Below are 55755 nucleotides of genomic sequence, written 5' to 3'. Positions count from 1 at the left end.
CGACCCGGTCTGCGCCGCCCGGGAGACCGCCGGACTGGTCCCGGCGACCCACACCGCGCACGCGGTCAGCAGCACCCTGGCCCTGCTCGGCGCGCTGGCCGCGCTGGTCCTGCTGACCGTCGCGGCCCGCCGGTACGGCGACTGGCCCGCGCTCGCCCGCCTCGGCCCGCCGCTGGTGCTGGCCGAATTTGCCGCCACCGCCTGGACGCTGGCCGAGGTCGGCGCCCTCACCGCGGGCGGGGACACCTGGGCGCTCGGCGTCGGCCAGCGCCTCCAGGTGCTGCTGGTCGCGGTCTACCTCGCCGTGCTCGCCGGCTGCCTGGCGCGCCCCGTCCTTAGGGCCGGCACCCCGGCCGGGCCCGCACCGGCGCCCACGTCGACACCGCGGCCGACGCCGCTGCCTTCGGACCCGCCGCGAGGAGGACCCGCCCCATGAACCGTCCCGCAGGACCCCGCCCCGCCCCCGGCCGGATGGTGCGCGTCGGCGGGCTGCCGCTGCATGTGCTGAGCGAGGGCCGCGGCCCCGTCGTCGTGCTCAGCGGCGGCCTCGGCATGGCCTGGTTCGACTGGGACGAGGTCGCCGCGCTGCTCGCCCCGCACCGCACCGTCGTCCGCTTCGACCGCCCCGGCCTGGGCCTGAGCGCCCCGGCCGGCGCACCGCCCGACCTCGTCGGCGAGGCGGACCGGATCGCCGGCCTGCTGGACGCCCTCGGCCACCGGGAGCCGGCCACCGTCGTCGGCCACTCGCTGGCGGGCTTCCACGCCGAGGCGTTCGCCCGGCTGCACCCGCACCGCTGCGCCGGGCTCGTCGTCGTCGACGGCAGCGTCGAGGAGGACCCCCGGCCCCGGCTGCCGCGCACCGTGCGGACCGCCTGGGCGGGCGCGCTGGCCGGCGCGCTCTGCGCCGCCGGGGTGCCGCGCGCCCTGGGGCCCGCCGCCCGGCGCCTGATGGGACGCGCCGCGACGGTCGGCAGTCATCCGCCGCACCCCTGGGAGCGCGTCGGCTACCGCACCAGCCGGGTCGCGCGCGCCTGCGCCCTGGAGAACGCGACCTACCCCTACCAGGCCGCCGAACTCGCCGCGCTGCGCCCGGACCACCCGCTGCCCGCCGTCCCGGTCTCCGTCCTCGCCGCGTACGACGGCGGGGAGACCGCCCGGGGCCTGCGCTGGCTGGCACGCCAGCGGGCGCTCGCCGGCGCGCTGGGCGGCCGCTTCACCGTCGCCGCCCCGGCCGGCCACCTGGTGATGGCCGACGCCCCGGAGGCGGTCGCCCGCGCCGTACTGGACCTCGCGCCCACCGGCTCCGGGACGCCGGACCGCTGAGCCCCGGGGGCGGGCCGCCGACCGGAACCGCCCCGCAAGGCAAGGCACGGACCGCTCAACACCCGGTCAACGTCCCTCCACGCCGCCTCCAAGAGTGGATCAAGCCACCGGGAAAGTCGCGGTCGGCCGCGCAGAGCCGGTGCCCCACGGGAAGGATGCGGGGCGTGGGCCGGCGCAGGGCGGTTCTGATTCAGGCCAAGGGTGCGTAATGTGACGGTAACCCCCTGACGTGATACTGGTGGGCCACAACGCGATGATCCCCGCGTGGACAGGCCGGATGACCTGCAAGGATTGGTGAACCATGGACAAGCAGCAGGAGTTTGTGCTCCGGACGCTGGAAGAGCGCGACATTCGCTTCGTCCGGCTGTGGTTCACCGATGTCCTGGGTTTCCTGAAGTCCGTCGCGGTGGCCCCCGCCGAACTGGAGCAGGCCTTCGACGAGGGCATCGGCTTCGACGGCTCGGCCATCGAGGGCTTCGCCCGGGTCTACGAGTCCGACATGATCGCCAAGCCGGACCCGGGCACCTTCCAGATCCTGCCGTGGCGCGCCGAGGCCCCGGGCACCGCCCGGATGTTCTGCGACATCCTGATGCCCGACGGCTCGCCCTCGTACGCCGACCCGCGGTTCGTCCTCAAGCGCATCCTGGCCAAGACCTCCGACCTCGGCTTCACCTTCTACACCCACCCCGAGATCGAGTTCTTCCTGCTCAAGGACAAGCCGGTGGACGGCTCCCGGCCGATCCCCGGCGACTCCTCCGGCTACTTCGACCACACCCCGCAGAACGTGGGGATGGACTTCCGCCGCCAGGCCATCACCATGCTGGAGTCGATGGGCATCTCGGTGGAGTTCAGCCACCACGAGGGCGCCCCCGGCCAGCAGGAGATCGACCTGCGCTACGCCGACGCGCTCTCCACCGCCGACAACATCATGACCTTCCGGCTGGTGATGAAGCAGGTCGCGCTGGAACAGGGCGTGCAGGCCACCTTCATGCCCAAGCCCTTCTCGGAGTACCCGGGTTCGGGCATGCACACCCACCTCTCGCTCTTCGAAGGCGACCGCAACGCCTTCCACGAGTCGGGCGCCGAGTACCAACTGTCCAAGGTGGGGCGCTCGTTCATCGCCGGTCTGCTCAAGCACGCCGGCGAGACCGCCGCCGTCACCAACCAGTGGGTCAACTCCTACAAGCGCATCTGGGGCGGCGCCAACCGCACCGCGGGCGCCGGCGGCGAGGCCCCCTCGTACATCTGCTGGGGCCACAACAACCGCTCCGCCCTCATCCGCGTGCCGATGTACAAGCCCGGCAAGATGGGCTCCACCCGCGTCGAGGTCCGCTCCGTCGACTCCGGCGCCAACCCGTATCTGGCCTACGCGGTGCTGCTCGCGGCCGGCCTCAAGGGCATCGAGGAGGGCTACGAACTCCCCGCCGGCGCCGACGACGACGTGTGGGCGCTGTCCGACGCCGAGCGCCGGGCGATGGGCATCGAACCGCTGCCGCAGAACCTCGGCGAGGCCATCGAGCTGATGGAGCGCAGCGAACTGGTCGCCGAGACCCTCGGGGAGCACGTCTTCGACTTCTTCCTGCGCAACAAGAAGCAGGAGTGGGAGGAGTACCGCTCCGAGGTCACCGCCTTCGAGCTGCGCAAGATGCTGCCGGTGCTGTAACGGCAGGTCAGAGCGCTATCGCCGCTGAACGACGTGGGGCCACGCGGTCGTTGACCGCGTGGCCCCATTCTCGTCTCACTCGCTCTGGGCCGCCTGTGGGCCGTCGGGCGCTCGATCGACGCCTTCGTAGAGGCTGTCCACGGCCCTGCGGGTCCGCCCCTCACTGCTCGGCAGCAGGTGAGTGTAGACCCGCAGTGTGAACCCCGGGTCGGTGTGCCCGAGGTACGTGCTCAACGCCTTGATGTTCTCTCCGGAGTCCAACAGGACGGAAGCGTAGAAGTGCCGTAGCGCGTGCATGCCGTCCGCTCGGGCTGACACATGGCGTTCGCCGGGCTTCGGCTCGGGAAGGACGCCGGCCCCCACGAGGGCGGGCTTCCAGACCCGCGCGTTGAAGTCCGTTCGCCGCACCGCGCCGTCGCCGTCCGTGCGTGTGAAGAGCAGACGCTTGGTCACCGGCGGACCGTCGGGGCGCAGCCATGGCAATGTCACCGAGACTGGGGGATGCGCTTCCAGGTGGCGCTTCAAGACATGGGACACGCGATCGGGTAGAGGGACGTCGCGCTCCTTGTCTCGCTTCGGCCGGGCGAACACGAGCTTCCCGTTCGAGACCTTCACTTGAAGGGCTACGTGCAGCCACCCCGTGTCGAAGCCGATGGCATCCGCCGAGAGACCGAAGATCTCGCCCTGTCGGAGTCCGCATCCTGCCCCGAGATCGACCATCGCTCGGTACTCAGCGGGCAGCGCGGCGCGAACAGCGAACGTGCGTTGCTTGGGCCAGGGCACCACCCGGGCCCCGCTCGGTGCCGGCGCCCGTACGCTGCTGGCCTGGCACGGGTTTCGGTGCAAGTAGTCGTCGTCCACAGCTGCGGTGAACACACCTGACACGCTGGCGAAGATGACGCGGCGGTAGGAGGAAGCTGGCACTGCTCGCTCCAACTCGCTGAGCCATTCCCGGATGTGCTCGGGTTTGAAGGACCCGAGCGGGCGCGCCCCCAGGTACGGGATCGCGTGGCGGCGAATCTGGACGGCCACGGGTTCACGGGTCGTCGGATCTGTCGTCTGGGACTGAAGCCATTTCTCCGCGTACTGCCGGAAGGTGGTCCGGCTGGCCTTCGGATCGACATACCGGCCGCTGTCCATGTCGGCCTCGATCTTCGTGAGCCACTTCTCGGCGAGCCGCTTCTTCCCGTCGGGGAAGCTTTGGGACTTCTCGGTACCGTCAGGCCCGACGTAGCGGGCGCGGTATCGCATGCCGGTGCCGTGGCGGTCGGTCTTTACGCGGCGGGGCTTGCCGTTGGCGTCGTCTTCGGTCTTGTACCAGCGGTCTTGGATGTGGCCTGCCATGTGTGGGTTCTCCGGGGAAGCGAGCGGGCGGGGCCAGTGGCCCCGCCCGTGGGTGAGTTCGGCTCAGGGGTGTGGCTCAGGCGGCTTCGTCGGCGGCCATGAGCGCCTCGGCCCAGGCGCGAACGGCGGCGGGGTCGTAGCGGACGTGCTTGCCGACGCGGAATCCGGGCGGGCCGGTGCGCTTCTTGCGCCACTCGTAGACGGTCTCCAGCGGGACGTCGAAGAGGGCGGCGATGTCGGTGGGGGTGAGGTAGCGGTCGGGGAGGCCACTCCGAAGGGTGGCTGTGGCGGACGGGGGCATTCGCGTCTCCTGGAGTCATGCAGCGTCGGTCGGGCCGGACGTGCTGTCCGAGGTGCGGATTTCTGCGTCATTGCGTCATCAGCGTCGTTCAGGCTTTTGACCTGGGGTTTTGTGTGACGCAGTGGTGTGGGGGTGCGTCATCGCAGTGTCATGGGCTGCGTCGGTGGGTGACGCAGATGACGCAGGATGACGCAGGAATCGCCGTCTGCGTCATGGCTGTTGCCGCAGGTCACGGGCTGTCTTTCGACCTGCCTGACGTAGATGACGCAGCGTCTTCCCTCTTAGGACAAAAGAGGGGGTGCCTGTTGTAGTCCGGTGCGCCTCTCAGCGTGAAGAAGGAGCCGCTGCGCGGCGCGACCATCGGGCGGCGTTCCGCCGAACAGCAAGAGGAGCACGCCTGGCCGGGGGTGCTCCTCTTGCTTGTCCGGCCGGTCGCGTGGTCGCGGGTCAGAACATCGGCTTCTGCTCACGTCGGGGCGGGGTCGGGCGGTGGGCGATCTCGATGTAGCGGCTCTCTGCCGTGCGGCCCCAGTCGATCAGGACGTCCCGTGCGGCGAGAGTCGGTTGGAGGCGCTTGAGGCGGTCGGAGAGGACTTTGCCGGTGGTCGGCCAGCCCTTGGGCAGGGGGCGTAGTTCGTCGTCGCTGTAGAGGCGGCTGAGGAGGTGCAGCCATTCGGTGGAGGTCATGCGCTGCTCTGCACCGGCTTCGATGCTGTCGGCGTGCTTGAGCACGGTCTGCGCGAGGAGGTCACCTTCGATGACGTCGTCGTTGAGGTCGTCCAGGCTGGCCCGGTAGGCGCTCAACGCTCCCAGGCTGGTTGCTGCGTCGAGCTGCGCGCACACATGGGCGAAGTCGGCCATCCGCAGGTCGGTGGGGGTCTCTGCCTCGGCCGCGCGGACCTGGACCGTAAGGTCCAGGAGAGACCCGAGCACGACCGGCAGCACCTCTTCGTACTCTGCCCACAGTTCCGCCTCGGTGCGCCGGACGCGGGGGCGTTCCAGCCGCAGTGGCAGGAGGCGTTCGGCGAGGTCGGGCCGGATGACGCCCACGTCGATGCCCGTCAGGAGCAGAGGGCGGCGGTAGCCGACGCGGAACACGTCGCCGTCGGTGAACAGGGCACGCTTGACGTTCTCGGCGCCGGTGACGATGCAGCACATGGCGTCGGACAGGTCCGGGGTCATGTGGGAGAGGTTGTCCAGGGCAGTGACCCACCCGGCGGCCACGGCCGCGAGGAGGTTCTCCTCGTCCTTCGGGGCGCGGCGCAGGTCGCCGCTCATGCCCTCGATGATGCGCACGAGCATCCGCCCGCCGGTGGACTTGCCGGCGCCCTGGGGACCGGTGAGGAAGGGGGCGGGGACGGGCACGGACGGGCCGAGGCAGCCGATCAGCCAGGCGATGGCGAGGCACTCGGTCTCGGCGTTGGCGAAGTTGCACAGCCTCATGAGGAGGTCGATGCCCTTGCCGTCGGTGTCCTTGGCGGGGAGGGGGAGTTCGCCGGTGAGCTGGGTGCGCCGCCAGCAGACCTCGCGTGGGTCGGGGGTGAGGATGTCCCAGCCGGTGGGGTGGATGCGGACGGACTGTCCGTCGTCGCGGCCCAGGTCGAGCCACGTCGCTCCGTCGGCCCCGGGGGCGACGCGGATGTGGACGGGTTGCACGTCCTCGGTCAGTGCGAGTGCTTCGATCAAATCCAGCGCCTCTTTCAGGGCGGTTCCGTTGAACACGCCGCAGCCGTCCTTGTACAGGCCGACCATGAGTTCCTGGCGGTGGCTACCCGTCGTGCCCTGCGAGCGGATTGGACGAGCCACAGGGTGGCCCGTCCGCTGCGCGTAAACGGTGCCGTCGACGGTGCGGAAGTACCGGAAGTGCGCTTGCGCGTAGTCGGTGATGATCTCGCGGGCTGGGGTCTTCTCGTCGTCGGACATCACACCTCACATCCCCAGCGCGGTCTGGGCGTTGGCCCAGGCGTCGGTGCAGTGCCTCACGGACTCGCCCTTCGCGTGCGCGGCGGCGAACAGCTGCTCCACGTGCGCGTCGGTGAGGCAGCCGCACCGACCGTGGGCGGACAGGACGGAGAGGAAGGTCCGGTAGACGGTGGTGTGGACCGCACTCTGAGCGGCGGTGATGCGCTGCTCAGCCATGGCAATGCCCCGGTCCAGGTAGACGGGGCTGCGGTGCCGGCACTCCCCGCCCCCTGCCGGCGCGGGCACGGTGACGACGGGCCGGGCAGGCCGGGCCGTCGGCGGCTTCTTCACGACCAGAGCGCGGACGGCGTCGGGCAGGGTGGTCATGGTGCCGGTGCCAGGGCCGAGCCACCGGGCGTAGGACATCGACGACTTGATGTCGATGCCGGGGCGCACAGCGTTCGCGGACTGCATCGCACCCCGGTAGATCCAGTGCTCGCCCCGCGTCGTCGATACCGCGCGGGTGGCAGGCAGTGCCTCTCGGGCCCATGCGATGGCTGCCGCGTCGTCCAGGTCGACCACCGTCAGCCCCGCCCCGCCGGGGTGGTAGGCGACGGCGGCCGCCTCACGCCACGCGGACGTCCATGCCGGCGAGGTGAGGACGCGGAGGTCGGTGGTGGCGGCGGCCCAGGCGTGGCAGACGCTGGGGCACTCGCAGGGACCGGCGTTCTTCATGTTCGGCCGGCCACCGCACGCGTTCCCCTTGCATGCACGGCAGTTGCCGAACGGGACCTTTCCCGCCCGCAGGGGGAGAACCGGCACGTCGGCGGCGGCCAGAGCGAGGGCTACTCGCCGGATGTCGGTGGGTTGGGTCATGCTGGATATCTCCTGTTCCGTGAACTGAGCGGGGACCAGGGCGGGCCGCGGTCATTGGCGTGAGGCGGCCCGCCCTAGCCATGCCTAGAAGGGCGGTTCGTCGCTGTAGCCGCCGGGCGGGGTCCGCCGCAGGGCGCGGGGCAGACGCGGCAGGGGCAGCACGAGCCAGCAGCGGGTGTTGTCCCAGCAGGTGCAGGGCTCCCATTCGGTGCCGGCGTACTCGCCGTTGTGGTCGCCGTAGTCGTACGAGGTGCCTCCGTTGCCCTCGCAGGTGGAGCAGTCGGGACGAGGGGTATCGGCGAGGTAGAGCCCCCGGTAGGGGCAGACGCGCTGGATACGCAGACGCATGACGGGTCTCCTAGCGGTGGTTGATGGTGCCGTTGACGCGGCCGAACAGGCCGGTTGAGGTGATGTGTTGGGTGATGTGCGGGCGGTGTGCTGCGGTGGATCGGGCTTTGATGCGGCCGATGAGGGCGGCTGCGGCGGCCCCTCCGGCGGCGAGGGCGGCGACGGTGGACCACAGGACGTGGCTGACCGCGACGAGTCCGGGGGCTGCGGCGGACAGGCCGGCCGCGGTGATGGCGATGCCGCCGCCGACGGTCGGCGCCAGAAGTGCCGTCGTTTTGGCCCAGGCCGGGATCGGCTGCGCGGCCGGCGGGGCGTCCGTCCTGCCGGGCTCAGGCGCCGACTGCGGGACTTGCGTGGGCTGGACGGTGGGCTGTTGTGCGCGGATATGGCGCCAGATGGCCTCGATCTCCGCCGGGTCGACCTGGTCCTTGGAGGTGGGGGCCGAAGTCGTGGTCGAAGTGGGGGTGTTGGAGGCGTTGAGGAGGCGGGTGGTGTCTTTGTCGAGGAGTCGGCAGATGTCGGTGTGGTCGAGGAGTTCGGAGATTTCGGCGGAGGTCATGCGGGTGAGGGTCATGGCGGGGCCTATCCGAAGGAGTGGGTCAGGGCGGCGATGCCGGCGGTGATGCTGGTGAAGAAGGTGTGGATGGCCGGAGCGGCGCCGCTGGTGGCGAGGAAGTAGCCCAGGCAGGCGGCGGTGAAGGCACCGCCGACGGTGAGGTAGCGGGTACGCAGCATCACGATCGTCAGGAGTGCGAACAGGACCAGAGCGCTGATCGACAGGACCACTGCTGTCACCTTCTGTAGTTGTGACGGGGCCGGGGTGTGGGAGTCCCACACCCCACGGAAGGAAGCGCCCCAAACGCCCCTGGAGCGGGTTCAAGGGCGGTAGGGGGCATGTTTTTTGTGGGACTCCCACGCCCCCACGCGCAGGTCAGTGCCTCCCACAGCCGTGTGGGAGTCCCACAGGGCTGTGGGGGCTTGTGGGAGGCATGTGGGAGGTTCTCTGTGGGAGGCCCCCACACCCGCTGGCGGTTACTGTGCGTTGTTGGTGGCGTAGGCGCGGATGGCGGCGGCGAGGGTCTCGGCGAGGTAGCCGGACTTGGGTTCGCCCTTGCCGATGCGGACGCTGCCCTTGCCGGGGCGCTCGACGCCGACGTCGCGCAGGAGCTTGCCGAGTTCGCTGCCGAGGACCAGCGGTTCCATGTCGAGCTTGGCGGCCAGGTCGGCGGTGAACATCCGCCCGCCGGCGGCGACGACGGTGTTGTGGGCGTCGGCGAGCAACTGCGGGACGGGGTTGGGGCGGTCGGCGGGGGTGCCGGCTTGCTGCACGACCCGGCCGAACTCCGCCCGGATCACCTCCCCTTCGCTCCCGGCGGCCGGCGACGGCTCGGCGGGTGAGACCGGGTCGGCCGCGGTGGCGGATGTTGCCAGCAGCGCGGCCAGGGCCTGCGAGCCGAACTGTGCCGGTCGGGCCGGAGCGCTCTCGCCGCCGCCATCGCCGGCAGGGGTTGCGGTGGGGGCGGGTGGGGTGGTGCGGGGCTTGCCCCCGGTGGTGACGGGGGTGCCGGTGATCTGGTCCAGGGGCGGCCAGAGGACGTCGAGTTGGGTGTAGGGGTGGGTGGCGGCGTGGAGGTTCTTGCCCTTGTAGAGGCGGGGCAGGATGCGGCCCCAGCGGCTTGCGTAGTAGCGGCCCGGCTCGGTGTCGAGGCTGATCGCGTCGAAGGCCGGGCGGCGGTCGGCGAGCTTGGGCGCGATGGCGTTGATGACCTTCGGCTTGATCCGGTAGCACTTGAAGGGGCTCGGGTCGCCGTCGACGTCGTCCTCATCCGGGGCGCCGAGGTGGCCGGAGCCTTTGTGGGCGGCGGCCTTGGGGTCCAGGCGGGAGCCGCCGCTGGGGAAGAGGTGGCTCAGCTCCTCGGGGTCCGAGACCCGCATGCCGATCCGGGACCGGGACTGCTTCTTCATCGCGGCGGTGATGACGTCTTGGGTGGCCCGCAGCCCGGAGATCACCGTCCGCACGCGGGCCGCACGGCCGGTGTTGACCACCGTGTCGAGCTTGGTGAGCAGGTCGTAGGGCAGCTCGGCGATCTCGTCGACGACGAGGATGATGGCCGGGACCTCGGGGCTGACGGGGATCTTGTCGTCGTCGACGTCGTGCATCAGGTCCTGGTAGGCCATCTTGCGGGTGTTGATGGCGGCGATGACGACATCGAGCATGATGTGCGCCTCTTCGACGGTGTCGGCCGTCCAGTCGACCAGCGGCACCGGGCTGGTGCCGTCGATCGCCCAGGAGCGCAGCCAGGGCAGGCTGATGCCGGCGCCGGTCACATCCAGGTGCAAGACCACCGCGTCGACGGTGCGTAGCAGTTGGGCGTTGGTGACGTTGATGAGGTTCGACTTGCCCGATCCGGTCTGCCCGATCTCCAGGGCGCAGGTGTCGGCCATCGGCATGCTGGCGGGCTCGCCGTCGGGCAGCAGCCCGAGTTCGAGGCGTTGGTAGATGCTGGTGGCCGACAGGTCGTCGGGGAAGTCGAGGGTCTCGGCCAGGACGTCTTTGGCGGTGACGCGGATGTGGACCTCGCCGTGGACTTCGCCGTCGAGGATCTGGATGCCGCCGCCCTTGGGCAGCCGCAGATCCGCCGACAGCTTCCGTACCGCGTCCGCGGGGAGTTCCGGAGTGTCGGAGGGCATGCTGACGCGGACGGTGTAGCCGACGTCGCCCTTCCAGGGCTTGACGCCTTCGACCTTGTGTCCGTCCAGGCGGAAGAGGTGGGCCAGGCGCTCGTCCCATTCCTTGGCGCGGGTGTTGGCCCATTTTTGCAGCCGTCGGGAGGCGCGCTGGGCCTTGGCGGTCTCCTCGGCGCGGACCAGGCCGTGGGCGAGGGTGACGCCGGCCGCGGTGCCGGCCGCCCACCAGCCCGTCGACGCCCACGACAACGCCGTGCCGGACGCCAGGGTGGCGGCGGTCCAGCCGCCTGCGGCCAACCACGCCGCACACCGGGCGACCAGATGGCCGTGGGGGCGGTGCTGGTAGAGGTCGGCGCCACCCTGGGCTACGGCGCCGGCCACGCCGACCAGGAGAGCGTAGGAAGCAGGGAGGCCGCCGGTCTGGCCGACGGCGGCGATGCTGTAGGCGCCGCCGGCCACTACGGCGGCGGAGGTGGCGGGGGTCAGGTGCCAGGCCCAGTCCAGGGCAGGCGCACTGCGAGCCATCGTGAACTCCTCAAACACGCGTGGGAACAAGCGCAGGCCGGACACACCCGGGTGTGTCCGGCCCGCAGAGCAGAGAGGATGAGCTGGAGCTACACGTCCCACATGGCTTCGCCGTTGCGCGGTGCTTCGTGGCGGGCGATGTCGGGGGCATGCAGGCGGCGGAAGGACGGCATCAACTCCTGCGCCGCAGAGGCGGCTTTGAGCAGGAGGGTGTGGACGTCGGCGAGCGCGTCGACGACGGCCTTGTCGACCGGGTAGCGCTCATTGCTGCGGACCTGGAGCAGCTGCACGGCCGCGGCGATGTTCTCAATCCCGGTGGGGATGCCCTCGTACTCGGCAGCGACCTGTTTCATGTGGCCGGGTTCGTAGCGGGCGTAGACGTGTGCGACGTCCTGGGTGACCGCGACGAAGTGGGACGGTTGCCGCTGGTCGTAGCCGCCGTCCTGGCGGCGTTCGAGGATGTTCCACATGTGCTCGCCCGGCCGCGGCTCCTCGTACCGCCGCAGGTCGTGTTCGTGGGCCTTGGCGAAGATCGGGCCGACCTCGGCGGCCTTCTGCGCGGCCTGGTGCAGCAGGCTGTAGACCTGCGCGACCTGGTCGGCCATGCGCTTGTCCGCCGGGTACTTGTCCGCGGTGTTCACCGCCAGCTGCCGGATCGCCTCCCCCGTCGAGGTCAACCCCTCAGGCAGCCCCCAGTATTCGGCGGCGACCGCCAGCATCATCGGCGGCTCATACCCTGCGTAGGCGTCGCGGACCGCTTCGGTCTCGCGAGTGAAGACGGACACCAGATTCCCTCCGAAATGATCGGTCGACCAGGCAAACCCGCTGCTGCTGATGCGGCGGCCGGGCTCGGGGAAGTCGGTCAGGACGTCGTCGCGGACCGCGTCGGCGTACTTGGCCTTCGCCGACCGCATGAGCTTGGCGAACACCCACTTCGCCGCCCTCGGCCCCCAGCGGGCGAAACGCTGTCCCCACGGCTTGCCGGTGCGCGGGGCCAGGCCGAAGAAGCGCAGCAGGCCACCGGAGGCGGCGGCCACGCCCTTCAGCAGCAGCCCCGGCACGCTGGCCAGCAGCCCAGCGGCGCCGGCCACGAGACCGGCGCGAGCACTCCGCAGCAGGAACGGCACGGCCGCCTTCCCCCTCTTGGCCAACTCCCGGCGGCCCTGCCGGATCCGGTCCCGCAGCGACTGACCCGCCGGGCTCTCCCACAGACCGGTGGCCCTCTGGCCCGCAGATCGCGCGCCACCCGCTGCCGCCCGCACGGCGCGGCCGGCAGCCGCGGCCAGCGTCGACCGCGACCCTCCCGCAGGCTTCGACAACGACACCCCACCCGACCCACCAGACCGGGCCGACCAAGGCGAGCCGGCACCTGAGCGCCCGCCCCGCCCGCCGACACCACCCGTGAACGGGGCAGTGCCGGAGCGGGGCGAGCGCAGGTGAGGTGAGCCAGGCCGGTGATGCGGGGAGGTGGCGGTGCTTGCCGCGGTGTGCGGGGCGGACCGGGAGGGGGCCGTGCCGGCGCCGCTACGGCCACTGCGCTGGGCCGCGGACGACCACGGCCCGCCACCTGCCGCATAGCCTCCGCCACGGCCCTGACGGTGCCCCGCTCGGCCGCGGGAGCCCGCGCCACCAGCGTGGCCCAGGCCGGTGCTGCCGAAGGATGCCGTACGGCCTCCACCCCCACGCCCCAGCCCGCCGGCACCAGGCCGACGGCCGCCGCTGGGGCCGCGGCGATTGCGGCGGGCCCGGACAGCAGCGACGCCTGCTCCGGCCAGAGCAGCGGCGCCGACGGTGACGCCGGCCGCGGTCAGCGCGCCGGTCATGCCGGCCGCCGAGTACACGGCCGCCGACCCCGTCGAGACCGCCTCCGCTCCGAACAGCGCGACCGGCAACGCCCGCAGACGCCGCGCCGGCCGCTCCTGCTCCGGTGTGGAGACCTCGCTCGGGGAGTGGGTGAGGGTGAACTCGATCGGGACCGGGGTGCCCTCCAGCACGGCACCCTCGCCCGCCCCGGACGCGACCGGGGCGGTGCTGGTGACTTCTGTTGCAGTGTCAGACACTGGTAACGCTCCTTCGGAGTACACCGGCGCCCCGACGTGGCCCTAGGAAGCGAGGTCGGGGCGCCGGTGACCGGACATCGAGTCAGAGCGCGTTGCGCTCGAAGGAGAAGTGCAGGACCGAAAAAACCCGGGTGCCCATCTGCTCAGTCATCAGCTGAAGGACGTACCGGAAGGCGCCCTCCCGCGTGGCCTCCGGGCGGGCCAGGTCGAGTTCCACGACGCCGGAGACCAGCCCGACCTCGCCGCGCTGGGTGTGGCCGGACATGACGTAGTGAAAGGGCACCAGCTGCGTGCCCTGGCCCGAAGCCGGGGCGTCGGTGGTGATGTTCATGGTGTCTCCTAGACGGTGGCGGGGTGGCCGTTGACGGCCGTGTGCGCGGCGGCGCGCGGCTGGTGCGCGGCGATCTGCGCGGCGCGCGCGGCACGGAACTCGGTGACCCAGTTGCGTGCGTTGCCGTCGCTTACTCCGAACCGCTTGGCCATGTCGGCAGCGGTGGGTTCGATGCGGCCTTCGGTGGCGGTCAGGGTGTGCAGGTAGTACTCCCAACCGCGCTGCTTTGCCTCCGACCTGAACACCGGTCCCTCGCCCGTGAGGGCGGCTTCGGGGGCCTCGGGCCGCAGGGCGGCCAGGTCACCGCGCAGCCGGTCGCGGAGGAGAGTGGCCTCCTGGATCTCCCGGTTGACCTGCTCCAACGTCTGCTGGCGGCCTTCGGCCAGGTCCTCCGCTTCGCGGCACTGCGCGGCCAGGGAGTCCAGGTGCTTTCGCTGCTCCTTCAGCGCGTCCTGGGCCCGGTCCCAGGCGTTCTGGGCGTCGGTCTTGAGCCGGTTGGCGTCGGCGTTGGCGGCGGTGATGATGTCGTCCGCGCGCTTCCGCGCGTCCTGCTCCGCCTGCCGCGCATCCGCCGCGCGCTGCCGCGCAGCCTCCACCGCACCGGCCACACCGTCGTGATCCTGAAGGATCGCGTCGCGCGCCTCCTCGACTTCCTCCAGAGTCTTACGCGCGGTGGCGAGTTCGTCTGCCGCGCGGTCTCGCGCGTCTTCCGCGCGCTGCCGCGCGTCCTCGGCTTCGAGCCGCGCGCTTTCCGCGCGCTGCCGCGCAGCCTCCGCCTCCTCCGCCAGCTCGGAGACCTCGATCCGTTCCACGGACGCGGTGACCGACAGGTCTTCGATCTTCTTCTGCACGGCGCGCGGATCGGAGTAGTCGAGCCGCGCGAGGTCTTCCACGCCGGTGAGGGTGACCATCCGCCGTGCCATCGCCAGCGCCTGACGACGGTCGGTCGCGATGTCCGCACGGTCCAAGGCCTTCTGCGCCCGGCCCTGCAGCCCTTCCCGCTTGCGGTCGGCCCGCCGCTTCGCGCGCTCCCGGTCGGGGACCTCGGCGTCCAGGACCAGGCGGAAGCGATACAGGCGCCGGGCCGCGCGCTGCGCCATCGCGGAGCGCGCGATCGCGGACGACGAGGAGTTCGCGTCCAGGCCCCACAGGGCGAACAGCGCGGACCAGGCGTGCTGCCACAGCAGCGCCACCAGCCGCGCCGGCCCCGGCCGCGCGTCGGCGTCGTCGACATCGGGCGCGTGGAGCTTGCTGCGCAGCTGCAGTTCGATCAGCCACGCGGCGAGTGCGGGGACCGCGGCCAGGACCGGCCGGGCCCACCAGTTCGGCGCGTGGATGGCGTTCATGGCACCGGAGAAGGCGACCAAGGTCCAGGCGGTGCGATGCATCAGGTGCAGCTCACGCGTCCAACCGACCTCGGGGTCGGCGGTGCGGTAGAGCATCACCAGCAGCGTCATCTCCGCCGCGTCGAACACCCCGATGAACGCCACCGCCAGCGGAACCGGCAGGTGGACGGTCTCGGTGGCGAAACCCCACAGGCCGAACACTGAGACGGCTACGCCGCCCAGCGCCACGATCGCCTGCGGGCCGATGCCGGACAGCCACGCCGAGCTCCGCAGCCGCCCCACGACCCACATCGCCACTGCTACCGCGAGCAGCACGCCGATCAGCGGGGCCGCCCAGGACACCCACCCCGGGGCGCCCGGGAGCAGGTTCGTCAGCTGGGGAATCATCCGGCACCACCGCCGTCCTCGACCGCGAAGCGGGACAGCAGGACGGTGCGCCACTCGACCTCGGACGCCGGCCTACCGCTCCCAGGCCCCCAACCGGTAACAGGGCACCCTAGGGATTCGGCGTGCCGCCGAGCCGCCTCGCCGGTGGGGTGGACGCTCACCAGGCGGCCGTAGTTCAGCAGCACCACAGCCCCGAGCACGGTGTCGAGGTCTCCTTGCAGGGCCTTGATCTGCTGCGCCTGCTTGGCCAACGTTTCGCGGGCCGCCGTCAGTCCGGACTCTGCGGAGCCCAGGGCCACTTCGAGGCGTCGGGCTTCGGCGCGGGCCACATCGGCGGCGTGCTGGACCGTGTCCAGCTGCGTGGTCAGGCTTCGTGCGGTGTGGGCGTGGCTGTCGGCCGCGGTGTTTGCTGCCGCCTCCATCTCCCAGGCGCGGGCGCGGGCGTCCTCTGCCTGCTGTTCAAGGGAGTTCAGGCGGGCCCGGGTCACAATGCGGATCACGGCGTCTCCTTCGCACGAACGGTGATGCGGGCGCTCAGGCGCACCGGGCTCGACGGGTCGCCGGGCACTTCGCTGTCCTCGATCCACGTCCACTCGGCGTCGTCGGGCACCTCGTAGCCGAGGGCGTCAAGCGCTGCGGCGCGCTCGGCCGGCGTGGGAATCGCCGCGCCCTTGCCCCAGTTGTGCTCGGGCCAGTGGGACGCGCCGTAGAGCACCACGTACAAGAACCACCAGCCGCGGTAGTTCGACATCTGGGCGGTGAGGTCCGTCATCGGGTCACCTCCGCGCCCTGGCGGCCTGCGCGGCGGCCGTTGACGGTGGGCAGGGCCGGGCCGCCGCTGGTGGAGATGGCCCAGCCGCCCCCGGCCTGCTTGGCCGCGTACATGGCCTCATCAGCCCGCCGCATCAGCCGCCCCAGCGGCGGCACGGGACCCGTCTCGACCAGGACGGCGCCGATCGACGCTCCCACCGAAACCCGCCTGCCGTCGAAGTCGAACGGCGCGCAGATCCTCTCGTGGAGGTTCGACAGCTCGTAGGGCAGGTCATCGGGATGCAACAGGGGTGCGGCCAGGGCGAATTCGTCGCCACCCAGCCGTGCCGCACAGCCGTCCATGAGCGTTGCGGCGGTGGCCAGTGAACGCGCGGCGAAGGCCAGGGCCGCGTCTCCGGCAGCGTGGCCGTGGCGGTCGTTGAGGGCCTTGAAGCCGTCCAGGTCGATGACGAGCACGGCGGTGCCGGCGGCCAGGAGCCGCGGAGCCTGGACCTCGAAGACGGCCCGGCCCGGCAGCCCGGTCACCGGATCCCGGCGGGCCGCCTCGATCCGGCGACGCCACACCAGGGTGTGAGCGGCCCACCCGACCGCTAACGGAGCGGCGGACAGCGCCGCGAACGTGGTACTCATGCCGCCGCCTCCGGGTTCTCCTCGGCGCCCTTGTTGGCAAGGGCGCGGCGGGCGGCGAGCACGCGGCGCCGCGCCCGGCGCAGCTGGCGCTCGTCCAGCTCGGACGGAAGGCGATCCAGCAGCGCGATCTGCGCGTCCAGCAACTCGACTTCGGCCTGGATGAGGGGCATCTCGGCTTCGATCGCCGCCAGTTCGACGCGGGTCGGCTCTCGGTCATGCTCCGCCTGGTGGATTGCGGCCAGCATGCGTAGCGAGAGAATCTTCATGGGTCGTTGGCTCCTTGGAACGGTGGAACGGCCCTCAGCGGCCCCGGTGCTCCAACACCGGGGCCGCGCGCCGTCAGATGGGCCCGCGCCGGGCAGACGCGGGTGAGGAGGGTGAGTGCCCCGGCCGGGAGTCGAACCCGGCCTGCGACCATCGGGACTATCGGGCTGCCGGATCGGTCAGGAGCGACGGATCCGTTCGATCTCGTGGGCCTCGGCGAGCAGTTGCCCGGCGGTCGGCTGCCGGTGGCGGTCCTCGCAGTCCTCGGCCCAGGACTGGTGCGTGTGGCAGGTGGAGCGGTCATCGGCGTGCATGCCGGCGTCCTCCAGGCGGTCGTCCCGGGTGAGCGCAGCGGCGAGCTTCTTATTCATTGCGGTCCTTTCGAGGCGCTGAGGCGTGGATGTCGTAGACCTGGTGGCCGGCGGCGCCGGCCGCCGCGGCGAGCAGCGCGTGGCCACGGGGTGGCGTACGTCGTAACGGGCCAGGGCCCGCATCGCCGCGAAGTGCGTGATGCGGGCCCCGACTATCGGGCTGGGCATGACCGGGACTACAGGGAGCCGCCGGGCTCCCGCTGGGGCAGCGACGGCAGCTGGTCAGTGGACTCGGGCGCGCGGTCGTGCTGCGGCTCGGGCTCGCTCACTGGCTCTCACCCCGCAGCGCCGCGGCCTGCTGCCGGGCAGCCTCGGCCGCTTCGGCGGCCTGCCGGGCCGACTCAATGTTCTGCTGGGCGAGCGCGTCGGCGGCCTGCTGCTCGGTGATCTCACTCACTGGGAACCACCACCGGCGCGAACCCGCCGCAGCGCCTCGCCCATGTCGGGGTCGCTGTCGGTGGGGTGCGAGGTAGCGGTGGGAGGTGCCATGCTGTGGGCGTTCACAGGTAGTTCCTCTCGACAGGTGCCTGTGGCACGCGCCGTCCGGGTCGCACCCCGGGCGGCGCACTCATGTGATCCGGCTGTGCCGGCGTGCCCCGGCCGGGAGTCGAACCCGGCCTACGACCATCGGGGCTGCCGAGCGAACTCGGCGGAAGTCATCTCCTTTCACGGCGCGTTCCTGGCCGCTTCTCGCACCCTCCCCGGGGATTGCGTTTCAGTCCTCCACGACTGGAGGACACCAGCGAGGCCGATCGCGCGGGCCTCGTCCACTGTTGAGTTCTTTGTGCACACAGAAGGCTGGAACTCGCTCGCCTTCTGGTGCGCACCAGAAGGTTGGCATCTGGTGCGCACCAGAGTCAAGATAGATTGCTGGATTGAGTCAGCGTCACCGCCCTCTGTGGACCTTCAGGAGACCCGGCAGGGCGTGGGTGCCGGTAGCCAACAGGGGTTAACCCCGTTGCCGTTAACCCCTGTTGACCTGCGGCGACGTGAGGCATCCTGAGGTGAACGGCAACCGTTGCTATGGCTAGGTGGTTACCTGTGAGCGCAGGGGGACTTCGGACCATCCGTACGGCGCGCGGATGGTCCCAGGAGCGACTGGTTCGCGAGATCGAGCATTTCGCTCGTCGGCACGTCATCGACGTTGCTTCTCGCGCGAGCTTGAAGGTCTACGTGTCCGAGTGGGAGAACGGCCGGCGCGCCATTTCGGACCGCTACGCGGCGATTCTTCGGCGACTTCTGGGCGTCACGGACGCGGAGTTGAGGGCTTCTCCTTCCGCGTCCGAACCAACGATGGCCGACGGGTACGACGAGCTTCTGGCCAGGATCGACTCAGCGCGAAGCGTCAGTGAGTCGATGGTGAAGGCGTTCAATGACCAGACCGAGGTGCTGCGCACGATGGACCGCGAGCGGGGCGCGTCGGCACTGGTCGACCAGATGACGGGGCACCTGGCCCGGCTTGAAGAGACGTTGACCTTCGCTGTGCTGCCCAGCGCCCGCCGTCCCGTCGCCCTCGCGCTTGTGGGCGCCTCGACGCTCGCGGCATGGCAGGCCATCGACGCCGGCGCGGTGGATCGAGCATGGCGACACTATGAACTCGCGAAACGGGCCGCCCGCGACGCGGAAGCGCCGATGCACCTCGCCCATGCCACAGCCGAGCAGGCGTACGTCCTCATGGAGGCTGGCCGGCCAGCCCTCGGCGTGGACCTCATCCGCGAGGCGCAGCGCACGCTCGGCGGGGAAGGGTCTCCACGCCTGCTGGCGTGGTTGCATGCGGCCGAGGCTGAACTGTGCGCCCACGCGGCAATGCCCGATGACGCTCGCCGGGCACTTGATGCCGCGGCCGCGGTGATCCCTCCCGGCCCGGAGGCTCGCGATCCGGGACTGGCGAGCATCTTCCTCAACGGCGGGCACCTCGCCCGTTGGCGCGGGCACGTCCTGGCGATACTGGGCGACGGCGGGGCCGTGAGCAGCCTGTACGACGCTTTGGAAGCGATGGATCCCACGTTCGTACGCGCTCAGGCCGGACTGCACATCGACCTTGCGCACGCCCATCTGGCGCGGGCTGAGTACGACGATGCGCACGCTCAGGTGCGACAGGCCCGACTGCTGGCGAACCGGACTGGATCGGTTCGCCAACGCCGCCGCCTCGACCTCCTCAGCTCGAAGCTGTAGAGCGCGCCTTCTCGCGGTTCGCCAGGATGTGGAGCAGGGCGACGAGGGTGCCGGACCCCAGCAGTTGCCCGCGGGCCATCAGCCCGGGGATGTCCGCCAGAGGTACCCACTCGATGTGGCCGGCCTCTTCCAAGTCCGTCGGGTCCCCGACGCGCCCGGCGCCATGCCCCACGTAGATCTCGTGGGGCGAGTCCACCATGCCCACCATGGGCTGGTAGGTGACTACGTGCTCTACGGACTTCGGGCGCCACCCGGTCTCTTCCTCGACCTCGCGGCGCGCCGTCTCGGCCGGATCTTCACCGGCGTCCACGATCCCGCCGGGCAGCTCCCAGCCCCACTGCTGAGGGACGAAGCGGTACCGCCAGAGCATGAGCACGCGGTCCTGGTCGTCCAGGACGGCAGTGACGGCGACGTGGTGGAGCCGCACTACGTGATGCTCGAAGCGCTCCACTCCGGGAGGCTCGACGTCCCAGAGCTGGAGCTTGACCCACTTGTTGTCGTAGATGTCGCGCTCGCCGTGGATCTGCCACGGCTCCAGCCCCTCAGGCGCCTTCACGCTCACGGCCCCCGGGACTCGGTACGAACTCCGGGCGTGTGCCTCCAGCGCGCCTTCGGCGACCAGCCGGGCCAACACCTGCCGGAGCGCGGTGCGGCCGATGCCGAGCTGTTCCACCAGGGTCCGCTCCGAGGGCAGCTTGTCGCCGGGCGCGTACTCGCCGGAGGCGAGCAGCGAGCGCAGCGTCTCGTAGACCTTGGCTGTCTTCGGTCCCATTCGGGGGGCGCCTCCGTCTCTCTGGTGGTGGATCCCAGCGTAGCGGGCGAGTGACATAGTGCCTCCGAGTGCATGCAAATCGCTGAACCGTTCATGATCGGGCTTGTGTGGGATGGGGGCCGGCGGAGACTTTCGGGCCGTCTCTGGGCCGTCCGAGGGCCCCCGAGGACGGCCAATGACACCCAACAACACCGGCTCCATCGCTGGTCAGGGTGAGCGCCGGTAGAGTCAGTCCACATGGAGAGCGCCGTGCATCAATCCCTGCGCAACAAGAAGCAGGAGTGGGAGGAGTACCGCTCCGAGGTCACCGCCTTCGAGCTGCGCAAGATGCTGCCGGTGCTGTGAAGCCCGGGCCCGCTCCCGTGTCCGAGCCGACCAGCCACCGAGAGGCCGCCCCATGGCACTACCCGCTCCGCAGGGACGGCGCAGCAGCACCTTCACCCGGCTGCTGAGGCACGGTTTCACCGACCCCTCCGCGGCCGACACGCTGCTCGGCGTCCCCGAACTCGCTCCCGTACGCGAGGACTCGGTGCTCCTCGAAGCCTTCGGCGGCACGCCCGACCCGGACCTGGCGCTGCGCGGCCTGGTCCGGCTGGTGGAGGCGCTGGACCCGGCGGAGCGGCAGGAGTTGCTGACCACGCTCGTGGCCGCCAAACCGCTGCGCGACCGGCTGCTGGGGGTGCTGGGCGCGTCCGAGGCGCTCGGCGACCACCTCGTCCGGCACCCCGGCGACTGGCGGTCGCTGGTCACCTACGAGTCGGTCGAACTGCACCCCGCCACCCCGTACTTCGAGCGGGCGCTGGCCGAGGGCGTCTGGGGCGAGCGGAGCGCGGACCGGCCGCGGGCGGACGCGCTGCGCGTCGCCTACCGCCGCTGCCTGCTGGGCATCGCGGCCCGCGACGTGTGCGGCACCATCGACGTCGCCGAGACCGCGGCGGAGCTCGCGGACCTGGCCACCGCCACCGTCCGCGCCGCGCTGGAGATCGCCTACGAGGAGCAGCCCGGCGACGCCGCGCAGTGCCGGCTGGCGGTCATCGGGATGGGCAAGTGCGGCGGCCGGGAGCTGAACTACGTCTCCGACGTGGACGTCGTCTACGTCGCCGAGCCGCGGGAGGGCGCCGAGGAGGCCAAGGCGCTCCAGGCCGCGACCCGGCTCGCCTCCCGGATGATGCGGCTGTGCTCGGACAGCACCGCCGAGGGCACCATCTGGCCGGTGGACGCCAACCTGCGCCCCGAGGGCCGCAACGGACCGCTGGTGCGCACCCTGACCAGCCACCTCGCGTACTACCAACGCTGGGCCAAGACCTGGGAGTTCCAGGCGCTGCTCAAGGCCCGCCCGATGGCCGGCGACCTGGCGCTGGGCCAGGAGTACGTCGATGCGCTGGCCCCGATGGTGTGGGACGTCGCCGAGCGGGAGAACTTCGTCGCCGACGTCCGCCAGATGCGCCGCCGGGTGGTGGCGAACATCCCCGCCGCCCAGGTCGACCGGGAGCTCAAGCTCGGCCCCGGGGGCTTGCGGGACGTCGAATTCGCCGTCCAGCTCCTCCAGTTGGTGCACGGCCGGATGGACGCCACGCTGCGCAGCGCCACCACCCTGGACGCCCTGGCGGCGCTCGCCGCCGGCGGCTACGTGGGCCGCCAGGACGCCGCCGCGCTGGACGCCGCCTACCGCTTCCTGCGCACCCTGGAGCACCGGATCCAGCTGTTCCGGCTGCGCCGCACCCATCTGATGCCCGAGGACGAGTCCGAACTGCGGCGCCTGGCACGGTCGTTGGGGCTGCGCACCGAACCGGTCGAATCGCTGCGCCGGGAGTGGAAGTGGCACGCCCGCGAGGTGCGCCGGCTGCACGAGAAGCTGTTCTACCGGCCGCTGCTGGACGCCGTCGCCCACCTGGAGGTCGGCGAGGCCCGGCTCTCCGCGAAGGCCGCCGGACACCGCCTGGAGGCCCTGGGCTACGCCGACCCGGTCGCCGCGCTGCGGCACCTGGAGGCGCTGGCGTCCGGGGTGAGCCGCAAGGCGGCGATCCAGCGGACGCTGCTGCCGGTGCTGCTCGGCTGGTTCGCCGACTCCGCCGACCCGGACGCCGGCCTGCTGGGCTTCCGCAAGGTCTCCGACGCGCTCGGCAAGACCCCCTGGTACCTGCGGCTGCTGCGCGACGAGGGCGCCGCGGCGGAGAACCTCGCCCGGGTGCTGTCGGCCGGCCGGTTCGCCCCCGACCTGCTGCTGCGCGCCCCCGAGGCGGTCGCCTTGCTCGGGGCCGCCGACGGGCTCCAGCCGCGCGGCCGGGCCGCCCTGGAGCAGGAGGTGCTGGCCGCGGTCGGCCGCGCGGACGGCGCCGAGGCGGCGGTGGCGGTGGCCCGCGGGGTGCGCCGCCGCGAGCTGTTCCGCACCGCCGCGGCCGACGTCATCGGCGCGTACGGCACCGAGTCCAGCCCCGCCGACACCGACCACGGCCACGCCGTCGACGCGGTCGGCTCGGCGGTCTCCGACGTCAACGCCGCCACCCTCGCCGGCGCGCTGCGCGCCGCGGTCCGCGCGCGGTGGGGCGACACCCTGCCCACCCGGTTCACGGTGATCGGCATGGGCCGCTTCGGCGGCCACGAGCTGAGCTACGGCTCGGACGCCGATGTGCTGTTCGTCCACGAGCCGCGGGAGGGCGCCGACGAGCAGGAGGCCGCCAAGGCCGCCCACGCGGTCGCCAACGAGATGCGCCGGCTGCTCCAACTCCCCTCCTCCGACCCGCCGTTGCCGATCGACGCGGACCTGCGCCCGGAGGGCCGGTCGGGCCCGCTGGTGCGCACCCTCGCCTCGTACGCGGCGTACTACCGGCGCTGGTCGCTGGTGTGGGAGGCGCAGGCGCTGCTGCGCGCCGAGCCGGTCGCCGGCGACATGGAGCTGGGGCAGCGGTTCGTCGAGCTGATCGACCCGCTGCGCTACCCGGCCGAGGGCCTGGGCGAGGACGCGGTCCGCGAGATCCGCCGGCTCAAGGCCCGGATGGAGTCCGAGCGGCTGCCGCGCGGCGCGGACCCCACCACGCACGCCAAGCTGGGCCGCGGCGGCCTGAGCGACGTGGAGTGGACGATCCAGCTGATGCAGATGCGGCACGGCTGGGAGCTGCCCGGGCTGCGCACCACCCGGACCCGGGACGCGCTGGCCGCCGCGCACGCCGCCGGACTGATCGACACCGAAGACGCCCGGACGCTGGATGAGGCGTGGGTGCTGGCGGCCCGGGTGCGCAACGCGGTGATGCTGGTGCGCGGCCGGGCCGGCGACACCTTCCCGGCGGACGCCCGGGAGCTGGCGGCCGTCGGCCGCTACCTCGGCTACGAGGAGGGGCACGTCGGGGAGATGCTCGACGACTACCGGCGGACCACCCGGCGGGCCCGCGCCGTGGTGGAGGAGCTGTTCTACGGGGGGTGACGGGGCCGGCGGCGCCCCGCCGGGCGCCGCGGTCGGCCCGCGGCGCCCGCGGGTGCGCCGGCCCGGTCACCGCCGCGGCCCGCGGGGCGCCGCCGCCCGGTGCGCGGGATCGCTCCCGCGCGGGGTCATGCCTTGAGGGGCGCCGGCTCCACCATGCCCACGTACCGCGCCATCCGGTGCGGCAGCCCCCCGTACCAGGCGCCGGCCAGCGCGTAGCCGAACGCCAGGCAGAGCACCCCGCCCAGCGCGTCCAGCCAGAAGTGGTTGGCGGTGGACACGATCACCGTCAGCGTCGTGGCCGGGTACAGCAGGCCCAGCGCCCTCGTCCACAGCGGTTTCGCCAGCAGCGCGATGGTCAGGCCGCACCACAGCGACCAGCCGATGTGCATCGACGGCATGGCGGCGTACTGGTTGGACATCGATGCGAGGTTCCCGGACGCCATCGAGCCCCAGGTGCCGTGCTCGATGACGGTGTCGACGAAGCCGCCGTCCGGCATCAGCCGGGGCGGCGCCAGTGGGTAGAAGTAGTAGCCGACCAGGGCGACGCCGGTGGTCGCGAAAAGCGCCAGCCGGGCCGCCGCGTACCGCCCGGGATGCCAGCGGTAGAGCCAGATCAGCACGCCGATCGTCACGATGAAGTGCAGCGTCGCGTAGTAGTAGTTCATCGAGACGATGAGCCAGGTCACCGAGTTCACGGCGTGGTTGACGGTGTGCTCCACGGCGATGCCCAGGGCGTGCTCGGCCCGCCAGATCCAGTCGGCGTTCCGCAGCGCCTGCGTCTTCTGCTCCGGGACCGCGTTGCGGATCATCGAGTAGGTCCAGTAGCTGACCGCGATCAGCAGGATCTCGAACCAGAGCCGGGGTGAGCGCGGTGATCTCAGCCGGGTCAGCCGACGCCCTTCGGCCGGACGGTCCGTCCGCTCCCCGCTCGGCTGCGGGATGGCTGGCAGGTCCTCCAGAGTCCTCAGATGCGCATCACCCATAGCCAGACAGTCTGCCAGAAACGGACGCACGGCAGATCACCCTCCGGTCGGGTGAGCGGCACCCCCGTCTCGCACTCCAGGAGGACGGGGTCCTCATCAAGGGCTACCTCGGGGGACGGGCCCCTGCGCCCTACCGGGCGGCCCGCAGCGGGCGGGGCACCTTCGCCGTCCCGGGCGCCGCCTTCGGCACCGACGCCGTCGAGCCCCGGACCACCAGCTCGGGGTGGAAGACGAACTCGCTGTGCGGCGCCGGGGTGCCGCCGATCTCCTCCAGCAGCGCCCGCACCGCCGCCTGCCCCATGGCCGGCACCGGCTGCCGGATCGTCGTCAGCGGCGGATCGGTGAACGCGATCAGCGGGGAGTCGTCGAAGCCGACGACGGACATCTCCCGCGGCACGTCCAGTCCGCGCTGCCGGGCCGCCCGGATCGCGCCCAGCGCCATCATGTCGCTGGCGCAGACGATCGCCGTCGCGCCCCGCTCGATCAGCGCGGCCGCCGCGGCCTGGCCGCCCTCCAGGGAGTAGAGGGAGTGCTGGATGAACGGCTCCGCCGCGGCCCGGTCCAGGCCCAGCTGCTCCTGGACGCAGGCCAGGAACCCCTCGATCTTCCGCTGGACCGGCACGAACCGCTTCGGTCCGAGCGCCAGCCCGATCCGCCGGTGCCCCAGCGCGGTGAGATGGGTCACCGCCAGTTCCACCGCGGCCCGGTCGTCGGGGGAGACGAACGGCGCCTGCACCTTCTCGGAGAAGCCGTTGATGAGGACGAACGGCACGCCCTGGCCGCGCAGCTGGTCGTAGCGCCCCATGTCGGCGTCGGTGTCGGCGTGCAGTCCGGAGACGAAGATGATGCCGGCCACCCCGCGGTCCACCAGCATCTCGGTCAGCTCGTCCTCGGTGGAGCCGCCCGGGGTCTGGGTGGCCAGCACCGGGGTGTAGCCCTGGCGGGTCAGCGCCTGCCCGATGACCTGGGCGAACGCCGGGAAGATCGGATTCTCCAACTCCGGGGTGATCAGCCCGACCAGGCCCGCGCTGCGCCGCCGCAGCCGCACCGGCCGCTCGTAACCCAGCACGTCGAGGGCGGCCAGCACCGACTGGCGGGTGGTGGCGGAGACGCCGGGCTTCCCGTTGAGAACCCGGCTGACGGTGGCCTCGCTGACACCCGCCTGTGCTGCGATGTCGGCTAGCCGGGCGGTCATGGAGATGGACTGTACCGGTCGCATGTCAGATTGCCCACCAGACGCAGCTGTCCCCCGGCAGCACCGCCGACGTGCCGCCGGCGGCCACCGGCGCGCTGGCGAGCAGCAGTTCCCCGGGCAGCGGGATCTCCACGTCCCCGGGGCGGGTGTTGACGGTGCACAGCATCCCGGGGCGGCGGACGGCCAACACCCCTTCGGGGGCGGGCTGCCAGGCCATCTCCCCGTCGCCCAGGCCCGGCAGCCGGCGGCGCAGCTCCAGCGCGCCGCGGTACAGCTCCAGCGTGGACGACGGGTCGCCGGTCTGCGCCGCCACACTCAGCCGGCCCCAGTCGGCGGGCTGCGGCAGCCAACTGCCGCCCGGGCCGAAGCCGTACGGCGGCAGCGCGCCGGACCAGGGGAGCGGCACCCGGCAGCCGTCCCGGAAGCCGTCCTGGCCGCCGTCGCCGGAACCGTCGGCGGCCGACGCCCCGTCGCCGCCCTGGCCGTTGCCGCGGAAGAACGCCGGGTCCTGGCGCACCTCGGCCGGCAGGTCGGTGACCTCCGGCAGCCCCAACTCCTCGCCCTGGTAGAGGTAGGCGGAGCCGGGCAGCGCCAGCATCAGCAGGGTGGCGGCCCGGGCCCGGGCGAGGCCGCCGAGGCGGGTGGTGTGCCGGACGACGTCGTGGTTGGACAGCACCCAGGTGGTGGGCGCGCCGACCGCGACGGTGGCGGCCAGTGAGGAGTCGATGACCCCGCGCAGCGCGTCGGCGTCCCACGGGGCGCTCAGGAACTGGAAGTTGAACGCCTGGTGGAGCTCGTCCGGGCGGACGTAGAGGGCCAGCCGCTCGGCGCTGGGCGCCCATGCCTCGGCGACCCCGATCACCTCCCTGCCGCCGGCCTCGCGGTGGCCGTCCAGCAGTCGGCGCCAGGTGCGGTGGATGGCGTGCACCCCGTCCTGGTCGAAGAACGGCAGGACCTGGGAGCCGATCAGCCGGGCCTGTGCGCCGTGGCCGATGTCGGGCAGGCCGGGCGCCTTGACCATGCCGTGCGCGACGTCGATCCGGAAGCCGTCCACGCCCAGGTCGAGCCAGAAGCGCAGGATGGCGGCGAACTCCTCGTGCACCTCGGGGCGTTCCCAGTCCAGGTCCGGCTGCTCGGGGGCGAAGAGGTGCAGGTACCAGTCGCCGCGGTCGGTGCGGGTCCAGGCCGGGCCGCCGAAGACCGACTCCCAGTCGTTGGGCGGGAGTTCGCCGCGGGTGCCCTTGCCGGGGCGGAAGACGTAGCGCTGCCGGGCCAGTTCGGGGTCGGTGAACCACGGGTGCCGGTCGGAGGTGTGGTTGGGGACGATGTCGACGATCACGCGCAGGCCCAGCGCGTGCGCGGTGCGGATCAGGTCGTCGGCGTCCGCCAGGGTGCCGAACAGCGGGTCGACGGCGCGGTAGTCGGCGACGTCGTAGCCGCCGTCGGCCTGCGGCGAGGCGTAGAACGGGGTGAGCCAGACGGCGTCCACGCCCAGGTCCTTGAGGTGGGGGAGCCGCTCGCGCACCCCGCGCAGATCGCCGATGCCGTCGCCGTCGCTGTCGGAGAAGGAGCGGACGTAGACCTGGTAGATGACGGCGTCGCGCCACCATCCGCGGCCTCGGTCCGGTCCGGCGGCCTGGGGGGCGGGGCTGGGGGAAGTGAGCTCCTGGGTCATCTGCCGTCCCTGTCAGGTCGTGGGGCGAAGGTGCTTCCAGGGAAGTCAACGCGTGGGCGGGCGGCGGGTGACGGTGCGCGAAGGCCCCGAAGGGGCCCGTTCCGGTCAGTGCGCCGCGGCCCCTTCCGGAATTCTTGCAGAAAACTCTCGCAACATCTTTCGGATTGCTTGCGGCGCTGTTACGTTCCTGAACCGCCAACCGAGGCTTTCCCAAAGGAGTTCACATGCGGCGTGGCATACGTGGCGCTCTGGCCACCGTGCTGGTAGCGGGCCTGGCGCTGGCGGCGACGGGATGCGGGGGCGGGGGTGACGGCGGCGGCTCGGCCGGCGGCGAGCTGTCCGGAACGGTCACCTTCTGGGACACCTCCAACGACGCCGAGAAGGCCACCTACCGGAAGCTCGCCGAGGGTTTCCAGAAGGAGCACCCCAAGGTCCACGTGGCCTATGTGAACGTCCCGTTCGGCGACGCCAACGCCAAGTTCAAGAACGCCGCGGGCGGCGGCGCGGGCGCCCCCGACGTGATCCGCACCGAGGTCGCCTGGGTCGCCGACTTCGCCAACCTCGGCTACCTCGCCCCGCTCGACGGCACCCCGGCCCTGGACAAGACCGGCGACTACCTCCCGCAGGCCGTCGGTTCGACCAAGTTCGACGGCAAGACCTACGCCGCGCCCCAGGTGATCGACACCCTCGGGCTCTTCTACAACAAGAAGCTGCTGGCGGACGCCGGCGTTCCGGTGCCCAAGACCGTCACCGAACTCGCCGCCGCCGCCCGGAAGATCAAGGAGAAGACCGGCGCCACCGCCCTCTACCTGCGCGGTGACGACCCCTACTGGTTCCTGCCCTACCTCTACGGCGAGGGCGGCGACATGGTCGACGCGGCCCACAAGAAGGTCACCATCGACAACGCCGCCGGGGTCCGCGCGTTCCGCACGATCAAGCAGTTGGTGGACTCCAAGGCCGCCGTCACCGACGCCACCGACGGCCAGGAGAACCAGCTCAAGGCCCTCAAGGACGGCACCGTCGCGATGGCGATCGACGGCCCCTGGGACATCGAAGGCGCCCGCGCCGGCAAGCAGTTCGCGGACAAGGGCAACCTCGGCGTCGCCCCCGTCCCCGGCGGCTCCGCCGCCCAGGGCTCCCCGCAGGGCGGCTGGAACCTCTCCGTCTACGCCGGCAGCAAGAACCTCCAGGCCTCCTACGCCTTCGTGAAGTACATGAGCTCCGCCAAGGTCCAGCAGGAGACCACCGACAAGCTCAGCCTGCTGCCCACCCGCAAGTCCGTCTACGACGTACCGGCGGTCAAGCACAACGAGATGGTCTCCTTCTTCAAGCCCGCCGTCGACGGCGCCGTCCAGCGCCCCTGGATCGCCGAGGGCAACGCGCTCTTCGAGCCGCTCAAGGTCCAGATGAACAAGGTGCTCACCGGCTCCGCCACGCCCGAGCAGGCCGCCAAGACGGTCGGGGACGCCTACCGGAAGCTGCTCAAGGACTACACGTGAGGCCCACCGCCCGGATCCGTCGGGCGCTCTCCACCCACTGGTACGCCTGGACGATGGCGGCCCCGGTCGTCCTCGTCATCGGCGTCATCATCGGGATACCCCTCGTCCGCGGCGTCTATCTCTCGCTGACCGACGCCGACGAGGCCAATGTCGAGCGCTCGATCGGCATGAACCACATCCCCGCCACCTACCACTTCACCGGTCTGGCCAACTACCGCGCGGTGCTCACCGACGGCGTCTTCTGGGACCGGCTGGGCTGGACCGTGGTGTGGACCGTCGCCTGCGTCGCGCTCACCTTCCTGACCGGCCTGGCGCTGGCCACCCTGCTCAACCGCACGCTGCGCGGCCGCACCTTCTACCGCCTGGCGCTGATCCTGCCCTGGGCCGTCCCCGCCTTCATCTCCGTCTTCACCTGGCGGATGCTCTACAACGAGAAGAACGGCATCCTCAACAAGCTGCTGGCCGGCGGCGGCATCGACGCCGTGCCCTGGCTCAACGACCCGACCTGGGCCAAGCTCTCGGTCATCGCGGTCAACGTCTGGCTGGGCGTGCCCTTCATGCTCGTCGCCCTGCTCGGCGGGCTCCAGTCCATCCCCGGTGAGCTCTACGAGGCCGCCGAGATGGACGGCGCCGGGCCCTGGCAGCGCTTCCGCCACATCACCGTGCCCGGTCTGCGCGCGGTCAGCAGCACGGTGATCCTGCTCTCCACCATCTGGACGTTCAACATGTTCCCGGTGATCTTCCTGCTCACCAGGGGCGGCCCCGGCGACGCCACCGAGATCCTGGTGACCTACGCCTACCGGCTCTCCTTCGTCGACAGCCCCCGCAACTTCTCCGCCTCCGCCACCTGGGGCGTGGTCATCCTCGCCCTCCTCGCCCTCGTCGCCGTCGGCTACCGCCGGGCGCTGCGCAAGCAGGGAGAGGTGTGGTGACCATGGCGCGCACCCGTCCCCGCTCCCGCTCCGAGCGGCACCCGCTGGCCTCCGTCGGACTGCACCTGGCCCTGGCGCTCGCCACCGTCATCGCGGTCTTCCCGCCGCTGTGGCTGCTGGTGACCTCCTTCAAGCCCAAGAACGACGCCTTCACCACCAGCCTCGTCACCCACTTCACCCTCGACAACTACACCCACGTCCTGACCGGTACCTCCTTCCTCACCTGGTTCGGCAACTCCGTGGTCGTGGTCGGACTGACCACCGTCATCGGGGTGTTCATCGCCGCCACCACCGGCTACGCCGTCAGCCGCTTCCGCTTCCCCGGGATGCGCCCGCTGATGTGGCTGCTGCTGATCACCCAGATGTTCCCGGTCGCCGTGCTGATCGTCCCGCTCTACAACCTGCTCGCCGGCCTCGGCCTGCTCAACCAGCCCGCCGGCCTCGTCCTCACCTACCTCACCATCGCGGTGCCGTTCTGCGCCTGGATGATGAAGGGCTTCTTCGACACCATCCCGGTGGAGATCGACGAGGCGGGACGGGTCGACGGCCTCAACCCGTTCGGCACCTTCTGGCGGCTGGTGCTCCCGCTCGCCCGCCCCGGCCTGGCCGTCACCGGCTTCTACACCTTCGTCACGGCCTGGGCCGAGGTCGCCTACGCCTCCGCCTTCATGACCGGCGAGGAGAACCTCACCCTCGCCGGCGGACTCCAGACCTTCGTCAACCAGTACACCAACGACTGGGGTTCGATGACCGCCGCCGCCGTGCTCATCGCCGTACCGGCCGCGCTCGTCTTCGCCTTCGCCCAGCGTCACCTCGTCGCCGGACTGACCGCCGGCACCACCAAGGGATGACATGACCCGACAGCACACCGCCACCCCCGACACCGCTCCCGCCGGGCACCCGGAGCCGGAGAACGTCCCCGCCGCCAGGGCCGCTTCGGCCGGCGGGGCGCCGTCGGCCGCGCCCACCGCCGCGCCCGCCCCGGCCGAGGCGGCCACCGCGTGGTGGCGCGACGCGGTGATCTACCAGATCTACCCGCGCAGCTTCGCCGACGGCAACGGCGACGGCATGGGCGACCTGCCGGGCATCCGCGGCCGGCTGGCCCACCTGCGCGACCTGGGCGTGGACGCCGTCTGGCTGAGCCCCTTCTACGCCTCCCCGCAGGCCGACGCCGGCTACGACGTGGCCGACTACCGCGCCGTCGACCCCCTCTTCGGCACCCTGGCGGACGCCGAGGCGGTCCTCCACGAGGCCCATCGCCTCGGTCTTCGCGTCATCACCGACCTCGTCCCCAACCACTGCTCCGACCAGCACGTGTGGTTCCGGCGCGCGCTCGCCGAGGGCCCCGGATCGGTCCACCGCGCACGCTTCCACTTCCGCCCGGGCCGCGGCCCAGGCGGCGAACTCCCGCCCAACGACTGGGAGTCCGTCTTCGGCGGTCCCGCCTGGACCCGGCTGCCCGACGGGGAGTGGTACCTCCACCTCTTCGCCCCCGAACAGCCGGACTTCGACTGGGACCACCCGGCCGTCCAGGACGAGTTCCGCTCCATCCTGCGCTTCTGGCTCGACCTGGGCGTGGACGGCTTCCGCGTCGACGTCGCCCACGGCATGGTCAAGGCCCCCGGTCTGCCCGACATCGGCCGCGGCGCACAGGCCCGCATGATCGGCTCACAGGTCCTCCCCTTCTTCGACCAGGACGGCGTGCACGCCATCTACCGCTCCTGGCGCACGATCCTCGACGAGTACCCCGGGGAGCGGATCGGCGTCGCCGAAGCCTGGGCCCCCTCCGTCGAGCGGCTCGCCCGCTACGTCCGCCCCGACGAACTCCACCAGGGCTTCAACTTCCACTATCTGAACACCGCTTGGGACGCCGGCGACCTCCGCGCCAGCATCGACACCTCCCTCACCGCCCTGGGCGCCGTGGACGCACCGGCCACCTGGGTCCTGTCCAACCACGACGTCGTACGCCACCGCACCCGCCTCGGCGGCGGCCTCGACCGCGCCCGCGCCGCCACCCTGCTGATGCTGGCACTGCCCGGCTCGGCCTACCTCTACCAGGGCGAGGAACTCGGCCTCCCCGAGGTCACCGACCTCCCCGACGAGGTCCGCCAGGACCCGTCCTTCTTCCGCGCCAGCGGCCAGGACGGCCTGCGCGACGGCTGCCGCGTACCGCTTCCCTGGAGCGGCACCCGCCCCCCGTACGGCTTCGGCGGCGGCGAGACCTGGCTGCCCCAGCCCGAGGACTGGGCTGCGCTCACCGTCGAGGCCCAGACCGGCGACCCGGCCTCCACCCTGGAGCTGTACCGCAGCGCACTGGCCGTGCGCCGCACCCATCCCGGCCTCGGCGCGGGGGAGGCGGTCGAGTGGCTGGACGCCCCGGACGGGGTGCTGGCCTTCCGCCGCCCCGGCGGGCTGATCTGCACGGTGAACACCACGGCGGAGGCCGTCCGGCTGACCCTGCCGCCCGCCCGCCGACTCCTCTCCTCCCGGGCGCCGTTCGCCCCGACCGCGGCCACTGCGGCCGCCGAGCCGTCCCCCGACGCATCCCCCGTCTCCTCCCTCTCGTCCGCCCGTCAACCGTCCAACGCCCGGCAGGACAACGGAATTCCCGGAAATCCCGAAGATTTCGAACTTCGTGAAATCCCGGCCGACACCACGATCTGGTGGGAGGAGTGACCCGGCCGAACCCCCGATCCGCCCCGCGCCTGTCCGACATCGCCGCCCAGGCGCGGGTCAGCGAGGCGACCGCCAGCCGTGTCCTCAACGGCCGGGCGGGCGTGGCGGCGGGCACCCGTCAGCGGGTGCTCGCCGCGCTCGACGTCCTCGGCTACGAACGCCCGGTCAGGCTGCGGCGGCGGAGCGCCGGACTGGTCGGCCTGGTCATCCCGGAGCTGACCAACCCGATCTTCCCGGCCTTCGCCCAGATCATCGAGCAGTCCCTGGCCGGCCACGGCTACACACCGGTCCTGTGCACCCAGATGCCCGGCGGGGCCACCGAGGACGAACTCGTCGAGCAGTTGGAGGAGCGCGGGGTCACCGGCATCGTCTTCCTGTCCGGTCTGCACGCCGACACCGCCGCCGACCCCTCCCGCTACACCCGGCTCACCTCCCGGGGCGTGCCCTACGTCCTGATCAACGGCTACAACGAGCGGGTCGACGCGCCCTGCGTCTCGCCCGACGACCGCGCCGCGGCCCGGATGGCCGTGCGCCACCTCGCCGAACTGGGCCACCGGCGCATCGGGTTGGCGGTCGGACCGGCCCGCTATGTGCCCTCCCGCCGCAAGGCGGAGGGCTTCGCGGCGGCCCTGGAGGAGGCGTTCGGCCTGACGAGGGGGCAGGCCGAACGGCGCGTCCGGCACACCCTGTTCAGCGTCGAGGGCGGCCAGGCCGCGGCCGCCGCCCTGCTGGACGACGGCTGCACCGGCATCGTCTGCGGCAGCGATCTGATGGCGCTGGGCGCGGTGCGCGCGGCCCGGCAGCGGGGCATCGACGTCCCCGGCGGTCTCTCCGTCGTCGGCTTCGACGACTCCCCGCTGATCGCCTTCACCGCCCCGCCGCTGACCACGGTGCGGCAGCCGGTGCAGGCGATGGCGACCGCCGCGGTGGGCGCGCTGGTCGAGGAGATCCAGGGAAACCCCGTCCAGCGCACCGAGTTCGTCTTCCAGCCGGAGCTGGTGGTGCGCGGCTCCACCGGCCCGGCGCCGAACTGATTCCCCGTCACGCGGCCGGTCCGGCCGGCCGGGCGCGTAGGGACCACCGCGAGTGGGCCTCCGGCCGGCCGGACCGGCTCGCCAGGGAACGTCACACCGTTGCAATCTCTTGCGAAAGGTCTTGCAGCAACCGTCCATCGCGGCTAGAACCAGGGGCCATGCCCTCCACCGCGCACCGCGCCCGCCGCCGGATCGCCGCCCTCCTCGCGCTGTTCGCCGGCGCCGCCGTACTGGCCCTGCCGCCGCAGTCCCGCGCCCAGGCGGCCCCCTCCGGCGACCCGGCCAAGGCCGAGGCCCAGTGGATCGACCGCACCACCGTGGTCTGGAAGGGCGCCCAACAGGGCGCCGCCCAACTGGAGTTCGGTGAGGACGCGCAGCACACCGGCCGCCTCCGGCTCACCCCCACCACCCTCACCCCCGCCGAACGGGCCGCCTACCCGCACCTGACCGGCTATCCGGCCTTCGCCGTCGACCCCCGCGACCGCGCCCTGGCCCCCACCGCCCTCCGGGAGCGCCTGGTCGCCACCCAGCGCACCCCCGACGGCTACCGCACCACCGGGGTGCAGATCCCCGGCGTCCTCGACGACCTCTACGGCGCCCGCGCCCGACACGCCGCCCTGGGGCCGGTGTTCCACGACGGCCGCCCCACCCTCTCCGTCTGGGCCCCCACCGCGGCCACCGTCGCCCTCGAACTGGCCGGCCGCCGCGTCCCGATGCGCCGCGACGACACCACCGGGGTGTGGAGCGTCCGGGGCGACCGGGACTGGACCGGGAAGCCGTACCGCTACCTGGTGACGGTCTGGACGCCGAGCACCGCCCGGACCGTCACCAACGCGGTCACCGATCCGTACTCCACCGCCCTGACCACCGACTCCGCCCGCAGCCTCGTCGTCGACCTGGCCGCCCCCGGGCTCGCCCCCAAGGGCTGGGCGACGCTGCGCAAACCGGCGCCGGTACCGCTGCGCCGGGCCCGCATCCAGGAGCTGCACCTCCGCGACTTCTCGATCGCGGACCGCACCTCGCACCACCCCGGCCGGTACCTCGCCTTCACCGACACCGCCTCCGCCGGCATGCGGCACCTGAGGGCGCTCGCCGCGGCCGGCACCTCCCACGTCCACCTGCTGCCGGCCTTCGACTTCTCCTCCGTCCCCGAACGCCGCGCCGACCAGCGGCGCCCGGACTGCGACCTGCCCGCCCTGCCGCCGGACTCCACGCGCCAGCAGGAGTGCGTGACCAAGACCGCCGACCGGGACGCCTACAACTGGGGCTACGACCCGCTGCACTACACCGTCCCGGAGGGCTCCTACGCCTCCGACCCCTCGGGAACCGCCCGGACCGTCGAGTTCCGCCGCATGGTGCAGGGCCTCAACGGCATCGGCCTGCGCACCGTCATGGACGTCGTCTACAACCACACCGCCGCCAGCGGCCCGAACGACCCGCACTCCGTCCTCGACCGCATCGTCCCCGGCTACTACCAGCGTCTGCTGGACGACGGCAGCGTCGCCACCTCCACCTGCTGCTCGAACACCGCACCCGAGCACACCATGATGGGCAAGCTCGTCGTCGACTCCGTGGTCACCTGGGCCAAGCAGTACAAGGTCGACGGCTTCCGCTTCGACCTCATGGGCCACCACCCCAAGGCCGGCATCCTCGCCGTCCGCAAGGCCCTGGACGCCCTCACCCCGGCCCGGGACGGCGTCGACGGCAAGTCCGTGATCCTCTACGGCGAGGGCTGGAACTTCGGCGAGATCGCCGACGACGCCCGCTTCGTCCAGGCCACCCAGCGCAACATGGCCGGCACCGGCATCGCCACCTTCAGCGACCGGGCCCGCGACGCGGTCCGCGGCGGCAGCCCCTTCGACGCCGACCCCCGCGTCCAGGGCTTCGCCTCCGGCCTCTTCGTCGACCCCAACTCCTCGGCCGCCAACGGCGATGCGGCCGCCCAGCGGGACCGCCTCCTCCACTACCAGGACCTCATCAAGCTCGGCCTCACCGGCAACCTCGCCGACTACACCTTCACCGACACCACCGGGCACCGGGTCAAGGGCTCCCAGGTCGACTACAACGGCGCTCCCGCCGGCTACGCCGCCGCCCCGGGCGACGCCCTGGCCTACGTCGACGCCCACGACAACGAAACCCTCTACGACGCCCTCGCCTACAAGCTGCCGCCGCGCACCTCCGCCGCCGACCGCGCCCGGATGCAGGTCCTCGCCCTGGCCACCGCCGCCCTCTCCCAGGGCCCGGCGCTCTCCCAGGCGGGCTCCGACCTCCTGCGCTCCAAGTCCCTCGACCGCAACTCCTTCAACAGCGGCGACTGGTTCAACGCCCTGCACTGGACCTGCGCGGACGGCCCCCGAGGCGGCACCGCCGACAACGGCTTCGGCCACGGCCTGCCCCCGGCCGCCGACAACAAGGACAAGTGGCCCTACGCCAAGCCCCTGTTGGCCGACCCGGCGCTCCGCCCGGACTGCGCCACCGTCACCGCGACCTCGGCCGCCTACCGCGACCTGCTGCGCATCCACGCCACCGAACCGGCCTTCGGCCTGGCCACCACCGCCGCCGTCCAGTCCGCCCTGTCCTTCCCCCTCTCCGGCCCGCAGGAGACCCCCGGCGTGATCACCATGCGCCTGGCGAACCTCGTCGTCGTCTTCAACGCGACCCCGCAACGCCAGTCCCAGACCGTCCCGGCCCTCGCCGGCCGGCCCTACGCCCTGCACCCCCTCCAGGCCCACGGCGCCGACCGCACCACCGCGACCGCCGCCTACGACGCCGCCTCGGGCACCTTCACCGTCCCGGCCCGCACCGTCGCGGTCTACCGCCAGGGCTGAGGCGGCTGAGGCGGCTGAGGCGGCGGTGGCGGCGGTGGCGGCCGGGGCGGCGGGCCACCCGCCCCGGCCGCCCCACCCGCGACCCCCGTCACCCCACCCGCTTCTCCAACAACGTCACCGCATACCGGCTCCCCCCGTTCCCCTCCTTCGACGGCTGTGCGCCCACGACCGCATAGCCCGCCCCCTCGTAGTACGTCCGCAGCCGCGGATTGTTCGCCAGGCAGTCCAGGCGCGACCAGGCCCGTCCCGATTCCGCGATCCGCGCCTCGGCCCGGGCCAGCATCGTCCGCCCGGTCCCGGCCGGTGCGCACGAGCGGTCCACCATCAGCCGGTGCACATACCCCGCCACCGGCGGCTGCGGGCCCCACGCCGGCTCGTCCCGCCACCACAGTTCGAAGCCGCCGACGACCCGCCCGGCGGCCTCCGCCAGCCAGACCTCCCCCTCCGCGATCCACCGCCGGAAGTGCTCCTCGTCCTTGTCGCCCGGCTTCCACTGGTCGATGCCGTGCTCCGCCATCCACCGGGCCGCCGCGTCATAGAGGCCGACCAGTACGGCCGGGTCGTCCCCCGCCTCGGCGAGCCGGTAAGTGATCTCGTCCATGCCCGGATCCTGGCACGGCCGATCTCCCCTCCCGGAGGCCGACCTCGGACCGGCGCCGGACCGGCACCGGACCGGCTTCTGCCGGGCGGCGTACGGGCGTTGCCCCGGCCCCGCTCGGCGTCAGGCCGCCTGCGGCAGCTGCAGCAGCCGGCCCACCAGGTCCGCGAACATCCCGTCCGCGGGCTCGTCCGCCAGCATCCGGCGCACCACCTGCGCCATCCGCGCGTCGTACGCGGCGCTGACCGCCGCCAGCGCGGCGAAGTCGTGCACCAGCTGGCGCTCCAGCTCGGCGCGCGGTAGGCGCCGCCCGTCCAGCCACAGCAGCGCGGTGGTCTCGGCGAGCGAGATCCAGGAGCGGATCACCAACTCCAGCCGCGGAGAAGGGTCCTGGACGTCGAGGTGGGCGAGGATCTCCGTGTAGGCGGCCTGCCGGACCCCGTCGACCATCGCGCCGGCGCGGGTCGAGCCGATCGCCGGACCGCCGCGCATCAGGGCCGAGAAGCCGGGCCCGTGCTCGTCCGCGAAGTCGAAGAAGCGCTCCATGACGCGCAACAGCCGGGCGCCGAGCGGGCCTTCGCGCGGCTCGGTGAAGCGGGCGGTCAGCTCGTCGGCGGCGCGCCGCAGCGCGGCCTCGTAGAGCTGCTGCTTGCCGGGGAAGTAGTGGTAGACCAGCGGGCGCGATATGCCGGCCGCCTCGGCGATCTCGTCGATCGAGACGTCCTCGGGGGAGCGGTGGCTGAAGAGGCCGAGCGCGACGGCGATCAACTGCTCCCGTCGCTCCTCGACCCCCATCCTGCGGCGTGCCCCGGTCGTCATACGCCCACCCTAACGACCGGCCCCGCGGCACCACCACCGCGGAACGGCGCCTGTGGACGACGGGACCGCCGACCGACCTGACCTGCGAACGACGGGGCTGGCGAAGGACGGGAGTGGCGGAGGACGGGAGCGGCGGAGGCACGGGACCGGTGGGCCGCGGTCCGTCCCGCCGCCCACCGGTCCCGCTCGCGCCTACAGGTCGAGCACCAGCCCCGTCCCCGGCCTCGCCCGGGACACGCAGATCAGCGCCGAGTCCTCGCGTTCCGCATCGGTCAGGAGCTCGTCGCGGTGGTCCACCTCACCGGCCAGGACCCGCTGTTGGCAGGTGCCGCAGAACCCCTGCTCGCAGGAGTACGCCAGGTCGGGCAGGGCCTGTTCGCGGATCGCGCGGAGCGCGCTGGTGCCGGCCGGGACCGTCACCGTGCGGCCGGTCCGGCGCAGCTCCACCTCGAACGGCACCTCGTCACCCGGTACGGCCCCCGTGCCCGAAGCGGCCCCGCTGCCCGCCGCCGGCGCGAACCGCTCCGTGTGCAGGGTCAGGCCCTCCGGCCCGTCGGGCAGCAGCTCGGCCACGGCGTTCATCAGGGGCTCGGGGCCGCAGCAGTACACAGCGGCGTGCGGCGGCGCGTCGGCGAGCGCCGCGGCCAGATCGGGCCGCCCGTCCTCGTCCTCCGCCACCACGGTCAACCGCCCGCCACCCGCAACAGCGCGGCTCTCGGGGGCGGTTGCCGCCGCGCCACCGCCCCCGAAAGCGTCCGCGCCGCCGCCCCCGGCCAGCTTCTCGGCCTCCTCCAGGAACGGCATCGACGCCCGCGACCGCCCCGCGTACAGCAGCCGCCAGGGCACCCCCTCCGCCTCGGCCTGCCGCACCATCGGGAGGATCGGGGTGATGCCGATGCCGCCCGCGATGAAGAGATAGGCGTGGTGGTCCTCCAACCGGAAGCGGTTCCGGGGACCGCGCACCTCGACCGTCATGCCCGTACGGAGCGCCTCGTGCACCTCCCGGGAGCCGCCCCGGCCGTCCTCGATCAGCCGGACCGCGATGGTGTACGCCCCGCCGTCCGCCCGTACGGCGTCGGCCGGTTCGCCGCACAGCGAGTACTGCCGCACGGTCCCCGAGGGCAGGACGAGATCGAGGTGCGCGCCCGGTTCCCAGTCGGGCAGCCGCTCGCCCTCCAGGCGGAGGGCCACCACGCCCTCGGCAGCCACCGTCCGTTCGGTCACCCGCAGCCGCAGCGGCGCCGCGCGCTCCGCCCGGTCCGTCGCCCGGACCGCGTCGCGGCCCTGCCCGGAGATCGGTTGCTCCAGCGCGGGCAGCGGCCACAGCGGCGACCGCCGGATCCGCCGGCGCAGGGCCCGCCGGACCAGCAGGGCGGTCCCGGCGATCACCAGCACGGTGCCCAGGCGCGAACGGCCGCCCCCGGGCAGGGCGTTGAGCGGCGCCGCGGCCCTACGGGGCGACGGCAGCGGAAGGCGCTCACGGGAGGCGCCGCCGCGGCCGGCGGACAGGGAAGGACGGGCAGGCGCGGACATCTCAGGCTCCTCCGGGGGCGGCGGCGGTCGCGGCCGGCGAACGGTCGAGGTAGGCAAGGGCCTGCTCGGTGTTCCCGTGCTGCGACGGGTGGTAGGTGCGGCTCAAGTACTGGGGGATGGAGCGGGCGACCGCCCCGGTGGTCGGCAGGACGCCCTGCCGGCCACCCCGTACGAACTCCTTCACGCCGGCCTTCCCGTCGAGCAGCGTGGGGTCGTTCTCCATGAAGAACCGGGTGCCGCGCTGCCACAGGAACACCAGCGCGGTGAAGGCCGACGCCCAGGTGCGCACCCGTCGCCGGTAGCCGCCGTCCAGGTGCATGAACAGGTCGAACGCCACCGAGCGGTGCTCGACCTCCTCGGCGCCGTGCCAGCGCAGCAGGTCGAGCATGGTCGGATCGGCCCCCTTGGCGTCCAGGGCCGCGGCGTTGAGCACCCAGTCGCCCAGGAAGGCGGTGTAGTGCTCGATGGCGGCGATCAGCGCCACCCGCTCCATGAGCCACCACGTGCGGGCCCGCCCCGGGGGCAGCGTCCGGTCGCCGAGCAGCTTCTCGAAGAACCAGTCGACCTGCGCGGTGTACGGGGTCGGGTCCAGGCCCCGCTCCTTCAGGTGCGGCAGGACGTCGTCGTGCGCCTGCGCGTGCATGGCCTCCTGGCCGATGAACCCGATGACGTCGGCGCGCAGTTCGGGATCGCGGACGTAGGGCAGCACCTGCTTGTAGACGTGCACGAACCAGCGCTCGCCGGCCGGCAGCAGCAGGTGCAGGACGTTGATGGTGTGGGTGCTGGCCGGATCGCCGGGTATCCAGTGCAGAGGGGTGTTCGCCCAGTCGAAGGCCACGTTCCGGGCCTTCAGCGGTGTGTGCTCGGACGCGACCGGCTGGGGCCGCAGCGAGGCCGTATTAGACATGGCGTCAACGTACTTGAGAGTAAGGAATGCCGATACCCCTTGGGCGACGAAAAGGTGGCCTAACCGGGGGCGCGGCAGCGGGGACGGGGACGCCGAAGGGGACGAGGGGCGGGCCCGGCGCCGCCCCCGGCCCGGACGCGGCCCTCCCGTTCCTCGGCCCGCCCCCCGTCCCGCGGCTCAGTGCAGCGCGCGCAGTGTCCCGCCGTCGGTCAGCGTGGCCTTGAGGTCGGCCTGGGTGCCCGCCGGCGCCGGGACGGCCAGCAGCCGGCCGGACGCCTGCGCCCGCACCCCGCCGCTCGCGGTGATCGACGTGATCTGGTCGCTGCCCGCCGCCAGCAGCCACCACCGGCCCACCGCGCTCTTCCACAGCACGCCCGACAGCACCCGGGGCGCCCGCGGGCCGCATGCCGTACCGCCGTCGGCGCGGGCGGTCACCGCACCCGTCGGGTACGGACGGCCGCTCGGCGGCGGCACCTGGAACTGCGTCATCGTCCGGCTGCCGGCCCCGCGCCAGGTCTCCGCCCGGGTGCACAGCCAGGCCGCGTTCTCCGTGCCCCCGGGGAGCAACTGCTGGGCGAACCGCCAGGCGTTCACCGTCCGCACGCCCTGCCCGCGGAGCACGGGCAGCTGGCACGCGGTCCGTGCCCAGGCCGTCCGCCCCTCCGGCCCGGACACCGAGGCCGGCGCGTCCGGCGGGCCGTACGTGAGCCGGGCGGGGGCCAGTTCGCCGAGGTCGGCCAGCAGCTCGCCACCGGGCCGCGCGTTCGGCACGCCGCCCGGTTGCCCGTCCAGGCGCCCGCCGACCCTCAGAGCGGGCCAGGCCGCGCACGTCCCCTCGGGGCGCGGCGTCGGGACGGGGGCGGTCAGACCGTCCGCACCCACGGTGATCGGCTGGCCCGCGGCCCCCGGCTTCAGCAGGTCCACCAGCCGCACCGACGTCACCCAAGGGGCCGTCAGATAACGGGCGTTGCCCGACGTCCGGCCCACCACCAGGACGCTCGCCGAGTCCGCCGCCGCCCCGTCCGTCCGCGCGAAGTCCAGCGCCGCCCCGGAACCGTCGCCCTCCCCCTGGCCGTCGGTCGGCTCGGCGTACCGCACCACCCGCAGCCCGTCGTGGAGGAGCACCACCACGGCGTGGTCCACCACGCCCGCGAAGAGCAGTTGGGGCGGTCCGGCCGCGGGGCCGGTGGGTGTGCCGGGCGTCGCGGAGACCGGCACCCGGGTACCGGGTCGGGCCCACACCGCCAGCGCCCGCCGGAGCAGCGCCTTGTCCCGGACCCGGTCGCCGCGGGCCGGCCAGGCCGAGAAGTCCGGCCGCGGCGCGCTCTTCCAGGCGGTCGGCGACGACACCGCCAGCCGGCCCGGGTCCAGGGCCGCCTCGGCCGCCGCGTTGCGGGCGTCCGGCGGGGCCGCGGCCCCGCTCGGGCCCCAGCCCCCGCCCGGCAGGCCCAGCAGCGCCCCGCACACCAGCACCGCCGCCCCCGCCGCCAGCGCCGCCCGGCCGTGCTGGCGCCGCCGGACCAGGTCCGTCGGCCGGGCATGGAGGGCGCACGGGTCGAACTCCACCGACTCCAGCAGCGCCCGGTCCCGGCTCCCGGCCGGCAGCGCGGCCCGCTCCGCCCCGATCAGCGCCGCGCGGGCGTCGGCGACCCCCGCGGCCTCCAGCACCCGCCGCGTCTCCTGGACCGACAACCGCTCCAGATCGCGCAGCACGAACGCCGCCCGGGCCGGCCCCGACAGCGCCGACAGGGCCTGGTCCAGGGCGAGTTCGTCGGCGCCGCCGGAGCGCGGGAACAGCCGCAGGCCCCACACCTGGGGGAGCGACGCCGGCGCCCGCCACCTGCGCCGCCCGGCGGCCAGCGCCACCTGGAGCACCCGCAGCCGCATCAGGGCGTAACCGGGATCGACGGCCGGGTCCCCGCCCCGCTGGGCGGGCAGTTTGCCCCCGGTACCGGTCCGCCGGGGCAGCGCCCGCTGCACCACGGCATGCGCGGCCAGCACCCGCCGGCCGCGGTTCGGGCCCGGTGGCAGCACCAGATAGGCCAGCCGGGCCAGCCGGGGGTAGTGCTCGATCAGGGCCGCCTCGGCCTGCTCGACGTCGATCGACTCGCCGCCGCCGGCATGTCCGACGGGGGAGGCGCGGTCCGGGCGCGGGATTGCCGCGTGCTGCTGCTCCACGTTCGGTGGAACGAGTGAATCCGGTGCGGGTCACCGGTGGCCGGGCCCGCCCCGGACGAGTGGCCGGGCCCACCCAGGACGGGTGAGCGCGCCCGCGCGGGCCCGGCGGCGGGCGTCAGCCCGGAAGGTCGAACTCCCCGTCCCGGGCGCCCAGGACGAACGCCCGCCACTCGGCCTCGGTGTAGCGCAGGACGACATCGGGGTCGGTGGAGTTGCGCATCGCCACCGCGCCGCCCTCCAGGAAGGCGATCTCCACCGCCTCCGCGTCGGGGTCGCCGGGCGGGCGCTGCCAGACGGCGTCGGAGATGTCGAGGCTGTAGAGCCATTCCTTGTCGGCTGCGGTGCCCATGGTTCCCCTTACTCGCGTGAGCTGTGCCGGTCAGCGTACGCGGCGCGCGGGGGCGCGTTCCACCGGCGGAACTCGCCCCTCCGCGCGGCCCGTTGGCGAGGGGCGGCGGCATACCGGGGCCCGGGCTCCCGCCCGATTGCCCCGCCGGTTGGCCGGAATTCGCCGCCTCGCCGCCGGCCCCGCGCCGCGGCGACCAGTGTTCCGCGGGCCCTCATCCGTACGCTCCCTGGGCTTCACACACCCGGCCCGCGGGCGGGAGGACAGTCTGCCGCGTAGGAGAACCAGGTCCTTGGGCCGCGCACCCCGCAGGGGGCGGGCCCGCACCACCCACGGAGGCCCTGATGAGCACGGCACCGACCACCCCCGCCGGCCGCCCCGCCGCTTCCGCCCCGGCCGCCGCCCCCGACTACACCGCCCTGATCGCCGACACCCCCGCCCTGGTCCGGGCCGCCCAGCGCCTGCGCCACCAGGTCTTCGGCGACGAGTGGGGCGCCACCCTCGACACCCCGCTGCCGGGCCACGACATCGACCCGGTCGACGACCTCGCCGACCACCTCGTCGTCCTCCACCACCCCACCGGCGCTGTCGTCGGCACCTACCGGCTGCTGCCCCCGGGGCGCGCCCAACATCTCTACTCCGACGGGGAGTTCGACCTCACCGCCCTCGACGCGGTGCGCCCCGCCCTGGTCGAGGCCGGCCGCTCCTGCGTCCATCCCGACCACCGCAACGGCGCCGTCATCAACCGGATGTGGGCCGCGCTGGCCCGCTACACACTGCTTTCCGGCCATCGCTACCTCGCCGGCTGCGCCTCCGTACCGCTCGCCGACGGGGGCACCGCCGCCGCCCACGCCTGGGCCCTGGCCCGCACCCGCCACACCGCGCCGGCCGCCTTCCTGGTCAGCCCGCGCCGCCCCTGGCACCCCACCGTCCCGCTGCCGGAGAACCCGTCCCCCGCCCTGCTCCCGCCGCTGCTCCGCGGCTATCTGCGCCTCGGCGCCTGGCTGTGCGGCGCGCCCGCGCACGACCCCGACTTCGGGGCCGCCGACTTCTTCACCGTCCTGGACATCGAGCGGCTCGGCGACCGCTACCGCCGCTTCTTCCTGGGGGAGCGGTGAACGGCCCCTGGGACGTCCGCCCGGTCTGCACCCCGCGCTGCGCCGCACACGCCGCCCCGCCCGTCCCGTTCTCCCGACGGGCCCGCCGCGCCGCCGCGTTCTGCGGGGCGACGGGCCGCGCCCTGGCGGACGGCCCGCGCCTGGCGGACCCGGTACGGCTCCGGACGCACGCCCGGACGCTGCTGGCGGCGTTGGGCGTCGGACTGGACGTCCAACGGGCGGACGCCGCGGCCCCGTTGGCGGTGGGCGGTGCGCCATCGGCACCCGATACGGAGCGGAAGCCCGGGCCGCTCGTCGCGCCGGGGGAGTGCGCCCCTGGCGCGGACGGCGCCCCGGGCACCCTGGTCGTGCTCAATCACATCTCCTGGCTCGACATCGTCGCCCTGCTCGCCGTCGAACCCACCACCCTGCTCGCCAAGCGCGAGGTCGGCCGCTGGCCGGTGGTCGGCGGCCTCGCCCGCCACGCCGGGACGCATTTCATCGACCGCACCCACCCCCGCCAACTCCCGGGCACCGTCCGGGAACTGGCCGAAGTGCTGGCCGCCGGCCGCTCGGTGGCGGTCTTCCCCCAGGCCACCACCTGGTGCACCGCCGACCGCGGCACCTTCCGCCGGGCCACCTTCCAGGCCGCCCTGGACGCGGGCGCCCCCGTCCGCCCGGTGACCGTCGACTACACCCAGCGGGGCCGCCCCACCACGGTGGCCGCCTTCTGCGGCACCGACACCTTCGCCGCCTCGCTGCGCCGGGTGCTCGCCGCCGGCGGCCTGGCCGTACGGATCACCGTCCACCCGGCGCTGCCCACGGCGGACCGCGCCCTGGACCGGCGCGCCCTGGCGGCCACCGCCGAGCGGATGGTGCTAGGCCCCCTGGCCACCCTCCCGTTCGCCGGTCGTGACCCGGCGGGCCCTCTCGTGATCCCACCCGGCCCGCCCTACGGGCAGACGGCAGGAGCGTGACGACAGGGCCCGGGCAGCGGCCGGAGGCCCGCACGGACCGGTCAGACGCTCGGCACGTACTTGTAGCCGACCCGGCGGATGGTCACGATCGAGCCGCGGTGCTCGGCGCCCAACTTCCGCCGCAGCCGGGCGACATGGACGTCGACGGTGCGGCCGTCGCCGACGTGCCCGTAGCCCCACACCGTCGTCACCAACTGGTCGCGGGTGTGCACCCGGTGCGGATGCGCGACCAGATGGGCCAGCAGCTCGAATTCCAGATACGTCAGATCCAGCTGCCGGCCCCGGACGTGCACGGACCGCTGCTCGGGGTCGATCCGCACGGTCGCGTCGCCGGTCCCGGCCGCCGGGGCGGTCCCGGCGGGCGGCTGCGGCTGCGGCGGGGCGGGGGTCTGCTCGGCCGGCACCAGGACGAGGTAGCCGACCATCGGCGGCTGCCCGGGCAGGGCGGGCAGGCTGTGCTGCGGCGCGGGGAGCCAGGTCGCGCCGGCGTTCAGCAACTCGGCGACCTGCTGGGCACTGTGGCGCGGCGGCCCCCCGGGGCGGAGGTCGGCCGCTGCTCCACCGGGGGCGGCGCGGGCCTCGTCGGGGGCCACCGCGCGCAGCCGGTGGCGCTGGTGGGACGGGTGCGGAACGGCGGCCGTGGAGGAATCGGCGGGCACGGTACGGAGATTGGCCATCGAACGTCAGCTCTTTCGCGCAGGGGGACCTTCGGGGACGTCATGCGCGCGGGCAGGGCCGGGGACACCGGTCAGCGGTGTCGGGAGGAATCAGATGCGGGCCCGCGCTCAGTGCGCGCGGCAACACAGACGGTCGAAGGCGTGCGCCTGCCGGGACGGCCAGAACGGCTCGAGGTCGCTGCGACCCGTCGCGGTGTCTGTAAGGCTGGCCATGGCCCTATTGAACCAGACGGCCTTTGATCTGTCTTTCACACCACCCCCCGCTGCGACGCGATCCCGCCGCGCTCCGGCCGCGCCCACCCGCGCGCAGCCGACGCCCCGGCGCCGACTGCCCACTCCCGTACCGGAGTTGTCGACGCGCCCCGCCGGGCGCCCTTCCGCTCACCGGCCGAAAACCGCCCCCGCACCGCCCGCCGCGCGGCCCCCATGGCCACCCCGAGCGCCAACGCCGTCAGATGCCCGGCATCGGTGAACGTCCGTCCGCGGCGGACCACCGGTATCGCGCCCAGCGCCAGCAGCCCGCCGGTCACCGCCACTCGCGCTCCGCGGTGCGGCAGACAGGCGGCCAGCGCGCCGAGCGTGGCGTAGGAGCCGTAGCTGGCCCCGACGTCGACGGCGTGCGCGGTGGCCCCGCGCGCGCCACCGGGCGCGCCGGACGGCGGTGGCGCCGCGGCCACCGGGCCCCCGGGGCGCGCCCGCAGGCCCGCGTAGACCAGCAGGCTGGCGCCCACGTGCCCGGCCGCGAACACCGCCGCCGCGCGCCCGGCGCCCCACCGGGCCTCGGCCGTCCCGAGCGTCGCCAGCAGCGCGGCGCCGTACGCCGCCGGCAGCGGCGCCTCCACGAAGACCGCGCTGGTGGCCAGGGTGCCCCACCGGCCGGCGCGCAGATTGGCCACGTTGGTGGAGTGCGTGCGCAGCAACTCCGCGCGCCGCGGCCCCGGCAGCCGCGCGGTGGCATACGCCCCGAGCTGCAACGCCCCCACATACAGCGGCGTCACCCAGGGCAGCGCCCCCCGCCGCGACCGGCCCCGCCCCCGGGCCTCCCGGCCGTTCCCGCTCATCCGCCCCGACCCGTCCACTCCGTGCCCCTCCCGCGCGCTCCGACCGTGCCGCCTCACGCCGCGGACGACGCGGCGGGGCCCCGCACACCCGGTATGTCCGCCGGGCGGGAGACGGCCGGTCCGGATCTCGTCGGGACGCTGATCGCAGGCATGCCTCCAGCGTGCCACCCGCCACCGACAACCGGCCCCGGCCGCCCCGCGCTTGGCCACGTCCCGCTCCCGTCCGGGCATGCGGAAGGGGCCGGACCCGCCGGTCCGGCCCCTTCCCGCACGCGCTCCGCGCCGGGCGTCACACCTGCTCGCGCCGCTCCAGCTCCGTGCAGCAGGTGTCCACGATCAGCCGCGTCACCACGTAGGGGTCCACGTTGGCGTTCGGCCGGCGGTCCTCGATGTAGCCCTTCTTCTCGGCCTCGACCTGCCACGGGATGCGCACCGAGGCGCCGCGGTCCGAGGCCCCGTACGAGTAGCTGTCCCAGGGCGCGGTCTCGTGCGCACCGGTCAGCCGCTCCTCGATGCCGGTGCCGTACTGGCGGACGTGCTCCAGCGGCTTGTCGCCCTCGCCCAGCGCCTCACAGGCGGTGATGATCGCGTCGTAGCCCTCGCGCATCGCGCGGGTGGAGAAGTTGGTGTGCGCGCCCGCGCCGTTCCAGTCGCCCGGGGCCGGCTTGGCGTCCAGAGAGGCGGTGACGCCGTACTCCTCCGCCGTACGGTGCAGCAGCCAGCGCGCCACCCACATGTGGTCCGAGACCTCCAGCGGCTCCAGCGCGCCCACCTGGAACTCCCACTGGCCGGGCATCACCTCGGCGTTGATGCCGGACATCCCCAGACCGGCCGCCAGGCAGCGGTCGAGGTGCTTCTCGACGATCTCCCGGCCGAAGATCTCGCCGGCGCCGACCCCGCAGTAGTAGCCGCCCTGGGGAGCCGGGAAGCCGCCGCCCTCGGGGAAGCCCAGCGGACGGTCGCCCTTGAGGAAGGTGTACTCCTGCTCGATGCCGAAGATCGGCTCCTGCGCGGCGAAGCGTTCGGCCACCGGGCGCAGCAGGGCCCGGGTGTTGGAGGAGTGCGGCGTGAGGTCGGTGTGGAGTACCTCGCACAGCACCAGCAGGTGGTCGCCGCCGCGGATCGGGTCCGGGCAGCTGAACACCGGGTCGAGCACGAGGTCCGAGGCGTGGCCCTCGGCCTGGCTGGTGCTGGATCCGTCGAAGCCCCAGCGCGGCAGCCTGCTCCCGTCCTTCAAGATCTTGGTCTTGGAGCGGAGCTTGGCGGTCGTCTGGGTGCCGTCGATCCAGATGTACTCGGCCTTGATGGTCACGGGGTCCTCTTATGCAGGTCGGTGCGGGTACGCGTGCGGACGTACCGCTGCACTCTCGCAAGGGGCCGTTTCCCGTCCGTTGCCCTTATGTGAACCGCAGGTTACCCAGTCGGACATCCTCTGATTCTGCGACGTTTCACCGCAAAACACCTGGCAATCCTTTGCGGTTGGTGTCGGCCATGCTCCCGCAACGCCCCCTCGAACCCCAAGTTCCGGATACCGCACCCCAGTTCACGCCCCCGGGCCACCTGCACCCCGCCGCCCCGCCCCTCCCTCATAACCCCAAGGGCATGACCACATGACGCATTTGGTCGTGGAAGGCATGACCGCCGCCCGCCTAACGTCACACCTGCCGGCCTCTCCCTCCCTCCGCCCTCACCAGGAGCGCGCCATGCCCGCCCGCCCGCCGTTCACCAGCTACGTCGACACCGTCCTCGCCGCCCTCGCCCGCGACCCGGGCCGCCCCGCCGTCACCACGGCCGACGGCGAGATCGTCACCGCCGGCGCCCTGCACACCGCCGTCCACCGCATGGCCGCCGTCCTCGCCGCCCACGGCACCGGCCGCGGGCAGACCGTCGCCCTCCTCAGCCGCAACCGCCCCGAGGCGCTCGCCGCCCGCTACGCCGCCAACCTCCTGGGCGCGCGGGTGGTCCTCCTCTACGACGGGACGGCCGCCGAGGCCCTGGCCCCGGTGGCCGAGAGCGCGGACACCGCCCTCCTCCTGGTCGACCCCGACCTCCACGACACCGCCCGCGCCCTCCTGGACGGCTTCACCGGCCCCCGCCCCCAGGTCATGACCCTCGGACCGCTCCCCGCTGGCACCGCCCCCCTTGGCCCGGACCTGCCGGCCGCCTGCGCCGCCCTCCCCGCCACCCCCATCGTCGCCGGCGCGGCCCGCCCGGAGGACGACTGGTGCATCCGCCACACCGGAGGAACGACCGGCATCCCCAAGGGAGTCCGGATGACGCACGCCTCGTTCGCCGCGATGCTCGCGCACGCCACCCTGGAGGACGCCGGTGATCCGCCCCGCCTCCTGGCCTGCACCTCGCTGGCCCACCTGGCGGGCATCATGGCCGACCTCACCTTCGTGGCCGGCGGCACCGTCGTCCTCCACCGGGGCTTCGACCCCGCCGCCGTCCTGGCCGCCGTCGCGCGCGAACGCATCACCCACCTCTGGCTCCTGCCGCCGCTCCTCTACCGCCTCCTGGACGACCCCACCCTCCCCACCACCGACCTCGACTCCCTCACCCGCATCACCTATGGCGGCTGCACCGCCTCCGCCCCGCGGATGCGCCAGGCCGCCGAGGTGTTCGGCCCGGTTCTCTACGGCTGGTACGGCCAGTCCGAGGCGATGTCCATCACCGAGGCCGGCCCCGCGGACCACGCCGACATCCGCCCCGACGCCCCGATGACCGTCGGCCGCCCGCTGCCCGGCGTCACCCTCGCCGTCCGCGACCCCGAGGGCCGCGACCTGCCCCCGGGGGAGTCCGGCGAGGTCCATGTGCACTCCGCCGGCGCCATGCGCGGCTACTGGAAGCGCCCCGACCTCACCGCCCAGGTCCTGCACGACGGCTGGGTGCGCACCGGCGACGTCGGCTACCTGGACACCGACGGCCGCCTCTACCTCGTCGACCGCCTCAAGGACGTCGTCATCGTCGTCGGCGGCCACGTCCACCCCGCCGAACTGGAGGACCTCCTCCACGCCCACCCCGCCATCGCCCACGCCGCCGTCTACGGCGTCCGCACCCCCGACGAGACCGAGGAGGTCCACCTCGCCCTCGTCCCCGCCCCCGGCCACCGGGCCGACGACCTCACCCTCCCCGCCCTCCGCACCTACATCACCACCCACAAGGGCACCCTCTACGCCCCCGCCGCCGTCCACCTCCTCGACGCCATCCCCCTCACCCCCGTCGGCAAGCCCGACAAAAAGCTCCTCCGCTCCCTCCCCCGCCCGACCCCCTGACCCGGCCCGCGCACCCCGGGGCCGGGAGCCCCAAATCCCCGCTGGCCAGGGGCTTTTGTCAGTGCCCGGCAGTAAAATGGGAACCAGTAAGTGAGGGTTCACCCAAGCTCCAGGAGGTCCGCCGGATGGCTGCTGCCACACTCATGACGAAACCCCTCCCGGCCCACCCGCTGCCCAAGAAACCGCTCCCCGCCGGCTGGCCCCGCGAGCGGTACGAATCCCACAACCGCCGCCTGAAGGCCATGCGCCTGGCGATAGCCCTCCTCGACACCGGCACCTACCGCCCCGCACAGGCCACCAACGTCAAGATCCGCACCACCGCCCTCGCCATCGGCGTCCACCGCCCCTCCGACACCACCTGCCGCCTGGTCCGCGCCCTGATCTACGACAACTGCTGAGCAGCACTGCGGAGTCGAGCGAAACGGCCGGCCCGGAAGCGCTCCGCGCCCCGGGCCGGCCGCCGGTACGGCTTGAGGCCGCCACCCGTCACCGGGCGGCGGCCTCACTCGCTCATCTCACCGCTGCGCGCCGCCACTTCAGGGCGTGGCGCACGCGGCGTCCGACAGGGGCGGCGAGCACCCCGGCACGCTTTAGAGGTCGAAGTACAGCTCGAACTCGTGCGGGTGCGGACGGAGTTGGATCGGGGCGATCTCGTTGCTGCGCTTGTAGTCGATCCAGGTCTCGATCAGGTCGGCGGTGAAGACGCCGCCCTGCTGGAGGTACTCGTTGTCGTCTTCGAGGGCGTTGAGGACCGACGAGAGGTCGGTGGGGACCTGCGGGACGCCGGCGTGCTCCTCCGGGGCGAGCTCGTAGAGGTCCTTGTCGATCGGCTCGGCCGGCTCGATCTTGTTCTTGACGCCGTCGAGGCCGGCCAGGAGGAGGGCCGAGAAGGCGAGGTAGGGGTTGGACGACGGGTCCGGGGCGCGGAACTCGACGCGCTTGGCCTTCGGGTTGGCGCCGGTGATCGGGATGCGCATGGCCGCGGAGCGGTTGCGCTGCGAGTAGACCAGGTTGACCGGGGCCTCGAAGCCCGGGACCAGGCGGTGGTAGGAGTTCACGGTGGGGTTGGTGAACGCCAGCAGCGACGGGGCGTGCTTGAGGATGCCGCCGATGTAGTAGCGGGCGGTGTCCGAGAGGCCCGCGTAGCCCTGCTCGTCGTAGAAGAGCGGCTGGCCGCCCTGCCACAGCGACTGGTGGACGTGCATACCGGAGCCGTTGTCACCGAAGATCGGCTTGGGCATGAAGGTGGCGGTCTTGCCGTTGCGCCAGGCGACGTTCTTGACGATGTACTTGAACAGCATCAGGTCGTCGGCGGCGGCGAGGAGGGTGTTGAACTTGTAGTTGATCTCCGCCTGGCCGGCGGTGCCGACCTCGTGGTGCTGGCGCTCGACCTGGAGGCCGGACTTCTCCAGCTCCAGGGAGATCTCGGCGCGCAGGTCGGCGAAGTGGTCGACCGGCGGGGCCGGGAAGTAACCGCCCTTGTAACGGACCTTGTAGCCGCGGTTGTCCTCCACGGCACCGGTGTTCCAGGCGCCGGCCTCGGAGTCGATGTGGTAGAAGCCCTGGTTCGCGGAGGTCTCGAAGCGGACCGAGTCGAAGACGTAGAACTCCGCCTCGGGACCGAAGAACGCGGTGTCCGCGATGCCGGTGGAGGCGAGGTACGCCTCGGCCTTCTTGGCGATGTTGCGCGGGTCGCGGCTGTACTGCTCGCCCGTGATCGGGTCGTGGATGAAGAAGTTGATGTTGAGGTGCTTCTCCTGGCGGAACGGGTCCATGCGGGCCGTCGACAGGTCCGGGCGCAGCGCCATGTCGGACTCGTGGATGGCCTGGAAACCGCGGATCGACGAACCGTCGAACGCCAGCTCCTCGTCCGGGTCGAACGCCGCAGCGGGGATCGTGAAGTGCTGCATCACGCCCGGCAGGTCGCAGAAACGGACGTCGACGAACTTCACGTCCTCATCCGCGATGAACTTCTTCGCGTCGTCGGCGTTCTGGAACATCCAACTCCTCCTAGCCCGGGCACCGCTCGGCGGACGCGGGGTTGCGACTCGGAGCGCGGCCCATTCCCAGGCGCGCTCGCCCGACCATAGGCAGGCGGGATTTCCCAAGCATGACCCATTTGTTTCGCCGAGGTTAACCGGCGCGCTGTTGATCTCACCCCCCAGTGTGCGCCTCCGGGGAGCCCTTGCGACAGCCGCTGCGAGGCCGCTGTGGAAGGCCGTCGGGGCGGCCCGTCGGGCGCCTTGGCGGCGGCTGCGGCGGGCGGCGCCGGGCGGCTGCCGAACGGTCGCCGGGCGCCCGCCGGGCCCCGTCACCGCCGGGGGCCCGCCGCCCGGGGAACGTATGCGGTCGCAGTACCGTGGACGGGTGGACAACAGGCAAGCAATCGGATCGTGGATGTCCGGGCCCCGGGCGGCGGCCGAGGACATGGGTGTCGACTTCGGATACCGCGGGCAGCGGCTCGGCCTCCCGGAGGAGGGCCCCGGCTCGATCGCCCGGGTCGGCCGCCGCTTCGGCGCGCTCTTCATCGACTGGGCGCTCTGCCTGCTCATCGCGTACGGGCTGCTGAGCGGCGGCAAGCCGCAGTCGACGAGCAACTGGGCGCTGGCGGTGTTCGCGGTGCTGAGCGTGCTGACCGTCGGCACCGTCGGCTGCACGCCCGGCAAGCGGTTGCTGGGGCTGCGGGTGGTCTCCGAGGGCGGCGGGCGGATCACGCTGCCGCGGGTGGTGCTGAGGACCGTGCTGCTGGTCCTGGTCGTCCCGGCGGTGATCTGGGACCGGGACGGCCGGGGGCTGCACGACCGGCTCAGCCGCGCGGTCCAGGTGCGGATCTGATCCGTTCCACCGGACCTGCCCCCTCCGCCCCGTCCCGGCCCCTCGGCCGTGACGGATCCGGTCGCGGAGCGGCCCCCCCGGCCCCCCGGGCGGCCCCCGCGCGGACGAGCGGTGAGCACGACGAGCAGGACCCTGCCGGAAGCCAAAACATGACGGTGCCCCCGAGGATCACCTCGGGGGCACCGTCATGTAGCCGTTCGTACGGGGCGCGCCGGGATCAGCGCATCTTGCCGCCACCCTTGGGCATCCGCATCCCCTTGGGCATCGGGCCCTTCGGGACCGGCATGTTGCTCATCAGGTCGCCGAGCGCGCGCAGCCGGTCGTTGACGGCCGTCACCTGGGGGCCGGGGAGCACGCGCGGGAGCTTCAGCAGGTGGGTGCGCAGCTTCTTGAGCGGGATCTGGCCCTCGCCCTCGCCGACGATGACGTCGTGCACGGGGGCGTCGGCGACGGTGCGTGCCATGCGCTTCTTCTCGGCGCCCAGCAGCCCGCGCAGCCGGTTCGGGTTGCCCTCGCCGACCAGGACGATGCCGGCCTTGCCGACGGCGCGGTGCACCACGTCCTGGTTGCGGTTCATCGCGACGGCCGGGGTCACCGTCCAGCCGCGGCCGACGTTCTCCAGGACGGCGGCCGCCGCGCCGGGCTGGCCCTCCATCTGCCCGAAGGCCGCCCGCTCGGCGCGCCGTCCGAAGATGATCGCCATCGCGAGGAACGCCAGGACGAAGCCCAGGATGCCCGCGTAGACGGGGTGGCCGATCAGGAAGCCGATGGCGAGGAGCACGCCGAAGACGACGATGCCCGTGCCAGCGACGACAAGACCGACCTTGGAATCGACCCGACGGGTCATCTTGTAGGTCAGGGCGATCTGCTTGAGCCGCCCGGGGTTCTCAGCGCCGCCAGCGCCGGTTGAGTTTGACTGCCTCGCCATACAGCGAAGTTTACGTGGCGTGCGGACGACCGGTGGCCGCGGCCTCCAGGACGTACTCGGCGTCGTGCCGGTCCTTGGCGCGGCGGCGGTCCTCCAGGACCGATGTCCAGGCGTTGCGGCGGGCGGTGCGCTGGCCGCTGCGCAGCAGGACGGCCTCGATGGCGCGCAGGGCACCGGTGACGGAGGGGATGGGGCGGGGGGTGGCGCTGAGCGGCGCGGCCTCCATGGTGATGGTCTCCCTCGGACGAACGGAAACAAGCAGGGACGCGTGCGGGAGGTGTCGAGCGGTGCGTCCATCCATCGTCACCGAACGGTGTTACCAACGGATGACCTGCCGGTCAAACACCAACGAAACGTTGACGCGGCCCCCACGCCCCCTGCCTGGGGGAGTGTGGGCCGCGTCTCTCAAGCATGTGCCACGCTTCACAAGTCGGCGCGGCGGGCGCGTCAAACCGCCTGACTGGCCGCCTCGACCTCGCGCCGCTCGATCGCCTGCTGGTAGAGGCGCCCGGCGCGGTAGGAGGAGCGGACCAGCGGGCCGGACATGACGCCGGCGTAGCCGATCTCCTCGGCCTCCTCCTTGAGCTCCACGAACTCCTGCGGCTTGACCCAGCGCTCGATCGGGTGGTGCCGCACGGAGGGGCGCAGGTACTGGGTGATCGTGATCAGCTCGCAGCCGGCCTCGTGCAGGTCCTGCAGCGCCTGGCTGATCTCCTCGCGGGTCTCGCCCATGCCCAGGATCAGGTTGGACTTGGTGACCAGACCGTCCTCGCGGGCCTTGGTGATGACGTCCAGCGAGCGCTCGTAGCGGAAGCCGGGGCGGATCCGCTTGAAGATCCGCGGGACCGTCTCGACGTTGTGCGCGAACACCTCCGGGCGGGAGGAGAAGACCTCGGCGAGCTGCTCGGGGACCGCGTTGAAGTCGGGGGCGAGCAGTTCGACGCCGGTGCCGGGCATCGCGGCGTGGATCTGACGGACGGTCTCGGCGTAGAGCCAGGCACCGCCGTCCTCCAGGTCGTCACGGGCGACGCCGGTGATCGTGGCGTACTTCAGGCCCATGGTCTGCACGGACTCGGCGACCCGGCGCGGCTCGTCGCGGTCCAGGGGCTGCGGCTTACCGGTGTCGATGAGGCAGAAGTCACAGCGGCGGGTGCACTGTTCACCGCCGATGAGGAAGGTCGCCTCGCGGTCCTCCCAGCATTCGAAGATGTTGGGACAGCCCGCCTCCTGGCAGACCGTGTGCAGGCCCTCGCTCTTGACCAGACCCTGGAGGTGGTTGTACTCGGGACCCATTTTCGCCCGGGTCTTGATCCACTCGGGCTTGCGCTCGATGGGGGTCTGGCTGTTGCGGACCTCCAGGCGCAGCATCTTGCGTCCGTCGGGTGCGACTGCGGACACGCCGGCTCCCTAACAACTTCGATTCTTCGGCGTACACCAGGGTACGCCCGTCAATTCGCACGCGAATCCACGCGTGGGGTGGTGCAGGGCCAACCTCGACAGCGAGAGTGGCATTCCCGCGGGCAGGCCGCGGGGTGGACCTCAGACCGCGCGGGGGAGGAGGTCGGCGTTCTCCAGGACGTCCCGCAGGTGCTTCTCGACGACCGGCAGCACGTCGGCGATGGTGAGCTCGCGGCCCAGTTCGCCGGAGAGCGAGGCGACGCCGGCGTCCCGGATGCCGCACGGCACGATCTTGTCGAACGAGGTGGTGTCGGGGTTCACGTTCAGCGCGAAGCCGTGCATGGTGACGCCCTTGGCGACGCGGATGCCGATCGCCGCGAGCTTGCGGTCCTCGCCGCGCTGGCCGGCGTTGGAGGGCGCGTACTCGGGCCCGTTGAGCCGGGGGTCGAACTCCTCGTCCGCCGGCCGCGGGTCGAAGTCGAGCGTCAGGCCGGGGACGGCGGGCCGCCGGTCCTCCGGGTCGCCCAGCACCCACACCCCGCTGCGCCCCTCGACCCGGGTGGTCTCCACGCCGAACTCGGCGCAGGCCCGGATCAGGGCCTCCTCCAGCCGCCGGACGTGCGCGACCACGTCGACCGGGCGCGGCAGCTTCTGGATCGGGTAGCCCACCAGCTGGCCGGGGCCGTGCCAGGTGATCTTCCCGCCGCGGTCCACGTCGACGACCGGGGTGCCGTCCAGGGGGCGCTCGTCGTCGGCGGTCCGCCGTCCCGCGGTGTAGACGGCCTGGTGCTCCAGGAGCAGGCAGG

At 72.8% G+C, this 55755-nt stretch carries 51 protein-coding genes and 1 pseudogene (2 of these 52 running past the window's edge); 17 read left to right on the top strand and 35 right to left on the bottom strand.

The window, feature by feature from the left end:
• The 3 genes from ACIQE0_RS30685 to glnA (ACIQE0_RS30675) form a co-directional block, all read left to right on the top strand.
• Nucleotides 1-436: the 3' portion of a DUF998 domain-containing protein gene (locus ACIQE0_RS30685; protein ID WP_366331930.1), read on the top strand. 353 nt of this gene lie to the left of the window's left edge; the window shows 436 of its 789 coding nt (coding positions 354-789); the start codon falls outside the window, past its left edge; its stop codon occupies nucleotides 434-436.
• Nucleotides 433-1323, top strand: a complete 891-nt coding sequence (locus ACIQE0_RS30680) for an alpha/beta hydrolase (protein ID WP_366331929.1) — start codon at nucleotides 433-435, stop codon at nucleotides 1321-1323. The genes ACIQE0_RS30685 and ACIQE0_RS30680 overlap by 4 nt, the downstream gene beginning before the upstream one ends.
• Before the next feature lie 301 nt (nucleotides 1324-1624).
• Nucleotides 1625-2986: a type I glutamate--ammonia ligase gene (glnA, locus tag ACIQE0_RS30675; RefSeq protein ID WP_366331928.1), complete on the top strand. Its 1362-nt coding sequence runs from the start codon at nucleotides 1625-1627 to the stop codon at nucleotides 2984-2986.
• Nucleotides 2987-3061: 75 nt separating this feature from the next.
• On the opposite strand, the gene xerC is transcribed toward glnA (ACIQE0_RS30675), so the two are convergent.
• The 17 genes from xerC to ACIQE0_RS30590 form a co-directional block, all read right to left on the bottom strand.
• On the bottom strand, nucleotides 3062-4330 hold the full coding sequence (gene xerC / locus ACIQE0_RS30670) for a tyrosine recombinase XerC (RefSeq protein ID WP_402338414.1): 1269 nt from the start codon (nucleotides 4328-4330) through the stop codon (nucleotides 3062-3064).
• Nucleotides 4331-4406: 76 nt separating this feature from the next.
• Complete coding sequence (locus ACIQE0_RS30665; protein WP_402338411.1) at nucleotides 4407-4631, bottom strand: helix-turn-helix domain-containing protein; 225 nt, start codon at nucleotides 4629-4631, stop codon at nucleotides 4407-4409.
• Between the two features lie 447 nt (nucleotides 4632-5078).
• Nucleotides 5079-6554: an ATP-binding protein gene (locus tag ACIQE0_RS30660; protein ID WP_402338408.1), complete on the bottom strand. Its 1476-nt coding sequence runs from the start codon at nucleotides 6552-6554 to the stop codon at nucleotides 5079-5081.
• Between the two features lie 6 nt (nucleotides 6555-6560).
• Nucleotides 6561-7409 carry a bifunctional DNA primase/polymerase gene (locus tag ACIQE0_RS30655; RefSeq protein ID WP_402338405.1) on the bottom strand — a complete coding sequence of 283 codons (849 nt, stop codon included), beginning with the start codon at nucleotides 7407-7409 and terminating at the stop codon, nucleotides 6561-6563.
• Between the two features lie 84 nt (nucleotides 7410-7493).
• Nucleotides 7494-7757 carry a hypothetical protein gene (locus ACIQE0_RS30650; protein ID WP_402338402.1) on the bottom strand — a complete coding sequence of 88 codons (264 nt, stop codon included), beginning with the start codon at nucleotides 7755-7757 and terminating at the stop codon, nucleotides 7494-7496.
• A gap of 10 nt (nucleotides 7758-7767) precedes the next feature.
• Nucleotides 7768-8316, bottom strand: coding sequence for a hypothetical protein (locus ACIQE0_RS30645; protein ID WP_402338399.1), 549 nt, complete (start codon nucleotides 8314-8316; stop codon nucleotides 7768-7770).
• 23 nt (nucleotides 8317-8339) lie between these two features.
• The gene (locus tag ACIQE0_RS30640) at nucleotides 8340-8552 is read right to left on the bottom strand and encodes a hypothetical protein (protein WP_402338396.1); all 213 of its coding nucleotides are present in this window, start codon (nucleotides 8550-8552) and stop codon (nucleotides 8340-8342) included.
• A gap of 237 nt (nucleotides 8553-8789) precedes the next feature.
• A complete protein-coding gene (locus tag ACIQE0_RS30635) occupies nucleotides 8790-10970 on the bottom strand; it encodes a hypothetical protein (protein ID WP_402338393.1) in 2181 nt (726 codons plus the stop codon).
• A gap of 89 nt (nucleotides 10971-11059) precedes the next feature.
• Nucleotides 11060-12097: a hypothetical protein gene (locus tag ACIQE0_RS30630; RefSeq protein ID WP_402338390.1), complete on the bottom strand. Its 1038-nt coding sequence runs from the start codon at nucleotides 12095-12097 to the stop codon at nucleotides 11060-11062.
• A gap of 1015 nt (nucleotides 12098-13112) precedes the next feature.
• Nucleotides 13113-13361 (bottom strand): hypothetical protein, encoded by a 249-nt coding sequence (locus ACIQE0_RS30625; protein WP_402338387.1) that lies wholly within the window; start codon nucleotides 13359-13361, stop codon nucleotides 13113-13115.
• Between the two features lie 8 nt (nucleotides 13362-13369).
• Nucleotides 13370-15094 (bottom strand): hypothetical protein, encoded by a 1725-nt coding sequence (locus ACIQE0_RS30620; RefSeq protein WP_402338384.1) that lies wholly within the window; start codon nucleotides 15092-15094, stop codon nucleotides 13370-13372.
• Nucleotides 15091-15594 (bottom strand): hypothetical protein, encoded by a 504-nt coding sequence (locus tag ACIQE0_RS30615; protein WP_402338381.1) that lies wholly within the window; start codon nucleotides 15592-15594, stop codon nucleotides 15091-15093. Before ACIQE0_RS30615 ends, ACIQE0_RS30620 begins: the two co-directional genes overlap by 4 nt.
• On the bottom strand, nucleotides 15591-15866 hold the full coding sequence (locus ACIQE0_RS30610) for a DUF6303 family protein (protein ID WP_402338378.1): 276 nt from the start codon (nucleotides 15864-15866) through the stop codon (nucleotides 15591-15593). The genes ACIQE0_RS30615 and ACIQE0_RS30610 overlap by 4 nt, the downstream gene beginning before the upstream one ends.
• Nucleotides 15863-16495, bottom strand: a complete 633-nt coding sequence (locus ACIQE0_RS30605) for a GGDEF domain-containing protein (protein WP_402338375.1) — start codon at nucleotides 16493-16495, stop codon at nucleotides 15863-15865. Before ACIQE0_RS30605 ends, ACIQE0_RS30610 begins: the two co-directional genes overlap by 4 nt.
• On the bottom strand, nucleotides 16492-16761 hold the full coding sequence (locus tag ACIQE0_RS30600) for a DUF6284 family protein (protein WP_402338372.1): 270 nt from the start codon (nucleotides 16759-16761) through the stop codon (nucleotides 16492-16494). Before ACIQE0_RS30600 ends, ACIQE0_RS30605 begins: the two co-directional genes overlap by 4 nt.
• A 177-nt stretch (nucleotides 16762-16938) precedes the next feature.
• A complete protein-coding gene (locus ACIQE0_RS30595; RefSeq protein WP_402338371.1) occupies nucleotides 16939-17130 on the bottom strand; it encodes a hypothetical protein in 192 nt (63 codons plus the stop codon).
• Nucleotides 17131-17395: 265 nt separating this feature from the next.
• On the bottom strand, nucleotides 17396-17527 hold the full coding sequence (locus ACIQE0_RS30590; RefSeq protein ID WP_402338368.1) for a hypothetical protein: 132 nt from the start codon (nucleotides 17525-17527) through the stop codon (nucleotides 17396-17398).
• Between the two features lie 740 nt (nucleotides 17528-18267).
• Here ACIQE0_RS30590 and ACIQE0_RS30585 point away from each other — a divergent pair.
• Nucleotides 18268-19305, top strand: coding sequence for an XRE family transcriptional regulator (locus ACIQE0_RS30585; protein WP_402338504.1), 1038 nt, complete (start codon nucleotides 18268-18270; stop codon nucleotides 19303-19305).
• On the opposite strand, the gene ACIQE0_RS30580 is transcribed toward ACIQE0_RS30585, so the two are convergent.
• Entirely contained in the window at nucleotides 19289-20077 is a 789-nt protein-coding gene (locus ACIQE0_RS30580; RefSeq protein WP_402338365.1) for an NUDIX domain-containing protein, read from the bottom strand. The two genes, ACIQE0_RS30585 and ACIQE0_RS30580, sit on opposite strands and share 17 nt — an antisense overlap.
• Before the next feature lie 261 nt (nucleotides 20078-20338).
• On the opposite strand from ACIQE0_RS30580, the pseudogene ACIQE0_RS30575 reads away from it, so the two are divergent.
• Together ACIQE0_RS30575 and ACIQE0_RS30570 are read left to right on the top strand one after the other, a co-directional pair.
• Nucleotides 20339-20422, top strand: a pseudogene (locus ACIQE0_RS30575) (glutamine synthetase); the annotation flags it as partial.
• Nucleotides 20423-20474: 52 nt separating this feature from the next.
• Nucleotides 20475-23498, top strand: a complete 3024-nt coding sequence (locus ACIQE0_RS30570; RefSeq protein WP_366331927.1) for a bifunctional [glutamine synthetase] adenylyltransferase/[glutamine synthetase]-adenylyl-L-tyrosine phosphorylase — start codon at nucleotides 20475-20477, stop codon at nucleotides 23496-23498.
• Nucleotides 23499-23623: 125 nt separating this feature from the next.
• Here the strand turns inward: ACIQE0_RS30570 and ACIQE0_RS30565 are convergent, their stop codons facing one another.
• The 3 genes from ACIQE0_RS30565 to ACIQE0_RS30555 form a co-directional block, all read right to left on the bottom strand.
• Entirely contained in the window at nucleotides 23624-24481 is an 858-nt protein-coding gene (locus tag ACIQE0_RS30565) for a phosphatase PAP2 family protein (RefSeq protein ID WP_402338362.1), read from the bottom strand.
• 130 nt (nucleotides 24482-24611) lie between these two features.
• Nucleotides 24612-25676, bottom strand: coding sequence for a LacI family DNA-binding transcriptional regulator (locus tag ACIQE0_RS30560; RefSeq protein WP_366331925.1), 1065 nt, complete (start codon nucleotides 25674-25676; stop codon nucleotides 24612-24614).
• Nucleotides 25677-25701: 25 nt separating this feature from the next.
• Complete coding sequence (locus tag ACIQE0_RS30555) at nucleotides 25702-27351, bottom strand: glycoside hydrolase family 13 protein (protein ID WP_402338359.1); 1650 nt, start codon at nucleotides 27349-27351, stop codon at nucleotides 25702-25704.
• A gap of 224 nt (nucleotides 27352-27575) precedes the next feature.
• Between ACIQE0_RS30555 and ACIQE0_RS30550 the strand changes: the two genes are divergently transcribed.
• From ACIQE0_RS30550 to pulA, 6 genes are all read left to right on the top strand, one after another.
• The gene (locus ACIQE0_RS30550) at nucleotides 27576-28850 is read left to right on the top strand and encodes an extracellular solute-binding protein (RefSeq protein ID WP_366331923.1); all 1275 of its coding nucleotides are present in this window, start codon (nucleotides 27576-27578) and stop codon (nucleotides 28848-28850) included.
• The gene (locus ACIQE0_RS30545; RefSeq protein WP_402338355.1) at nucleotides 28847-29782 is read left to right on the top strand and encodes a carbohydrate ABC transporter permease; all 936 of its coding nucleotides are present in this window, start codon (nucleotides 28847-28849) and stop codon (nucleotides 29780-29782) included. The genes ACIQE0_RS30550 and ACIQE0_RS30545 overlap by 4 nt, the downstream gene beginning before the upstream one ends.
• A gap of 2 nt (nucleotides 29783-29784) precedes the next feature.
• Nucleotides 29785-30633 carry a carbohydrate ABC transporter permease gene (locus ACIQE0_RS30540; RefSeq protein WP_366331922.1) on the top strand — a complete coding sequence of 283 codons (849 nt, stop codon included), beginning with the start codon at nucleotides 29785-29787 and terminating at the stop codon, nucleotides 30631-30633.
• Between the two features lies 1 nt (nucleotide 30634).
• Nucleotides 30635-32458: an alpha-amylase family glycosyl hydrolase gene (locus tag ACIQE0_RS30535; RefSeq protein ID WP_402338351.1), complete on the top strand. Its 1824-nt coding sequence runs from the start codon at nucleotides 30635-30637 to the stop codon at nucleotides 32456-32458.
• The gene (locus ACIQE0_RS30530) at nucleotides 32446-33492 is read left to right on the top strand and encodes a LacI family DNA-binding transcriptional regulator (RefSeq protein WP_402338348.1); all 1047 of its coding nucleotides are present in this window, start codon (nucleotides 32446-32448) and stop codon (nucleotides 33490-33492) included. Before ACIQE0_RS30535 ends, ACIQE0_RS30530 begins: the two co-directional genes overlap by 13 nt.
• Nucleotides 33493-33650: 158 nt before the next feature.
• Complete coding sequence (gene pulA, locus ACIQE0_RS30525) at nucleotides 33651-36320, top strand: pullulanase-type alpha-1,6-glucosidase (RefSeq protein WP_402338345.1); 2670 nt, start codon at nucleotides 33651-33653, stop codon at nucleotides 36318-36320.
• An 88-nt stretch (nucleotides 36321-36408) separates the two neighbouring features.
• Here pulA and ACIQE0_RS30520 read toward each other — a convergent pair whose 3' ends face one another.
• From ACIQE0_RS30520 to ACIQE0_RS30495, 6 genes are all read right to left on the bottom strand, one after another.
• The gene (locus ACIQE0_RS30520) at nucleotides 36409-36921 is read right to left on the bottom strand and encodes a GNAT family N-acetyltransferase (protein ID WP_366331918.1); all 513 of its coding nucleotides are present in this window, start codon (nucleotides 36919-36921) and stop codon (nucleotides 36409-36411) included.
• A gap of 120 nt (nucleotides 36922-37041) precedes the next feature.
• The gene (locus ACIQE0_RS30515; RefSeq protein ID WP_402338342.1) at nucleotides 37042-37737 is read right to left on the bottom strand and encodes a TetR/AcrR family transcriptional regulator; all 696 of its coding nucleotides are present in this window, start codon (nucleotides 37735-37737) and stop codon (nucleotides 37042-37044) included.
• 192 nt (nucleotides 37738-37929) lie between these two features.
• Nucleotides 37930-39270 (bottom strand): PDR/VanB family oxidoreductase, encoded by a 1341-nt coding sequence (locus ACIQE0_RS30510; protein WP_402338339.1) that lies wholly within the window; start codon nucleotides 39268-39270, stop codon nucleotides 37930-37932.
• 1 nt (nucleotide 39271) lies between these two features.
• Complete coding sequence (locus ACIQE0_RS30505) at nucleotides 39272-40177, bottom strand: metal-dependent hydrolase (protein WP_366331915.1); 906 nt, start codon at nucleotides 40175-40177, stop codon at nucleotides 39272-39274.
• 177 nt (nucleotides 40178-40354) lie between these two features.
• A complete protein-coding gene (locus ACIQE0_RS30500; protein WP_402338336.1) occupies nucleotides 40355-42355 on the bottom strand; it encodes an RNA polymerase sigma factor in 2001 nt (666 codons plus the stop codon).
• A 115-nt stretch (nucleotides 42356-42470) separates the two neighbouring features.
• Nucleotides 42471-42704, bottom strand: a complete 234-nt coding sequence (locus tag ACIQE0_RS30495; protein WP_366331913.1) for a DUF397 domain-containing protein — start codon at nucleotides 42702-42704, stop codon at nucleotides 42471-42473.
• A 341-nt stretch (nucleotides 42705-43045) separates the two neighbouring features.
• On the opposite strand from ACIQE0_RS30495, the gene ACIQE0_RS30490 reads away from it, so the two are divergent.
• Both ACIQE0_RS30490 and ACIQE0_RS30485 read left to right on the top strand, forming a co-directional pair.
• Nucleotides 43046-43819 (top strand): GNAT family N-acetyltransferase, encoded by a 774-nt coding sequence (locus ACIQE0_RS30490; RefSeq protein ID WP_402338333.1) that lies wholly within the window; start codon nucleotides 43046-43048, stop codon nucleotides 43817-43819.
• Nucleotides 43816-44775 carry a lysophospholipid acyltransferase family protein gene (locus ACIQE0_RS30485; protein WP_402338330.1) on the top strand — a complete coding sequence of 320 codons (960 nt, stop codon included), beginning with the start codon at nucleotides 43816-43818 and terminating at the stop codon, nucleotides 44773-44775. Before ACIQE0_RS30490 ends, ACIQE0_RS30485 begins: the two co-directional genes overlap by 4 nt.
• A gap of 41 nt (nucleotides 44776-44816) precedes the next feature.
• Here the strand turns inward: ACIQE0_RS30485 and ACIQE0_RS30480 are convergent, their stop codons facing one another.
• From ACIQE0_RS30480 to glnII, 3 genes are all read right to left on the bottom strand, one after another.
• Nucleotides 44817-45452, bottom strand: coding sequence for a winged helix-turn-helix domain-containing protein (locus tag ACIQE0_RS30480; protein ID WP_402338327.1), 636 nt, complete (start codon nucleotides 45450-45452; stop codon nucleotides 44817-44819).
• Nucleotides 45453-45700: 248 nt separating this feature from the next.
• Nucleotides 45701-46450: a rhomboid-like protein gene (locus ACIQE0_RS30475; RefSeq protein ID WP_402338324.1), complete on the bottom strand. Its 750-nt coding sequence runs from the start codon at nucleotides 46448-46450 to the stop codon at nucleotides 45701-45703.
• Between the two features lie 352 nt (nucleotides 46451-46802).
• Complete coding sequence (gene glnII, locus ACIQE0_RS30470) at nucleotides 46803-47825, bottom strand: glutamine synthetase (RefSeq protein WP_402338321.1); 1023 nt, start codon at nucleotides 47823-47825, stop codon at nucleotides 46803-46805.
• Nucleotides 47826-48216: 391 nt separating this feature from the next.
• Between glnII and ACIQE0_RS30465 the strand changes: the two genes are divergently transcribed.
• Both ACIQE0_RS30465 and ACIQE0_RS30460 read left to right on the top strand, forming a co-directional pair.
• On the top strand, nucleotides 48217-49788 hold the full coding sequence (locus ACIQE0_RS30465) for an AMP-binding protein (RefSeq protein ID WP_402338319.1): 1572 nt from the start codon (nucleotides 48217-48219) through the stop codon (nucleotides 49786-49788).
• A 125-nt stretch (nucleotides 49789-49913) separates the two neighbouring features.
• Nucleotides 49914-50186, top strand: coding sequence for a hypothetical protein (locus ACIQE0_RS30460; protein WP_366331906.1), 273 nt, complete (start codon nucleotides 49914-49916; stop codon nucleotides 50184-50186).
• Between the two features lie 192 nt (nucleotides 50187-50378).
• Here the strand turns inward: ACIQE0_RS30460 and glnA (ACIQE0_RS30455) are convergent, their stop codons facing one another.
• Nucleotides 50379-51788, bottom strand: a complete 1410-nt coding sequence (gene glnA, locus ACIQE0_RS30455; protein ID WP_402338315.1) for a type I glutamate--ammonia ligase — start codon at nucleotides 51786-51788, stop codon at nucleotides 50379-50381.
• Nucleotides 51789-52155: 367 nt separating this feature from the next.
• On the opposite strand from glnA (ACIQE0_RS30455), the gene ACIQE0_RS30450 reads away from it, so the two are divergent.
• Nucleotides 52156-52623, top strand: a complete 468-nt coding sequence (locus tag ACIQE0_RS30450; protein ID WP_366331904.1) for an RDD family protein — start codon at nucleotides 52156-52158, stop codon at nucleotides 52621-52623.
• A 217-nt stretch (nucleotides 52624-52840) separates the two neighbouring features.
• On the opposite strand, the gene ACIQE0_RS30445 is transcribed toward ACIQE0_RS30450, so the two are convergent.
• From ACIQE0_RS30445 to lipB, 4 genes are all read right to left on the bottom strand, one after another.
• Nucleotides 52841-53551 carry a DUF4191 domain-containing protein gene (locus tag ACIQE0_RS30445; protein WP_366331903.1) on the bottom strand — a complete coding sequence of 237 codons (711 nt, stop codon included), beginning with the start codon at nucleotides 53549-53551 and terminating at the stop codon, nucleotides 52841-52843.
• Between the two features lie 10 nt (nucleotides 53552-53561).
• Complete coding sequence (locus ACIQE0_RS30440) at nucleotides 53562-53777, bottom strand: hypothetical protein (RefSeq protein WP_366331902.1); 216 nt, start codon at nucleotides 53775-53777, stop codon at nucleotides 53562-53564.
• Between the two features lie 221 nt (nucleotides 53778-53998).
• Entirely contained in the window at nucleotides 53999-54949 is a 951-nt protein-coding gene (gene lipA, locus ACIQE0_RS30435) for a lipoyl synthase (protein ID WP_366331901.1), read from the bottom strand.
• A gap of 141 nt (nucleotides 54950-55090) precedes the next feature.
• On the bottom strand, nucleotides 55091-55755 hold the 3' portion of the coding sequence (lipB, locus tag ACIQE0_RS30430; protein ID WP_384099952.1) for a lipoyl(octanoyl) transferase LipB. 151 nt of this gene lie beyond the right edge of the window; only the last 665 of its 816 coding nucleotides appear in the window; its start codon lies off the right edge, out of view; it ends in the stop codon at nucleotides 55091-55093.

This window comes from Streptomyces sp. NPDC093097 (genome assembly GCF_044754325.1).
In the GTDB taxonomy this organism is placed as follows: Bacteria; Actinomycetota; Actinomycetes; order Streptomycetales; family Streptomycetaceae; genus Streptomyces.
The sequence above is the reverse complement of the archived record's forward strand: the minus strand, read 5'-3'. Positions and strand labels throughout refer to the sequence as shown.

What these genes read in the sequence shown, in the direction of transcription:
- ACIQE0_RS30580 (WP_402338365.1), bottom strand. Translation starts at nt 20,077, where the DNA reads ATGGGACCGAAGACAGCCAAGGTCTACGAGACGCTGCGCTCGCTGCTC.
- ACIQE0_RS30650 (WP_402338402.1), bottom strand. Translation starts at nt 7,757, where the DNA reads ATGCGTCTGCGTATCCAGCGCGTCTGCCCCTACCGGGGGCTCTACCTC.
- ACIQE0_RS30555 (WP_402338359.1), bottom strand. Translation starts at nt 27,351, where the DNA reads ATGACCCAGGAGCTCACTTCCCCCAGCCCCGCCCCCCAGGCCGCCGGA.
- ACIQE0_RS30605 (WP_402338375.1), bottom strand. Translation starts at nt 16,495, where the DNA reads ATGAGTACCACGTTCGCGGCGCTGTCCGCCGCTCCGTTAGCGGTCGGG.
- ACIQE0_RS30620 (WP_402338384.1), bottom strand. Translation starts at nt 15,094, where the DNA reads ATGATTCCCCAGCTGACGAACCTGCTCCCGGGCGCCCCGGGGTGGGTG.
- ACIQE0_RS30490 (WP_402338333.1), top strand. Translation starts at nt 43,046, where the DNA reads ATGAGCACGGCACCGACCACCCCCGCCGGCCGCCCCGCCGCTTCCGCC.
- ACIQE0_RS30565 (WP_402338362.1), bottom strand. Translation starts at nt 24,481, where the DNA reads ATGGGTGATGCGCATCTGAGGACTCTGGAGGACCTGCCAGCCATCCCG.
- ACIQE0_RS30535 (WP_402338351.1), top strand. Translation starts at nt 30,635, where the DNA reads ATGACCCGACAGCACACCGCCACCCCCGACACCGCTCCCGCCGGGCAC.
- ACIQE0_RS30570 (WP_366331927.1), top strand. Translation starts at nt 20,475, where the DNA reads ATGGCACTACCCGCTCCGCAGGGACGGCGCAGCAGCACCTTCACCCGG.
- ACIQE0_RS30445 (WP_366331903.1), bottom strand. Translation starts at nt 53,551, where the DNA reads ATGGCGAGGCAGTCAAACTCAACCGGCGCTGGCGGCGCTGAGAACCCC.
- ACIQE0_RS30610 (WP_402338378.1), bottom strand. Translation starts at nt 15,866, where the DNA reads ATGACGGACCTCACCGCCCAGATGTCGAACTACCGCGGCTGGTGGTTC.
- ACIQE0_RS30550 (WP_366331923.1), top strand. Translation starts at nt 27,576, where the DNA reads ATGCGGCGTGGCATACGTGGCGCTCTGGCCACCGTGCTGGTAGCGGGC.
- ACIQE0_RS30600 (WP_402338372.1), bottom strand. Translation starts at nt 16,761, where the DNA reads ATGAAGATTCTCTCGCTACGCATGCTGGCCGCAATCCACCAGGCGGAG.
- ACIQE0_RS30655 (WP_402338405.1), bottom strand. Translation starts at nt 7,409, where the DNA reads ATGACCCAACCCACCGACATCCGGCGAGTAGCCCTCGCTCTGGCCGCC.
- ACIQE0_RS30440 (WP_366331902.1), bottom strand. Translation starts at nt 53,777, where the DNA reads ATGGAGGCCGCGCCGCTCAGCGCCACCCCCCGCCCCATCCCCTCCGTC.
- ACIQE0_RS30460 (WP_366331906.1), top strand. Translation starts at nt 49,914, where the DNA reads ATGGCTGCTGCCACACTCATGACGAAACCCCTCCCGGCCCACCCGCTG.
- ACIQE0_RS30505 (WP_366331915.1), bottom strand. Translation starts at nt 40,177, where the DNA reads ATGTCTAATACGGCCTCGCTGCGGCCCCAGCCGGTCGCGTCCGAGCAC.
- glnA (WP_366331928.1), top strand. Translation starts at nt 1,625, where the DNA reads ATGGACAAGCAGCAGGAGTTTGTGCTCCGGACGCTGGAAGAGCGCGAC.
- ACIQE0_RS30480 (WP_402338327.1), bottom strand. Translation starts at nt 45,452, where the DNA reads ATGGCCAATCTCCGTACCGTGCCCGCCGATTCCTCCACGGCCGCCGTT.
- ACIQE0_RS30520 (WP_366331918.1), bottom strand. Translation starts at nt 36,921, where the DNA reads ATGGACGAGATCACTTACCGGCTCGCCGAGGCGGGGGACGACCCGGCC.
- ACIQE0_RS30465 (WP_402338319.1), top strand. Translation starts at nt 48,217, where the DNA reads ATGCCCGCCCGCCCGCCGTTCACCAGCTACGTCGACACCGTCCTCGCC.
- ACIQE0_RS30665 (WP_402338411.1), bottom strand. Translation starts at nt 4,631, where the DNA reads ATGCCCCCGTCCGCCACAGCCACCCTTCGGAGTGGCCTCCCCGACCGC.
- ACIQE0_RS30595 (WP_402338371.1), bottom strand. Translation starts at nt 17,130, where the DNA reads ATGAATAAGAAGCTCGCCGCTGCGCTCACCCGGGACGACCGCCTGGAG.
- ACIQE0_RS30515 (WP_402338342.1), bottom strand. Translation starts at nt 37,737, where the DNA reads ATGACGACCGGGGCACGCCGCAGGATGGGGGTCGAGGAGCGACGGGAG.
- ACIQE0_RS30645 (WP_402338399.1), bottom strand. Translation starts at nt 8,316, where the DNA reads ATGACCTCCGCCGAAATCTCCGAACTCCTCGACCACACCGACATCTGC.
- ACIQE0_RS30540 (WP_366331922.1), top strand. Translation starts at nt 29,785, where the DNA reads ATGGCGCGCACCCGTCCCCGCTCCCGCTCCGAGCGGCACCCGCTGGCC.
- ACIQE0_RS30495 (WP_366331913.1), bottom strand. Translation starts at nt 42,704, where the DNA reads ATGGGCACCGCAGCCGACAAGGAATGGCTCTACAGCCTCGACATCTCC.
- ACIQE0_RS30635 (WP_402338393.1), bottom strand. Translation starts at nt 10,970, where the DNA reads ATGGCTCGCAGTGCGCCTGCCCTGGACTGGGCCTGGCACCTGACCCCC.
- ACIQE0_RS30660 (WP_402338408.1), bottom strand. Translation starts at nt 6,554, where the DNA reads ATGTCCGACGACGAGAAGACCCCAGCCCGCGAGATCATCACCGACTAC.
- ACIQE0_RS30560 (WP_366331925.1), bottom strand. Translation starts at nt 25,676, where the DNA reads ATGACCGCCCGGCTAGCCGACATCGCAGCACAGGCGGGTGTCAGCGAG.
- pulA (WP_402338345.1), top strand. Translation starts at nt 33,651, where the DNA reads ATGCCCTCCACCGCGCACCGCGCCCGCCGCCGGATCGCCGCCCTCCTC.
- xerC (WP_402338414.1), bottom strand. Translation starts at nt 4,330, where the DNA reads ATGGCAGGCCACATCCAAGACCGCTGGTACAAGACCGAAGACGACGCC.
- ACIQE0_RS30625 (WP_402338387.1), bottom strand. Translation starts at nt 13,361, where the DNA reads ATGAACATCACCACCGACGCCCCGGCTTCGGGCCAGGGCACGCAGCTG.
- ACIQE0_RS30680 (WP_366331929.1), top strand. Translation starts at nt 433, where the DNA reads ATGAACCGTCCCGCAGGACCCCGCCCCGCCCCCGGCCGGATGGTGCGC.
- glnA (WP_402338315.1), bottom strand. Translation starts at nt 51,788, where the DNA reads ATGTTCCAGAACGCCGACGACGCGAAGAAGTTCATCGCGGATGAGGAC.
- ACIQE0_RS30510 (WP_402338339.1), bottom strand. Translation starts at nt 39,270, where the DNA reads ATGTCCGCGCCTGCCCGTCCTTCCCTGTCCGCCGGCCGCGGCGGCGCC.